The sequence below is a fragment of the Mesorhizobium sp. M0563 genome (genome assembly GCF_040321065.1).
Taxonomy (GTDB): domain Bacteria; phylum Pseudomonadota; class Alphaproteobacteria; order Rhizobiales; family Rhizobiaceae; genus Mesorhizobium.
In genome coordinates, this window is record NZ_JAMYQV010000019.1 from 1 (window position 1) to 56,309 (window position 56,309).

Below are 56,309 nucleotides of genomic sequence, written 5' to 3' on the forward strand. Positions count from 1 at the left end.
GAATTGCGAAGGGCAATTCGGATGGCAATCCGACCTCTCCCCGAGGGGAGAGGAGGTCGCCGGCGTTAACGCCAGCCTCTTCTCCCCAGCGGGGAGAAGGTGGCCGCGAAGCGGCCGGATGAGGGGGGCCCCCTATGCGATAGCCCTGCCGTTGGGGGGGAGATCGCTGCTTCGCCCATCAGCGCCCCCGCCCGCCTGCCTCCAGCTTCTGCTCGGCCGCAATCAGCATCTCGACAAACCTCGTCACCTTGGGCGGGCGGAAGCGGGCGGCGGGGTAGACTGTGTAGATGCCGCCGGAGGGCAGCCGCCACTCGGGCAGGACCTGCACCAGCCGCCCGGCGGCCAGCTCGTCCCGCACCAGAAAGTCCGGCAGCACCGACAGGCCGGCGCCGGCGCGGACGGCCGCCAGCACTGCCGGCGTCGCGTCAATGGCGATCGTTGCCTGCATGCGCACGACCTGCTGCTCGTTGTCGCCGCGCGAAAATTGCCATAGCAGCGGTTCGCGCAGCGCCATGTTGGCGATGAAGGGCAGCCCGGCAAGGTCTTGCGGTTCCCCGGCCGTGAACCGGCCTTCAAACCCGGCGCCGCACACCATGAATTGTTGGAAGGTGCCGATGCGCCGCGCCTGCAGGCTGGAATCGGCCAGCCAGCCGACGCGGATGGCCACGTCGATGTGGCCGGAAACCAGGTCGATCGTCTCGTCGCCCAGCGTCAGCTCCACCCGGCAGGCGGGATAGCGCGCGCTGAAGGCGGCGACCACCGGCACCACCGCCGACGTGCCGTAGTCGTTGGACGCCGCGATGCGCAGCGTGCCGGTCGGCTCGGCGGCGGCCTGCGCGAGCTCGTCGAAGGCATCCTCGGCCTGCTGCAGAACCTGCAGGCAGCGGGCATGGAATGTCCGGCCGGCCTCGGTCGGATGGACGCGGCGCGTCGTGCGGATCAGCAGCGTCGTTCCGACATCGAGCTCCAGCCGCGCCACCTGTTGGCTGACGACCGCCTTGGTGATGCCCAGCCGCTCGGCGGCCCGCGTGAACGAGCCGGCGTCGACCACCGCCGCGAAATAGGCCAGCCGGTTCAGGTTCATGCGTGGCTCATGGCAGATGCAGCCCCATTGTCAGGCGAAAGCATACATTACGTCTATTTTGTCGGCCTTCAATATGCATTCCGTTTTTGCCATCTTGCGGGCATCGAGGCCGCCGAATTCCGCATTCCCAGGAGACATCCATGTTCACACGGAGAAGCATCATGAAAACCACCCTCGCCGCCGGCGCTGCCGCGGTCTTTGCTCCCGCCGGGCTTGGCCATGCGGCCAGCGGGCTTTCCTGGAAGCATTTTCCCGCCGGCGAAAACGGCTTCTTCCGCGCCCCGGTGCTGGTCTCCGGCGCCACCGAAGCCGTGCTGATCGATTCCGGTTTCACCTACCCCGACGGCCGGGCCGTGGCCGAGGCGATCAAGGCGACCGGCAAGACGCTCACCACCATCTATGTCAGCCAGTCCGACCCCGACTATTATTTCGGCCTCAAGCGGATCAAGCAGACGTTCCCGCAGGCACGGGTGATCGCCGCAGCCGAGACGGTGGCCGCCATCAACGGCAATGTCGAAAAGAAGCTCGCCGTCTGGGGGCCGCAGCTGAAGGAAAATGGCCCGCAGGCGCTGGCCGACGTCGTCATCCCGGAAGCGTTCGACGGCAAGACGCTCAGCGTCGACGGCGAGAGCATCGAGATCGTCGCCGCGGAAGGCCTCGGCAACCGGCGCTATCTGTTCGTGCCGTCGCTGAACGCGGTGTTCGGCGGGGTGATGATCTTTGCCGGCGTGCATGTCTGGACCGCCGACACCCCGACCAGGGAACTGCGCGCCGCCTGGCTGGCCAACCTCGAAAAGATCGCGGCGCGCAAGCCGGCGATCGTCGTGCCTGGGCACATGACGCCTGGGGCGGCGACCGACCTTTCGGGCGTCGAGCACACAAAAACCTATCTCATCGCCTTCGAGGAAGAACTGGCCAAGGCCAAGGACGCTGCCGCGCTGAAGAGCGCCATGGAAGCCCGCTTCCCCGGCCTCGGCATGGGGGTTGCGCTCGACATCGGCTCCAAGGTCGCCACCGGCGAGATGAAGTGGGGCTGAGATTGGCGCCAATCTCGAGCTGATCCGCACCACTTACGAAGGATACGCTCATGGTCCAGCGGGCGTTGACGCCGGGCGCCTGACGGCTGTCATCCGCCGAGACGGTTGGTGCGCTTGCTGGCTTCGGCCTTGGCCCGCGCCTCGACCGCCCTTTCGATCTCGCGCTTCAGCTCGTCCTTGATCGCCACCGTCTCGGCCATCAGCGCCTCGACCTTCATGAAATCGAGCACGCGGTATTTCGACACCGCCGGCCGGATCAGGATGTCGGGCCGGCTCTGGTTCAGCTTACTGGCGATGATCGACTGCATCATCAGCTGCGTGGCGCCGAACATCAGGTCGACGGAGGTCGGGAATTTGCGCCCGGCCTCGGTCGGCGCGCCGACCACGTCGACGGCGATGACGATGTCGGCGTCGAGCTCGATCAGATCGAACGGCACGGGATTGTAGATGCCGCCGTCGATCAGCAGCCTGCCGTCGCGCATCACCGGGCGGAACACCGCCGGGATCGCCGCCGAAGCGGCCAGCGCCGAATGCAGCTCGCCTTCGTCGAGCACCGCGAGCTTGTGGCCATAAAAGTCCGTTGCCGTCACCTTCAGCGGTATTTTGAGTTCGGCGAAAGTCTCGGGGATGGCATCGGGCAGGAACGCCTTGAGGATGCGCTCGACATTGAACTGGCTGACCCGCAAGCCGCCCTGCAACGCTTCGGCAAAGGTGCCGGGCCGCGCCCGCCACATGCGCGTCGCCACTTCGGCGCGGCGGCCGAGGATCGAGCGCGTATAGTCGTGAATGTCCTTGCCGGTCATGCCAGAGGCCATGCCGGCGCCCATGATGGCGCCGATCGACGAGCCAGCGATTGCCGCCGGCCTTATGCCCAGTTCGTCCAGCACCTCGATGACGTGGATATGCGCCAGCCCACGCGCGCCGCCGCCGCCAAAGGCGATGCCGAAGCTAGGGCCGACCGCGGAGCCTTTGCTAGCCCCCATTTCTGACACTCGATGCGGCGGTGCTATCGAAATTGGGCAAATGCCCCGTCATCCGGATTGCCGGCGGTTTGTGGCCGTAGCGCGTCTTTCCTTCTCCCCTTGTGGGAGAAGGTGGATCGGCGCGTAGCGCCGAGACGGATGAGGGGTGTTGGACGGAGTGCCGCCGATGCCAAGCTGGAACACCCCTCATCCGTCGCCTTCGGCGACACCTTCTCCCACAAGGGGAGAAGGGGGAGCCGACCGGGGCGGCGCCAGCGCCTGGAAAACGCGGGCAACGGCTCATCCCTTGCTTCCCAGCTTCGGCCCGACCACCATGACGGCCGGCTCGGCGGAGAGCAGCTTTTTCGCCGCTGCCTTGACCTGGTCCAGCGTCACCGCGTTTATCAGCGCGGCGCGGCGCTGCATGTAGTCGATGCCGAGCTTGCCGAGCTGGATCTCGACCAGCGTTGCGGCGATCGCGCCGGAGGAATTCAGATTGTTGATGGCATAGGCGCCGATCATGTATTTCTTGGTCGCCGCCAGCTCGGCTTCGGTCGGCCCCTCCTCGGCCATGCGCTTGACCACGTCGCGCACCACGGCCAGCGTCTCGGCCGCCCTGTCGGCGCGGGTCGAGGTGGTGATGGAAAGCGCCTCGGAATGCTGGTGGTCGACGAGGTCGGAGCTGACGCTATAGGCCAGGCCGCGCTTCTCGCGCACCTCGTCGAACAGCCGCGAGGTGAAAGTGCCGCCACCGAGGATCTCGTTCATCAGCACCGCGGCGAAGAAATCCGGCGCGTTCCGCTTCACGCCGGGATAGGCGAGTTGCAGCGAGGCCTGCGGCTGGTCGTAAACGACCTCGAGCTGCTGGCCAAGTTTCAGGTCGATGTCGGGAACGGGCGTAAGCGCCTGCTTTTCCGGCAGGCTGCCGAATACCAGGTCGAGCTTCTGCTTCAGCGTCTCGGCGTCGATGGCGCCGACCACCGCGACATGCAGACCGTCGCGGGCGAAATTCGCCTTGTGGAAAGCGCTGAGATCGGACGGCGTGATCGTCGCGATGCTTTGCCTGGTGCCCTGGTCCGGCCGCGCATAGGGATGCCTGCCGTAGATCGCGTCCAGCCATTTGCGCTGGGCGAGCGTATCGGGATCGCGCTCGTTGGCGATGATGCCGGACAGGATTTGCGCGCGGATGCGGTCGATCGGCACCTGGTCGAAGCGCGGCTGGTTGACCGCCACGCGCAGCAGGTCGAAGGCGCCGTCGCGCTGCTCGGCCAGCATGCGCATCGAGCCGTAGATTCCGTCGCGCTGCGCATCGAAGCTCATCTCGGCGCCGACATCGTCAAGCTTGACCTGGAAGGCCTCGCTGTCGAGGTCGCCGGCGCCTTCGTCGAACAGACCGCTCATCAGGTTGGCAAGCCCTTCCTTACCGGGCGGATCCTGCGTCGCGCCGCCATCGAAGACGAAGCGGATGGCGACGATCGGCACCGAATAATCCTCCACCAGCCAGGCGGTGATGCCCTTCGACGAGGTCACCTCCTGGATGTTCATGGCAGCACGAGCCGAAAGCGCCGGCAGGATGAGGAAGACGAGGGAGAGGATGAGGGTCGCTAGAAGAGGGCCGGAGCGCGCGTGCTTCCCTTCTCCCCTTGTGGGAGAAGGTGGATCGGCGCGAAGCGCCGAGACGGTTGAGGGGTGTTGGACGGAGTGCCGTTGGTGCCAAGCTGGAACACCCCTCATCCGACCGAGCTTTGCTCGGCCACCTTCTCCCACAAGGGGAGAAGGGGAGGAGCCCGGGGGAGAAGGCAGAGCGGGACCGTGCTGGTTCATCATCAAATCAATTCCCAGCCTGGGTTTGCGGCAGAAGATAGCCGGTCGTTGCGTGGTCGAGATTGAGATAGCGGGCAGCGACCGCCTTGACCTGGTCGGCGGTGACCTTGCGGATGCGGTCGGGCCATTGCTGGACGTCCTGGACGTTGCCGCCGGTGGCGAGCGTCGAGCCGTAGATGTTGGCCATGTCCTCCTGCTTGTCGCGGGCAAAGATCATCGAGCGGACGAAACGGTCCTTGGATTTTTCCAGCTCATCGCTGGTGACGCCGTCTTTCGCGATGCGGGCGATCTCGACGTCGACCGCGGCCTCGACGTCTGCAAGCTTGGCATCGCCGCGCGGCGCGCCATAGACGGTGAAATTGCTGTCGTCGAGCATGGTGCCTTGGAAGAAGGCGCCGGCCGCGGCGGCTATCCCTTGCCTGACGACAAGCTCCTGGTAGAGCCGGCTGCGGTTGCCGCCGCCGAGGATTTCGGACAGCACGTCGAGCGCTTCGGCTTCGCCGGGCTTTGCCGTGTGATAGGACGGAACCACCCACTGCGTCGTAAAGCTCGGCACGCTGACGCGCCCGTCGGTCAGCGTCACCGTGCGCCTGGTGTTCTGCTCGGGCTCGATCGGGCGGATGCGCGGCGGCAGATCCGGGCCGCGCGCGATCTTGCCATAGGTCTTTTCGGCCAGCGTCTTGACCGTTTCCGGCTCAACATCGCCGGCCACCACCAGCACGGCGTTATTGGGCGTATAATATTTGTTGTAGAAGGCCATCGCGTCGGTGCGGTTCAGCTTCTCCATCTCCTGCATCCAGCCGATGACCGGGATGCGGTAGGGCTGGTTCTGCCACAGCGTGGCGTCGATCTCCTCGTCGAGCACCGCCTGCGGATTGGAGTCGATGCGCGAGCGGCGCTCCTCGAGGATGACGTCGCGCTCGGTCTTGATGACATCGTCGTTGAGGATGAGATTGCGCATGCGGTCGGCCTCGAAGCCCATCATCTCACCGAGCGCCTGCGGCACCACTGTCTCATGAAAAGCGGTGTAGTCGTAGGAGGTGAAGGCGTTGTCCGAGCCGCCGATGGCGGCGACGGCGCGATCGAGCTCGCCGGCCGCATGGTTGCTGGTCGCCTTGAACATCAAATGCTCGAAGAAATGGGCAATGCCGGATTTGCCCGGCGGCTCGTCGGCGCTGCCGATCTTGTACCAGACCATATGGGTGACGATCGGGGCGCGGTGGTCGGGGATGACGACGACCTCCATGCCGTTGTCGAGCAAGAAATCCGTCACTGCGCCGTCGTCGGGATTGTTGTCCGCCAGAGCCGGCTCGGCCATCACCAGGGCCAGTCCCAAGAGCGTTCCGCGCAGCCATTCAGCCTGAAATGTCATAGATGGCTCCGGTTTGGGGTGGAACGATAGGCGGGGTTGCTGGTCGAGGCAAAGCGAATTGTTCGTCATTTTGAAGGCGCGGCTTCCTCGCCAATTGCGGGGCCTCACCCAACCTCGATGAAGCGGATGACCGTCTCGCCATAGTTGCGCTCGTCGACAACCGAAAAGCCCGGCCCTGCCTCGAACGGCGCCGCCGCCGCTTCCTCGACTACGCAGAGCGCGCCGGGGGCGAGCCAGCCGCCGGCCTTGGCCGAGCGCAACGCGCGTTCGCCAAGGCTCTTGCCATAGGGCGGATCGGCAAAGACCAGGCCGAATGCAGCGATGGTGCCCGCCTCGCCCAAGGCCGTCGCGTCGCGACGGAATATCTTGGTGCGCCCAGTGAGGCCGAAAGCCTCGACATTGGTGCGGATCAGGCCGCGCCCTTCGGCGGATTCCTCGATGAAGACAGCATAGGCAGCGCCGCGCGACAGCGCTTCGAGGCCGAGCGCGCCGGTGCCGGCGAACAGGTCGAGCACGCGCGCGCCGTTCAGTTTTTCGGGAAAGCGATGCGCCAGCACGTTGAAGACCGCCTCACGCGTGCGGTCGGTCGTCGGGCGGATGGCAAAGGTGCGGGGCGTCGCCAGCGGACGCCCGCGAAGCTCACCGCCGACGATCCGCATTGCTTCCTTTCGGGCCGCCACGCGGCCGGTCGCCACCGCTATCCGAACGTTCGCCACGAGGCTTGCCGAACGGCTTTGCACCGCCGGGCTTGCCATAAGACGGCTTGAAAGCGGCCTTGCGCGCCTTGTTTTCCGCCGCCTTGGCGGCGTCTGCCTCCGCCCTGCCCTTGCCGATCGGCCGCGCCCCCGGCGCCATCCAGACATTGGCCTTGCGCTGGCCCGGCGGTTCGATCGGCCGCTGCTCGCGTTCGGATTTCTTGCCGCCGAAGCCGCCACGAGGCTTGTCGCCACGGGGTTTGTCCCCGAAGTCGCCGCGTTCAGGTTTGGCGCCACGCTCGCCAAAGCTCCTCTCCGGTTTTGTCGACAGCTTGCCGAGCGCTTCGTCGCGGCTGCCTTCGCGGCGCTTGCGGTTCTTGATCAGGCCGCCCTCGCCGATCGGACGGCGTTCGCCGTCACGGGTGAATTTCGGCCGCTCGGGCTCCTCCTCCCGCTCACGCCTGACCGGCTTGTTGGAAAACGGCTTGGCGATATCGGCGTCGAAATTGGCACCGGACTCTTCGACCAGGCGCTCGCCGAGCTGGTCGCGCAGCACGCGGCCCTTGATCTCCAACACATGGCCTTCCGGCAAATCGTCGAGCTGGAACGGCCCGTAGGAAATGCGGATAAGCCGCGTCACGTCGAGACCGAGCGAGCCCAGGATGTTCCTGACCTCACGGTTCTTGCCTTCCCGCAGGCCGAGCGTCAGCCAGGCATTCGAACCCTGCTCGCGGTCCAGCGTCGCCTCGATGGCGCCATAAAAGACACCGTCAACGGCAATGCCTTCGCGCAGGCCCGCGAGCGCGCTTTCCTCGACCTTGCCGTGGACGCGCACGCGGTAGCGCCGCAGCCAGCCGGTCGCCGGCAGTTCGAGCACGCGCGACAGGCCGCCATCATTGGTGAGCAGCAGCAGCCCTTCGGTGTTGATGTCGAGCCGGCCGATGGTCATCAGCCGCGGCAGCCCGGGGGGCAGCACGTCGAAGACGGTCTTGCGGCCTTCGGGATCGCGGTTGGTGGTGACCACGCCGGCCGGCTTGTTGAACAGGAACAGCCGCGTGCGCTCGATCGGCGGGATCTCCATGCCGTCGAGATGGATGATGTCGCCGGGCATCACGTTGAAGGCCGGCGAGGTCAGCGCCCTGCCGTTGACCTTGACGCGGCCGGCCGCGATCAGTTCCTCGGCATCGCGGCGCGAGGCCAGGCCGGCACGCGCCAGCCGCTTGGCAATGCGTTCGCCGGCTTCTTCCGTTGCCTCGACGCGACGCGGACGCGGCTTGAAGCCGCCCTCCGATGCCGCCTGTGCCCTTTGTGCCCCTTGCGGCCGATCGCCGCCAAAATCACGCTTAGGACGATCCCCGAAGTCACGCTTGGGACGGTCGAAGCGCTTTTCGCCGTGCTCGCCTTCGGCAGCGGCCGGCCGGTCGCCGCGCGGCGCGTAGGGCTTGCGCGGACCTTCGCGCTTCTCATAAGGCTTGCCCTCCGGACGCGGCCCTTTGCTGAATGGCCTCTCGCTGCCTTTGAAGTCGCGCTTCGGCCGCTCGCCTTCGGCAGCTGCTGGCCGGTCGCCGCGCGGTGCATAAGGCTTGCGTGGACCTTCGCGGTTCTCATAAGGCTTGCCTTCCGGACGCGGCCCTTTGCTGAACGGCCTGTCGCCTTCGCGCTTCGGCTTGAAGTCACGCTTCGGCCGTTCGCCTTCGGCCGCCGCCGGCCGATCGCCGCGCGGTGCATAAGGCTTGCGTGGACCTTCGCGCTTCTCATAAGGCTTGCCTTCCGGACGCAGCCCTTTGCCGAACGGCCGGTCGCCTTCGCGCTTCGGCTTGAAGTCGCGTTTCGGCCGTTCGCCTTCGGCCGCCGCCGGCCGATCGCCGCGCGGAGTGTAGGGTTTTTTGACGCCGAAGGACGGCTTGCCACCCTTGCCGGGAGCGCCATCGCGACCACGCGGCCCCGCCGGTTTCGGGCCGGCCTTGCGCGGGAATTTCTTGTTTTTGTCGTCCATGTGGCCTTTGCTCGTTTGCGCGGGTAGTAACAGGATCGCGCTCTAGTGGCGAGGAGATAATCGGAATGGAAACCGCGTGAGGCGGCAGGATTTCATGGCGCTGGCGCTGAAAGAAGCCGAAGCCGCCGCCCTGCGTGGCGAGGTGCCGGTTGGCGCGGTCGTCGTCGGCGGCGATACGGTCGTTGCGAGTGCCGGCAACCGCACCCGCGAGTTCGCCGATCCGACCGCCCATGCCGAGATGCTGGCGATCCGCGAGGCCTGCCGCAAGCTTTCCAGCGAGCGGCTCAGCGGCCACGATCTCTATGTGACGCTGGAGCCGTGCACCATGTGCGCCGGCGCCATCTCTTTCGCCAGGCTGCGCCGGCTCTATTTCGGCGTCGCCGACGAGAAGGGCGGCGCAGTCGTCAATGGCGTTCGCTTCTTCACGTCACCGACCTGCCATCATGTGCCCGACATCTATCCTGGCATGGCCGAGAACGCTGCAGCAGCATTGCTGAAGGACTTTTTTCGCGAGCGACGCGGACCCTGATTTTCCTGGTTCGGCAGACGGACCGAATCCAAGTCAGCCAATCCAGTTCAGCCAATCCAGGCCAGAACGTCTCTGGCGCCGTCAGTCTACCAGGGCAGCCAGTCGAACATGCCGCTGCTCTTGCTCTTGGCGGCCGCCTCCCTTTTGAGGCGGCGTTCCTTCTTGTACTCGTCCTCGCCGAGGTCACCCTGCGGCGCAGTGTCGGCGGCAGCGCGGTATTGCACCGGCGGCTCGCTCAGATATCTGCGGGTGGTCGGGTCGCCCTGTTTGCCTTCAGCCCGGCGGCGCATGATTTCCGCGGCGCGGTCCTTGTCCGAATCGGCCGGAGTCCAGGCTGGCGGGTGGCTCGAGCCCGACTGCTTCAGCGCGGCCTTGACCGACGCCGGATCCGTCTGCACGTCATCGATGACCTGCGCCTGGTAGGCCGGGTCGTCCTGATGCAGGGTGGCATCGGCGCGCAGGCGGGCACGGCGCTGCTCCGGCGATTCGGGCCATTCGGCACTCGCCGTCTCGATGCTTTCCTGCGGCGGCGGCAAGACTTCCTTCTGCCCCGGCCCTGGCTTCACCAGCGTGGGGCGCGGCTTGTAGTCGATACTATCCTTGCGTTTGGGTGCGAAGGAAAAAGCCCCGGTGAGGTCGCCGGCAAGCTGCGCGCCCGCGGTCTTGTCGGTCCCGTAGGTGGGCGAGCCCATGCAGCCGGACAAGGCGAGGCTCGATACGACAAGCGGCGCCAGCAGCGCGACGCGCGCGTAAGTTCTCTCGGTCATGCCAAAAAGTCCCACTGTAGACAGCCTCTCGATTGCCGCCGGCCAAAGAAAGGTCCGGCCCCCATCGCCTATGCTCTTCCGACGGAATTCCGGCGACAATTTGTCGTCCGGAGTTTCGCGTGTTTACCTCAACCACTCGTTAAGGGCAACGCACGGGGGCCGATCGGCCGCCCGCCGTGGCAATTGTGCACCGCCTTAAAGGCGGCTCAAAGCCTTCAGCTCATGCAGGACAGCTGCGTCACGGGCCGAAACATCCGGGAATTCCGGATCTGAGCCGACATCGGCGGTGTAGCGCCAGGAGCGTGCGCATTTCACCAGGCCGCGGTCCTCCGCCTTCTCAACGACCACGGCGACGCCTTTGACATCGTCGAGGGTAAAGCCGCCCGCCGGCGCCTTGCCGTGCGCGATAACCAGATCGCTGGTGATCGCCATCTCGGCCATGTCGACATCGGCGATCGCCGCTTCGAGTAGGGCATCGTCGAGAGTGACGACCGGCACCGCTTCCAGCGAAGAGCCGATGACCTTCTGCGCGCGGGCGATCTCCAGCGCGCCGGTGACGACACGGCGGACCTGCCGCACCTTGCGCCACTTCTCCGCCAGCGCCTCGTCCTTCCAGTCCGCCGGGATCTCCGGGAACTGGTCGAGATGCACCGAGACGACATCCGGATGACGGTCGAGCCAAGCCTCTTCCATGGTGAAAGGCAGCATCGGCGCCAGCCATTTCACCAGACAGTCGAAGAGATGGCGCACCACCTGCACGGAAGCCTTGCGCTTCACGCTGGAAGGCGCTTCGCAGTAGAGCGCATCCTTGCGGATATCGAAATAGAAGGCCGACAGCTCGATCACCATGAAGTCGAGCAGCGCGCGGGTGATGCGCTTGAATTCGAAGGCGTCGTAGCCCGAGCGTACGACTTCATCGAGCTCGGCGAGCCGGTGCAGCATCAGCCGCTCCAGCTCCGGCATCTTGTCCAGCGGCACCTCCTCGCCATCGTCATGGGCGAGCGTGCCCAGCATCCAGCGGATGGTGTTGCGCAGCTTGCGGTAGGCGTCGATGTTGGTCTGCAGCACGTTTTTGCCGAGCCGCTGGTCTTCCCAATAATCGGTCGTCACCACCCACAGCCGCAAGATGTCGGCGCCGGACTGTTTGATGACGTCCTGCGGCACGACGGTGTTGCCGAGCGACTTCGACATTTTCCGCCCCTCCTCATCCATGGTGAAGCCATGGGTGACGACGGTTTCGTAGGGCGCCCTGCCCCTGGTGCCGCAGCTTTCGAGCAGCGAGGAGTGGAACCAGCCGCGATGCTGATCGGAGCCTTCGAGATAGACGTCGGCCGGCCATTTCAGGTCGGGCCGGTCCTCAAGCGTGAAGGCATGCGTCGAGCCTGAATCGAACCAGACATCGAGGATGTCCATCACCTGCTGCCATTTCGAGGCATCGTGATTGCCGAGGAAACGCTCCTTGGCGCCGGCGGCGAACCAGGCGTCGGCACCTTCCTTCTCGAAGGCGTCCATGATGCGCTGGTTGACTGCCTCGTCGCGCAGGACATTGCCGTCGGCATCGGCAAAGACGGCGATCGGCACGCCCCAGGCGCGCTGGCGCGACAGCACCCAGTCAGGGCGCTCCTCGATCATGGCGCGGATGCGGTTCTGGCCGGCGGCGGGTACGAAACGGGTATCGTCGATGGCTTTCAGGGCGCGGCTGCGCAGCGTCGTGCCGTCGCCAAGCTCCTTGTCCATATAGACGAACCATTGCGGCGTGTTGCGGAAGATGATCGGCTTCTTCGAGCGCCAGGAATGCGGATAGGAGTGCTTCAGCCGGCCGCGCGCGAACAGCGCGTTTCGCTTGATCAGCTCGTCGATGACGGCCTGGTTGGCGTTGCCCTTCTTGCCATCGTCGTCGATAACGCGCGCCGCTCCACCCTCGCGGTCCGGGCCGAAGCCCGGCGCGTCCTTGGTGAAGAAGCCGGCATCGTCGACGGTGAAGGGGATCGCGGTGTCGATGCCACGCTGGCGAAGATCAGAGGCGGCATCCATCCAGGCGTCGAAGTCTTCTCGGCCGTGTCCCGGCGCGGTGTGGACGAATCCGGTGCCCGCATCGTCGGTGACATGATCGCCGGCCAGCATAGGCACAGGGAATTCGTAGCCACCACCCAGACTTTTGAGGGGATGCGAAAGCGTAAGATTTTCAAGCTCTTCGGCGCCAACGCCGCGAAGACGATTCAGGGTGACCTTGGCCTTCGCGGCAGCGTCGTCTGCAAGTTTCTCGGCAAAGATCAGCTTTTCGCCGGGCTGGGGGCCAAAGGCGTTCTCGGCCGCCGTGACCTCGTAGAGACCATAGTTGATGCGCGGCGAGTAATTGACGGCGCGGTTGCCGGGGATGGTCCACGGCGTCGTGGTCCAGATGACGACGTTGGCATCAAGCAGATCGAGCGACGTCTGCGTCAGCTTGGGATCCAGGGCTGGCTGCCCATCATCGATGTTGATGACCTGGCGAGCGAGGCTGACGACCGGAAACTTCGCCCAGATCGTGTCCGACTCATAGTCCTGGTATTCGACCTCCGCCTCGGCCAGCGCGGTGCGCTCGACCACACTCCACATCACCGGCTTGGAGCCGCGATAGAGCTGGCCGGACATGGCGAATTTCAGCAGCTCGCCGGCGATGCGCGCCTCGGCGTGGAAAGCCATCGTCGTATAGGGATTGTCGAAGTCGCCGACGACGCCGAGGCGCTGGAATTCGGAACCCTGCACCTTGATCCAGTGCGCCGCAAACTCGCGGCATTCCTGCCGGAACTCGTTGACCGGCACCTGGTCCTTGTTCTTGCCCTTGGCGCGGTACTGCTCTTCGATCTTCCATTCGATCGGCAGGCCGTGGCAATCCCAACCGGGTACATAGTTCGAGTCATAGCCGCGCATCTGGAATGAGCGGGTGATGACGTCCTTGAGGATCTTGTTCAGCGCATGGCCGATATGAATGTTGCCATTGGCATAGGGCGGGCCGTCGTGCAGCACGTATTTTTCGCGGCCGGCTGCGTCTTCGCGCAGCTTGCGGTAAAGGTCCATATCCTGCCAGCGCTTGACCAGCAGCGGTTCCTTTTCCGGCAAACCGGCGCGCATCGGAAAATCCGTCTGCGGCAGGTAGAGCGTTTTGGAATAGTCGATCGTCTCGGCGGTCTCGGTATCAGTCATTCGTCTGCCATATGCGTTGCCCGTCGGCAAAAGAGCCCGGGCGTTGAACTATCATGATCTGGAAAAAGCGCGAGAGGCCGCGCGCAAGATTCCCGGCGGCTCCGGCGGCGGTCAAGCCGCCCGGAACACCGGGCCTGTAATTCGTATCGCAGTCGCGAGAAGGCGCGAAAAGCTCGTCATGGCTGGGCTTTTAACTGAGACCGGCGATGTTGAAAAGCCCGAACTCTGATGCTTCCGCTAGGAGCGTACACCAATTGCGCCTATGTTTGTCGGTAGATGGCGTCGAGAGACCAGCATCTTCGGTTTGCATTTCACAGTTTAGCGCGCTGGAAGGACGGAATGTGACCCTGACGACTACCGAGTCCGCCTTGCGACTTGAACGCATTTCAACGATGGCGAATCGCGTTTTTGGCAACCATGAAAAGGCGCAACGCTGGCTGCGTAAGCGAAGTCGGGTTCTCAACGACGCGCCCATCGATCTCCTTCAGTCTGCAACAGGTGCCACGCTTGTGGAAGAGGAACTCAATCGGATCGGCTACGGCATAGTCGTCTGAGCCTTGCGGCTCTCCGTCGTGCACAACCCGCCCGCTCACATCGAGAAATCGAAGCGATAGGTCGTCGACACGCCGATCATGAACTGATCCCTGGAGCCCCGCTCCTTGACCAGGCTGGAATCGGCGGCCGGGCCCATCAGGCGGGAATATTCGCCGAACAGACTGGCCGTCATCGGCTCGGTCACCTTCCAGGTCACCGCGCCGCCCAGGCCCGCAGATTTCACCCCGCCGCCTGGATGATATTCGCTGAGCCCCGAGGCCAGTGACTCCTTGGCATCAACGCCATAATAGGCGTCGAAATAGTCCGATGAGGCGAATGAAATGCGCGGCCCGCCGGAAATCCTGACGTCGGGCGTCACATCGTAAAAGGCGTCGGCGGCGATGTCGGCGACAAAGCCGTTATGGGCGCGAATGCCGTGCCGCAATTCGGCGCGGGCACGCAGCCAATCCAAAGGATAGAATTCGAAGAAGCCGCCAGCCTCGCCGCCCCAGCGCACCGGGTCGAGACCCTTCAATTCGTCGGCGTCACCACCATCGCGGGAAAACAGGAACTTGCCTGTCAGGCCGGCGCGGACGCCGCCATCGTCGATCAATGCCAATGAGATATTGTCGTTGCGCGAGTTGAAGCGCGCCGCGGGACCAGCCTTGCCGAGCGAGATGATCGGCGAGGCGCTGAGCAGGTACTTCTTGCCGCCCTCGAAATTCGGCGCGACCATGCCGGTGGCGCCGACCGTCAGGTACCAGTCTCCGGACAGCCAGCCGAAGGTGCCCTCGCCGGCCTTGGCAACGCCGCAGGTGCCGAGCATGAATGCGGCCAAGACCGTCGGGATCGTCGGGACTGACCGCATCGTTACTCCATACGTCGAACGCATTGGCCGATACAACCAGCCTTCATCCAAGCCATGGCGCCATTTCGGTAAAATTTGACTTAATATCCGTAACATTGGCGGCGTTGGCCCTGTTTTCCGCATAGCAACGAATCGTATTGGCGCACCAAGATCCCAGATCAAGACGTCTGGAATGCGCCAGCAGTTGCCTCGGCAAGGGTTATAAATACTCGTGGACAAACGTGCCCGCGCTGTGAAGAGCGCGGCGACCGGCACTCAACCGCGCATTCCAAACCGGCCAAGCGTGAATCATATGCGGCCAAATTTCGAGACGTACTTTGACGTCAGTCGCGCCAGCGGCTTCCGCGAGCCGAGTTGCGTCCGACAACAGCGTCTCGGCCGAACCGACTTGTATAAGCATTGGGGGAAATCCGCTCAGATCGGCGAACAACGGCGAGATCAGGGGATCGCGCCGACCAACGCCATTGGGAACATAGGCGGTTGCCAGTTCCTCCAAATACGCCCGGTGGATGATGGGGTCGATTGCGTCCTTGGTTGATAGTGTCGCGCCGGACATCGAAAGGTCCGTCCAGGGCGAAACCAGCCAAAGACATCGCGGCAACGGCTCGCCTGCCGCGCGCAATATACTGACCAGGCACAGGGTGAGGTTGCCGCCCGCACTGTCTCCGCCAACCACGATGCGATCCGGCGCGATCCCTTGCCGCCTCAGAAAGCGCCATGCGGTGAGTGCGTCTTCATGTTGCGCAGGGAAAGGATGTTCCGGTGCGCGTCGATAGTCGATCGCGAGAGTGCGCATTCCCATTGCCCGACCTGCCTCTGTCACCATTCGACGATGACTTTTAGGAGAGCCGGAGCAGTAGCCACCACCGTGGAAAAACAGCAGAACCTTATCCCTGTCACTCGCAGGCGCCAGGGACCACTCTCCCTCGAGGCCATCGAAAACCACATCCTCGCATCGGATGTCCTCGGCAATCGGCCACACCGAACCAACCTCGTCGAGCCGTGCCCGGCGTTCGTCCCAGCGGACCGTTCGTGGCTTTGAGGTCAACAACCTGCGGACGGCGTTGATCTCCGTCAGATCGAGGTGTTCGTCCACGTCGCCCATTTTGCTTCCCTAGCCTCAGCAAGCGTAGAAAACGGCGTACAGCAGCACGTCATCGATAAAGGGCCAATGCCAGCGCTGGGGATTTTTCGTTACACTTGCGTCATGGCGAATACACGAGACGGCGGGTCGCCCCTAAACCCACTCGTCATCTTTAGCACTCCCCTCGCATATGGTCGAATATTCCATCTGATATTTGGCCTCTTCGGGACAAAGCGGAAGTGTGGCAAGCGGATCGCTCGGGGCGTGGCGCTCGCAGCCTGCTCGCTGGACGGGCAAGGCGATCGGCGCTACCTTCCGGAACAAAGAAGCTAGGCAACCTTGAGGGAGAAGGGTGATGACACTGCACGGCGACGCCTTGAAAGACGCCATTGGCCAGACGCGGGCGAAGTGGGGATGGTTCGTCGCGCTTGGGGTGCTGCTGCTTGTCTTCGGCGGCATCGCTTTCGGCAATCTGTTCATCGCAACCGTCGCCTCCGTCTTTGTCGTGGGCTGGCTGATGCTGATGGCCGGCGTTGTCGAGATCATCCATGCCTTCGGCGTGAAGACATGGGGCCGCTTCTTCTATTGGCTGCTCAGCGGCCTCCTCTACGCCGTCGCCGGCTTCTTCGCCTTCGACAATCCGGTCCTCGCCTCGACGGTGCTAACCTTCCTCCTGGCAGTCGCACTCCTTGCTTCAGGCGTGCTCAGGGCCTGGGTCGGCTACAGCCACCGGCCGCAGCCGGGCTGGGGCTGGGTGGTCGCGGCCGGCATCATCAGCGCGCTGGCGGGACTGGTCATCGCCATGGGCTGGCCGGTCAACAGCGTGTGGGTGCTCGGCCTGTTCCTGGCCGTCGACCTGATTTTCCAAGGCTGGACCTTCATTGCCGTCGGCTTGGCGCTGAAAAAGTAGATTCAGAAAGCTATGGCCGCGTCGAGCCCGGAAAGCGGCCTGACGCCGGCGAGCAGTGCCTTCGCCTCAGCCTCATCGCGCTTCATCTGTGCGACCAGCGCATCAAGCCCGTCGAACTTCACCTCCGAACGCAGGTAGCCGAAAAAGGACACGGCACAAATCTCGCCGTAGAGGTCGCCGGAAAAGTCGAACACAAAAGTCTCCAGCAATGGTGCGCCATTGTCGTCGACCGTCGGCCGGCGGCCGAAGCTGGCGACGCCATCATGAAGCGAGCCGTCGGCGCGGCGGAAGCGGACTGCATAAATTCCGTCCTTCAGGGTGGCTTCCGGCGAAAGCCTCATGTTTGCGGTCGGAAAGCCGAGTGTCCGGCCGAGCTGCTGGCCGCCGATCACCTCCGCCTCGACGGTGAAACGGTAGCCGAGCAGGCCGGCGGCCTCGGCCACATTGCCCTCGCACAGCAGCGTGCGAATGCGGCTCGACGACACCACCTCGGCGCTTTCGTCGCGGAAGGCATCGACCAGCGTGACGCCGAAGCCGTGGCGCTCGCCGGCCGCCATCAGATAGGCCGGGCCGCCTTGGCGGTCCTTGCCGAAATGGAAATCGAAGCCGGTGACGGCGTGGCTTATGCCGAGGTTGCGCTCGAGCACGCCGGTGACGAAAGCCTCCGCCGACAAGGAGGCGAACTCGCGTGTGAACGGCTGCTCGACCAGCGCCGCAAAGCCCAGATGCGACAGCAGCCGCGCCTTCATCGGCGGTGGCGTCAACACGAACAGCGGCATGTCCGGCCTGAACACTTTTCGCGGATGCGGCACGAAGGTCAGCACCAGGGCAGGTACGCCGCGACGCTCCGCTTCGGCGCGCGCGCGTTCGAGCACCGCCTGGTGGCCGCGGTGGACGCCGTCGAAATTGCCGATCGCCACCACGCCGCCACGCAGATGGGCCGGCAGCGGTGCGGTTGCGGAAATGCGTTCGAACATTGCCGTCATAGCTTGAACCTATTGCAGTCTGGGCTTGAACCTATTGCAGTCTGGGCCTGAACTTATTGCAGTCTGGGAATCACCGCGACCGGCCTGTAGCCGTATTTTTCGAGAAAGGCCGCGAGCCTGGCCGGGTCTGGCTGCAGCGCTTCACCGTAATCGCGGGCATGGATGCCGCCCGATACGTAGAGCACGTCGAAGCCATTATCGGCCGCGCCCTTGATGTCGGTCATCATGCCGTCGCCGATGGCCAGAACTTGCGAACGCTCGACCGTGCGGCCGAGAATGACGGCGATCTCTTTCATGGCGACCTCATAAACCGGCGCATAGGGTTTCCCGGCGATCAGGGTGCGCCCGCCAAGCTGCGCGTATTCGCGGGCCAAAGCCCCTGCGCACCAGATCATGCGTTCGCCGCGCTCGACGACGATGTCGGGATTGGCGCAGATGAAGGGCAGGTTCCTGGCACGCAGCCGCCGCAGAAGATCGGCATAATCTTCCGGCTTTTCCACCTCGTCATTGAACAAGCCGGTGCAGACCACGCCGGATGCTTCGAACTCCTCGACAAGCTCGACGTCGAGACCATCATAGAGCGTGAAATCTCGATCGGCGCCTATATGGAAGATCTTTCGCGGCCCGTCGGCGATCAGGTCGCGGGTCACGTCGCCGGACGTCACGACACGATCGTAGGCGGCGGAAGGAACACCGATAGCGTTCATCTGCGCCACCACGTCGGCGCTGCGGCGCGGCGAATTGGTGATCAGCACGACAGGTATTTTCGCCGCGCGAGCAGTGATCAGCGCGGCAGCAGCCGCGGGGAAATGCCATTCGCCATTGTGCACCACGCCCCAGACATCGCACAGGATGGCTGAATAGGCTCCCGACAGGTCTGCGAGCGAACCGATGATGTCGGGCGAATCCGCCATGCCGTTGTCCCTGTACCATGATGCTTGCAAGCGCCGCGACCGACGGTCCGTAGCGGCCGGCCCGGATTAACCGAAGCGCTTCGCTCTGTCACCAGCTTTCGTTGTGCCCGCAAGATTGCCGCCCGGGGCGCCGGCGGGGACGTGATGGCGAAAGCTTTTCTTTTCCAGCGCCTTATCCGCTTTTAGGGACTTTGCCGTGGAGAGCGCGGAGCGGCATTGCCGATTGCGGACGTGTGGTTAACGGGGATTGAAAAACCGTACCGACCTTGGACGTATTTTAGCAATCGGAAATTTAAAAATGCGTGGCATCGTCCGGGAAAAATAGGGCGGGGCGGGAATGCTGAAGGCAATAATCGGAAAATTCCGACACGACAGACGTGGCAACTACTCCTTAATGACTGCAATCACCATTGTGCCGCTGATGGCCGGTCTGGCGCTCAGTGTCGATTACGGGGAGTTGCTGCGCCAAAAGCACGAAACGCTGAACGCACTTGATGCGGCCGGCCTCGCCGCCGCCCAGCAGATCGTCGCCGGCGCCAGCGACGACGACGTCAAGGCCTACGCCAAGACATTTTTCGAAACCAATCTCGCACGTATCGACCCGGCGAACACAGCGCTGACCGTCACGCTGCCAACAACAATGCCGGCGGCGGCACCTTGAAGCTCTGCGCCAGCCTCACCTTCCACCCCTATTTTCTCCCGGCCGCCAGCCTGCTGGTCGGCGGCACGGCAAGCGACACGACCTTCACCGAATGTTCGGAACTCCGCCTCAAGAACACCCTCGAAGTCGCGCTTGTGCTCGACAATTCCGGCTCGATGAGCGATCTCGGCTCCGGCACCGGCGAGAAGCGAATAGACCTGCTGAAGTCGGCCGCCAAGCAGCTTGTCGATACGCTGGCGCTTCAGGCGCAGCAGATGAAGCAGATCACCAAACCGGTGCAATTTTCTCTCGTGCCGTTTGCGGCCTCGGTCAATATCGGCCCTACCCACGATCAAGACGGCTGGATGGATCAGGACGGCATCTCCCCGATCCAGCATGAAGATTTCGACTGGACGACGATGAGTGCAGCCAACAATCCGGACAAATATGCCGAGAAGCTCAATGGCATCTGGTACAAGCGCGGCACCGGCTGGGGCGAGACCAAGGACCAGCCGCTGACGCGTTTCAGCCTCTACGCCGACATGACGGTCGAATCGGGCCGCGAAGAGGTACCCAATTCGAAGCAATATGTCTGCGACACATACAAGAAGAACGGCCACCTGCCAGTACGGCCATTGGAGCGCACCGGAATATATCTATACGACGAGCCGCTATGCGAGCTGGCAAGGTTGCGTCGAGGCACGGCCATATCCCTACAATGTCGACGACATCACGCCCGACACAGCCGCGCCGGCCACGCTTTTCGTGCCGATGTTCGCCCCGGATGAGGCTGGCACTCTGTGGCTCGATTTCAACCGTGACGGCATCAACGACGTCATCAGCACGTCTTACAATTACGGCAACAACTGGTGGGCCGATTGGCCCTATGTCGCCGGTCCTACCGCTTCGCAGCGACAGTCTGACATGCGCAAATATTTCCTGATAAAACCGTACGGTTCGCAATCCGCAGCCGCGGGCGATGGGCCGAATTCCTCCTGCACCACCAACCCGATCACGCCGTTGAAGGACGTCAGCCAGGACGCCGAGAAGCAGGAGATCAAGGACGCCATCGACGCCATGGCGCCGAACGGCAATACCAACGTACCGGAGGGACTTGCCTGGGGCTGGCGAACGGTATCGAGCAACCCACCGTTCACCGATGGCCGGCCGAACAGCGAGAGGGGCAACGACAAGGTGGTCGTGGTGCTGACCGACGGAGCCAATACCTATAGCGCCGTCAGCGACGGCAGCTACGCCAACAACAGGTCGACCTACGCCGCCTACGGCTACACTGGCCTGACCTATCCGGGATCTGGAAGCGTGACCCGCCTGTTCATGAATACCAGCACCGATATCGGCAAGACGACCTATACCGGTGCCAACTACACGGCAGCACTCGACGAGCAGATGAAAACGCTCTGCGCCAATGCAAAGAATTCGAACATTCTGGTGATGACGGTGGCGCTCGACCTGTCGCCCACAGATGCCGGCGACAAGAAGGCGATCGATGCGCTGAAGGCGTGTTCCTCGGATTCGCGCTTCCGCAAGGATCCGGCCGACCCGAGCAAGCCGGCCAAGCTGTTCTGGAATGCGACGGGCGCGACGCTGTCCGACAATTTCAAGGAAATCGCCAACGAATTGTCGAACCTGCGCATCGTCGGCTGAAGGCGATGGGATTGGCGACGTAAAGGCAGAGGGGCGCAGCGCGCTGGCGCAAAGGCTCCTGCCCTCATGCCTTGCGGTGGGGGAAGCATGTGGTGAGTGTCCCCATCCGGAGATACGCTCTTGCCTGAACCCGCCAACCATCTCGCCTTCGCGCTGGTCTGCCTCGGCATGGTGCTGACGCCCGGCCCGAACATGATCTATCTGATCTCGCGCTCGCTGTCGCAAGGGCCGAAGGCCGGGCTGATTTCGCTGGGCGGCGTGGCGCTCGGTTTTTTATTCTACGTGCTGTCGGCGGCGTTCGGTATCACCGCGCTGCTGCTCGCGGTGCCCTTCGCCTATGACGTGCTGCGCCTTGCCGGCGCGCTTTATCTGCTGTGGCTTGCCTGGCAAGCGGTGAAGCCCGGCGGGCGCTCGCCCTTCCAGATCCGCGAACTGCCTAAGGACAGGCCGCGCAGGCTGTTCGCCATGGGCCTGATGACCAACCTGCTCAACCCGAAGGTGGCAGTGCTCTATCTGTCGCTGCTGCCGCAGTTCATCAGCCCCGGCAAGGGCCACGTGCTGTCGCAGCTTCTGGTGCTCGGTGCCACGCAGGTCGCCATCAGCCTGACCGTCAACGCCATCATCGCGGTGACGGCCGGCTCGATCGCCATCTTCCTCGCCGGGCGGCCGCTATGGCTGGTGATCCAGCGCTGGATGATGGGCACGGTGCTGACCGCGCTGGCCGTCAAGATGGCAACCGATGCGCAACGCTGATCGGGCCTACATCGGCCGTCTGACCTGCTGTGCCCGCTCCGGTTCGACCACCCTGCGGTAGAGATGCCAGGTCGCGTGGCCAAGGACGGGCATGACGACGGCAAGCCCGGCAAATAGCGGGATCGAGCCGATGACCAGGAGCACGGCGACCATCAGGCCCCACAGCGCCATCTGCAGCGGGTTTGTCATAACTGCGCGCGCCGACGTCTCGACTGCCGAGACCGCGCCGACATCGCGGTCGAGCAGCAGCGGAAAGGCGACGACAGTCGTCGCCAGCACGATCGCGGCGAAGGCGAACCCGGCCAGGTTGCCGAGCAGGATCAGTGTCCAGCCCTTGCTGGTCGTCAGCACCTCGCGAATAAAGCCGACGATAGAGGTCGGAGGCTGATTGCCGTACAGGCTGGTGTAGATCGATTGCGCGGTGAACAGCCAGAGCAGGAACAGTACCAGCAGCATGATGCCGATGACCGCAATCGCGGGCAGCGCCGGCGAGTGGCGCACGTCGAGCGCATGCCACCAGGATGTATCCATGCCGAACTCGCGCCGACGGCTGATTTCGTAAAGGCCGATAGCGGCGAACGGACCGACCAAAGCGAAGCCGGACATCAGCGGATAGATGAGCTGGATGGCATTCGAGCCCGACGTCCACTGCGTCAGGATCAGGCCGACCACCGGATAGATCAGGCACAGGAACACATAATGCGACGGCTTGGCCCAGAAATCCTCTACGCCGAGACGGAGCGCATCGATCAGATCCTCGGTGCTGATGCGGCGCACCCTGGGCTGTACATGCATTCCACGCGCGTCCGCCATGACATGAAAGCCAGCCATAACCTTTCTCCCGTGTGTCGGGGCGGTCACCGCCAGGATGGCCGCCCGCAGCTGCCACTTCAAGAACGGCGATATGATAGCCGATCTCGGCGCGCTTGTCGCCACCACCCGGCGCCAGGGCGCCGGGCGGCTGAACGAACAGATTAGGCCGCGAAGCGATCGATCACCTCGGCCAGCCGCACGTGACCGAGGCAAGCGCCTGACCCGGCCGGCTTTTCACCATCCTCGATGGCCTGCGCAAATCGCACGTCCGGATCGCTTTCGATCCGGCGGCGCAACGCCGCCAGCTTGGGATAAGCTGCGCCGTCGACCGCCTTGTGGAACTCCGCCCAGCGCGCCACGCCGATCAGCGTGGTATCGGCAAGCGTCAGCCGGTCGCCGACCAGGAAATCCGTGTCGAGGATCATCGCCTCGAGCTGGTCATGGCGGTTGGTAACGACCTTGCGGCCAAAGTCACGCAAGGTTGCCAGCAGCACCGGCTCGGCCGATTCCATTTCATATGCGGCCCAGAGCGGGGTGAAAGCGGCGGTGAAGCCGGTGTTCACGAAAGCCATCAGCTGGTGCATCCGGTCGGCTTCCGGCGAGCGAGGCTCAAAGCTGATACGACGTTGCGTATCGCGGGCTTCGAGCCAAGCGGCAATCGCCATGGTCTCGGTGAGCACCCTGCCTTCGTCGGTGATCAACACCGGCGTTTCCTGATGGCCGTTGATGCTGGCATAGGCGTCGTTCTTCATTTCAGTGAGCATGTCGACTCGACACAGGCGGTAGGGCTGTCCGACGCGTTCAAATGCAGCGACGAGCCCCATCGAACTTCCCAGCGGGAAGCCATAAAGGGAGGATAGGTTCCATTTCTTTGTCTCTTCCATAATTTAGGGATTACGCTGCGCAGCGAAACTTGACCCTAAACGCTGGTCGCCCCATGTAAATTACGCACTATTCTGTAACCAGGTCCCCCCATGAAAGATGTCGTCTCACGCTGCCCGATCGAAGAGACCATCCGTGTGCTCAGCGGTCGCTGGCCCACCTTGCTGCTCTACTATCTCAAGGACGGCACCAAGCGCTTCAGCGATCTGAGGCGTGACAACCCGACCGTGTCGCACCGCATTCTGGCTCTCGAACTGCGCAAGCTGGAGGACGCCGGGATTGTGCGGCGAACGGCGCATGCCGGCTATCCGCTACGCGTGGATTACGACCTCACGACGCCCGGTCTCAAGCTTGTGCCGCTCATCGAGGCCTTGGGCAGATGGTGGGAACATACCGGGGACGACCGGGTCGGCCAGGCTCCACCGATGCCGGAAACGAGGCTAGACACAGCGGCCTAGCCGATCGTGAAAATCTGACGCTTGCTATCCGAGGCTGGACAACCGCTTTGGATAGGATCCGGCCGAATATCGGAATGCACGGACAGCGCCAGAAGCTGTCATTGCCGAGCAGATACTCTAACGTCGCGTTTGGGCCGGAAGCGGAGATCCGCTTTCGGGATGATTGGGCCAAAAAGCTGACCTTCGCGTCCAGCATAGCGTGGGCTGGTTTGCGCCACTTGCGGACCTTTGCCAATGATGCCGCGAAGGTCGCGTCTCGGACCCGTTGCTGCCCTTCGGTCACAGCTTGGGGCATATCAAAGGTGTGAACACGACAGACAAGCCAGTCGCGGAAATTGGCAACCGGGATGTCTGAACCGAAGGCGCTACCCCAGCCGGCGAACCGCTCGGTATTCGCGCGAGACGCTGAAAAAAACAGCTGTGACCACGAACGCGGCCGGCTGCTGCGGCTGAAGGGACGAGGCGTCGCGATCTGCGGCCCCCTCAGCCGGTCGACTTCTTGAAGTTGGCGAGGGCCTTGTCCCAGTTCACCACGCGCCACCATTCCTTGAGGTAGTCGGCGCGGCGGTTCTGATACTTGAGATAATAGGCGTGTTCCCAGACGTCGACGCCAATCACCGGACGCGCCCCTAGCTCGAGCGGCGTGTCCTGGTTGGCTGTGCTGACGATGTCGAGCTTCTTGTCCTTGTTCACGACAAGCCATACCCAGCCGGAGCCAAAGCGGCCAAGGCCAACCGCCGTGAGCTTTTCGGTCAGGCCCGCATAGCTGCCGAAGGTGCTGCTTATGGCGGCGTTGAGGTCGCCACCGGGCTGGTTGGGGCCCCCGGGAGTCATCAGCTCCCAGAAGTGAGTGTGATTCCAATGTCCCCCAAGATTGTTGCGCACGCCTTCCGGGACCTTGCCCAGATCTGCCAGAATAGCCTCCATCGGCGTGCTGGCGAGCTCGGGCCAAAGCGGCACGAGTTGATTGCAGGCATTCACATAAGCGGCGTGATGGCGGTCGTGATGGATCATCATCGTGGTCGCGTCGATGTGCGGCTCTAATGCGTTGTTCGCGTAGCCGAGCGGTGGGAGCTTGAAGGGTTGGGTCTCCTGCGCAAAGGCCGCGGCGCCCAACAGGGTTGTGTTGGCTGCCGCGGCCGATGCTCCTGCGAGAAATAGAAGACTCTGACGCCTGTTCATGGTGTAGCTCCGGGTGAAAGTGGAACGCCAATGCTGCATGCTGTTCGTTTACGAGGTGTCGCGACTCCAAGCATCGCTTCGCGAAATTCCCTGAGGGTTAGCCATTGTTCCGATCAGTGTTGAACGAGATAGGTTTCAATCCTGCCGACACCTGCCAGTTCTACATTACAGCGCGGTTCGAGCTTCCAGGAGGTGTGCAGGGCCTGCTTGGTTGCCTCCGAAATCTGCATGCGGTCGGCCACGCCCTGGGACTCGAGCCGGCTTGCAATATTCACGGTTTCGCCCCAGACGTCGTAGACGAACCGATGCCGGCCGATCAGGCCCGCGATCACCGGTCCCGTGTGCACGCCAATGCGGATCCGAAAACCATCGTTGCCCCACGCTAAGGGCTTCAACGCGTCCAGCATGGATTTCCCCAGTGCCACGATCCTGTCGGCATGGTCAGCTGCCGGTTCCGGAACACCGCCCGCAGCCATATAGGCGTCTCCGATGGTCTTGATTTTCTCCACGGCATGCTTCTCCGCCAAGACGTCGAACGTGCTGAATAGCCCGTCGAGGCGTTTGATCAGGTCCGACGGCGGCAACCTTGCCGCTATGCTCGAGAAACCGACAATATCGGCAAAAAGAATGGTCACTTCATCGAACCGGTCGGCAATGAACTCTTCGCCCCGTTGCAGCCGTGCCACGATCTGACCGGGCAGGATCGCATGGAGAAGCGAGTCAGCCCGCCGCTTCTCCGCCTCGATCCGCTGAAGATACTGGTGCTCGCGGTCGAGCCAACGTTTCTTCTCCAAACTCGAGTTGATCCGGGCGCGCAGCAGGACCGGATTGAAAGGTTTAGGCAAGTAGTCGTCGGCCCCTGCCTCGATGCAGCGGACCACCGCGTCCACTTCGTCCAACCCCGATATCATGATGACAGGGATATGCCGCCATCGGCGCTCCGCTTTCAATCGCGAGAGCACCTCGATGCCGTTCATGTCCGGCATTAGGACGTCCAGCAGAACCAGGTCGAACTCGTGTTCCGCGAGGTGAGTCAGCGCCGACGGACCGGACTCGGCAGTGACTACCTGATGACCGTCACGTTGCAAGCGGCGCGAGAGGAGACCGCGGTTGCTGGTGATGTCGTCGACGACAAGTATGCGGCCACCGTGACCGGAGCTTGCGTCGTGCTCTGCCTTGATCAGTGCCCGTTCGAGCCCTGCCACATCGATCTCAGCCTGATCCGTGGTCCGCGGTTCCTCGCTGTCGGGTGCGCGCGAGAGGCCGGCAATCGCATCGACATGCGCCAGCAACTCAGCCGCCGCGGCGAGCATCACCCTGACATCCTCTTCCAGCGCGTATTCGTGCAATTCTTCGGCTTCTTCACGAATCATTTCGGAATAGCCGATGATGGCGTTGAGCGGCGTTCGCAAGTCGTGGCGCAGTTTCGCCTCGATCTCGACCCCTGCCCGGTTCTGATTGTCCGCTTTGCCGTGGATCAAGCTGTCGATCAGGCTACTCAATTCGCAAGCAGCGGCGCCAACCTTCTCTAGATCCGGTCTCATGTGGCCCAGACCGAGATCCTGCACCTGCTCGGTTAGCAACTCCTGAAATCCTGAGATTGCCCGCGCCGGTCCGGCGAGCTGTTGCGCCAGATGGACGGCGATCGCATGGCGTTGGAACTTGTTCTTAGCAGGCATATTTTCAAACCGTCGGTCCGCGCCTCATCGATTCGCGGCAAGCAATTGTTCAATTTTCTGGACAAGTCGCGACAGGTCCACCGGCTTGCTATCGTAGTCATCGCAGCCTGCCTCGAGTGCCATTTCGCGATCGTTGGCCATCGCGTGCGCAGAAAGCGCAATGATCGGGATCCCGGAGGTGGCCGGATCAGCCTTGATCCGCCGGGTCGCCTCCCACCCGTCCATGACCGGCAAGCTCATATCCATGAGGATGAGATCGGGCCTTTCCGAAACGGTGAGTTCCACGCCCGACTGTCCGTTTTCCGCAATGAGGACTTCGAACCCACGCCGTGACAACCGCCGCAAAAGCATGTCGCGGTTCAATTCGTTGTCTTCTACGAGAAGGATCCTCGTCATCTTTAGCTTCCTTCAGCCATGGGGGTGGTTCCGCGATCGGCAATGCTGGCACCTGTCGACCCAAGTGGGAAGATCTGGCGCTCGAGGGCCTCGACCAACTGAGACCGACTATTTGCGCCCTTGATTACAACCGCGACCGCCCTGTCGCGAAGCCACTTGAGCTCGTCCGCCGATAAATCCTTGGAAGTCACGACGACGACCGGAATGTTCTGAAGCTCGGGCACCTGCTGCATCTCGTTCAGGGTCTGGAACCCGTCCATTTCGGGCATCAGCAGATCAAGCAGGACCAGACGCGGTAACAACCGCTTCATCAGCTTGAGGCCGCGCAGGCCATCGCTTGCCTCGTGAACCCGCCAATCCTTCTTGATCAGGATACGCCGAAGGAAGTCGCGGGAGGCTTGATCGTCGTCAATAACAAGCACATCGCGGTTGCCGCCGCCGCAAGCCTCTATTGTTCGTATAAGCTTCTGGGTGTCGATCGGCTTCGTGAGGTATTCGACCGCACCGAGTGAGAGGCCGAGTTCGCGATCTGCAAGTATCGTCGCAAGGATTACCGGAATCTCGCAGAGCTCCTTATCGCCCTTCAGTGAGCGCAGCACTGACCAGCCGTCCTGATGCGGCATGATGATGTCGAGAACGATTGCGGCCGGGCGATGCGCTCGCGCCGCGGCTATGCCTTCCTCGCCGCTTGCTGCTTCGATTGATGCCAGTCCCGCCTCAGCCAAGGACCTGGCGATGAGAGTTCGGGCGGCTGGTTCGTCATCTATGATCAGAACCGCCTGCTCCGAGGGCCTCGACGACAGCGGCTCGGCGGGTTTCTGCTCGCCAGGTTCTTCGTCGCACTCGGCTGGAATCTCCATTGTGAAAGTCGAGCCTTTTCCGAACTCGCTTTTAACGGTTACAACGCCTCCGATCATGCGGCAGAAACTCCGGGTTATGCTGAGGCCCAATCCCGTCCCGCCGTAGTTGCGAGTGGTGGAGGCGTCTGCCTGCGTAAAAGCATCAAAGAGCCGTTCTTGCTGCTTTGGCGTCATCCCGATCCCGGTGTCGGACACTGTGAATATCAGCCAGTCGCCGTCCGATCTCCTCTCGCGTCGAATCGCCAGTGTTACACGGCCCCCCTCGGTGAACTTGGCTGCGTTACTGAGGAGATTGAAGAGGTTCTGACGCAACTTCGTCTGGTCCGAATGCATCTTCCCGAGGTCGCCCGCGAGGTCCATAACGAAACTGTTTCGGTTTTTCGCCATCAGTGGCGCGACTGTGGCCTGGACATCGCGCAACAAGTCGGCGACGTCGAAAGTCTCCAGGAAATTTGCCATCTTATTTGCCTCGATCTTCGACAGATCGAGGATGTCGTTAATGAGCGCGAGGAGATGGCGACCGGCCCCGGCGATCTTTTCCACATCTGGCACGAACTCATTCATTTGCTGGTCGCTCGCCTCTTCGATCAGCATCTCGCTGTAGCCAATGATCGCGTTCAGTGGAGTGCGCAGCTCGTGGCTCATGGACGCGAGGAAGCTGCTCTTGGCCTCATTTGCCGCTTCAGCATGACTCTTGGCCCGCTCGAGTTCGACCTCTCTCTGCTTCAGTTCCGTGATGTCGGTGTAAACGGCGACGGTCCCGCCGTCAGGGGTCTTTCGTTTGCTGACGCGGACCCAGCGTTCTCCAAAGCGACCCTCGTGGACGAAGCCTGCCGGATCCTTCTGGATGCGCAGCCTCTTCGCAATCCATTCCTCCGGCGACGCGCCCTCAAGGTCGACGTGCCCGCTCGCCAAGCGTCTTTTCAGAATATCCTGAAGGCTTTGCCCCGGCAGAGTAGCTCGGTCATTGTCGGGAAAGATTTCGCAGTATTTGCTGTTGGCAAGAAGGACCTTGTCCTCCGAATCGAACAGGACAAATCCGTCAGAAATCGCCTCGAGTGCCGCTCCGATCGTCCGTCTTTGCCGCTCCGCCTCATCCTCCAGTCGTTGCTTTGCAATTGCGCTCGCCCGGAAAAGCCGAAGCGTCCGCGCCATCGCGCCGAGCTCGTCCCCTCCCTCTGCCTGTATTTCGACGTCGTAGCGTCCTTCCGTCAGATTTCCGATTACCCGGTTCAGCCGCCGCAACGGTCCGACGATCGAGCGAAGAACAAGGATGGTGAGAAGCGAACCGATCATCACCACGATGGCCACCAGAACAGCAGCAGTAGTCGCCGTTTTCTGGGTTTCCGTTACGACCTCGTTGCGAGCGGCTTCTGCCTCGGCGCTCGCTCGGTCGACGAGTTTGTTAAGCGCAGCATCCACGTTTGCGCTGTGGGTACGCGCCTCGGCGAGGAGAGTGTTGCCGATGATGCGGTTGTCTTGAGTATAGCTGTCTGCCGCCTCTAGCGCTGTTTTGACATAGGCATCCATCTCAACGCGGATTTCCCTGACCGCATCCGGTGATGATTTCGAAAGGCGGTCCAGATGTGCCAGTAGTCGCTCGCGCGCCTGCTCGGCATTACGCTGGGAATTCATCAACAAGCTAACCGACAGATCAGTCAGCCAGTATCGCAATTCGCCGAATGTTGCGTGCGCCGCAGCCGCAGTGGACGCGGCGTCGAAAAATGCTTTGGTCTCCGCAGTTCGATCTGCACTGCGATAAAGTGCCTGTGTGAGAAAGATTGACGATACGATGAGGCTGATAAGGCCGGCCGCTGTCAGCGCAGCTATGCGGGCCGAAATCGGTAGATGGGCAAAGGGACGCGCAAAGGGCCTCGCCGGCGCCGATACCGTTTCCACGCGGTGCGGTGATTGTTCCAAAGCGCTCATTTGAACAAGACGATGCTTATCGCGCCTCCCAGATCGCCCGCTTTGCCGCCCTCCTTTGGGTATCCTGTCACGTCGATCTCGCCCTTCGGCTCGCCGTGGCAGGAAAGACACGAGCCAGTATAGTATTCGGGCAGCAGCATTCGAAATGCAGGGCGTCCATCCGCCTCGGTGACTTCCGTGTAGGCTTCTCCCTTTGCTCTCTGCGGATCCAGCAAGACGCTTTCGATGATCCGTGCTTCCCATGCGTCCGGAAGCGATTTGCGGTTGCGCACGAGTTGCTCTGGCGCGGTCACGCGCACCCGAGCTTCGTTGCCGGCCTTGGCAGCGAACTTGTCATTCATCAGACGCGCAAACACCGCCGGCACGAAGCCTTTGAAAGCGGTTCCCGCGCGGTTGATGTTATCTTGCTGTTCGTCCACCACCTCTCGCATCGCCTCAATCTGGGCCTCAAGCAGACGCCGGTCGCGCTCGGTCAATCCGCCCGAAAGCGGGTCGTGGCCGGTGTGTTTTGAGTATGCGGCGATGGCTTCTCTCGTAATGCGCTCACCGTCGAGGTGCTTGTCGCCAAGAGCAGGATCATTGATGAGCGTCTGATAGTTCGAGATGATGCTTCGCCCCGCACGGAGCAATTCCGCGAGTCGCGTTCCCGTCACGACATCCTCGGTAACTCCCGCTCCGATGGCAGACGACACGACGAGTGCGCAGCCGACAAGAACAGCGGCAATGAAAGTCCGGGTCAACGTTGACATGGCGGACATTTCCGTTCCCTTCAAGGACGGCCTTTAGGGTATATTAGCATAACACGATAAAAGGCGGGGACCCAGCGGCAAACTTTGCTGGTTCCGCAACGAACAGTCTGGGCGACTTGCGACCCGCGAGCTCGGCCCTTTTTGTTGCGCTGTGGGTCGGCTTGAGCGAGATTCTAATCGCCTGCCCGGCAAAAGCCATGATCACCGCTATGTCAGGCGGGCATGACCGTTGCGAGAATTGAAAATTATGAAGGCAAACCAAGCCTGAACAGGCGCATGCTGCTCAGAGCTGCCGGCCTTGGCGCCCTTGCCGGGCTCGCCGCCTGCGCAACCGCCGTGCTGCCCACCGGCGAAGGCGCCGGTGTCTCTGCTTCCGCGGCCGGCACCCTGAGCGGCATTCGGGCCTCAGCCGGTCTTGGACCGCTTGTCGCCGATCCTCGTCTCGAACAGGCGGCCTTGCAGCAGGCCGGCTACATGGCGCGCCGCGGCCGCATGAATCACACCACCGGCTGGGGCAAGGACTTTGCCTCGCGCGTCAAAGACAATGGCATTGCCGGCGCCGCCGCCGAGAACATCGCCGAAGGCCGCTTCGACCAGCAGAAGCTGTTCGATATCTGGGTGCATTCGCCAGGCCACCGCCGCAACATGCTAGACCCGCGCTTCACCCGCTTCGGCCTCGCCTATGTACGCGACGGCCGCGACAACACGCTTCGCTACTGGTGCCTTGTGCTCGGAAGATAGCACGGTTTCGCCTTTGGTCGGCGGAGTCCGTGCCGGATGATCGAGCCGTCAGTCTTTGCGGCCGCCGAGCAACTCCTCGATGTCCTGCGCACAAACCGGTCTGCTGAAATGATAGCCTTGCATTTCGTCGCAATTGTTCCTGCGCAGGAAGGCCACCTGATCATCTGTCTCAACGCCCTCGGCAATGACCCTCAGGTTGAGATTTTGCCCCAATGAAATCACCGCGCTGGCCACAGCCTGGTCGTTCTCGTCGGCGGCAAGATCCTTGATGAAGGATTTGTCGATCTTCAGCCGCGCCACGGGAAAGGTCTTGAGTGCGCTGAGGCTGGAATAGCCTGTGCCGAAATCATCGATCGAGATCTGGACACCCAGGCTTTGCAGGGCGTTCATGGTCGCGACCGCCAGGTCGATATCCTGCATGATAAGGCTCTCGGTCACCTCCAGTTCGAGGTACCTGGCCTCCAGACCGCTGTCCTTCAGCGCGCTGACAATGCGATCGATCAGGTTGCGTTCCCTGAATTGCCGCGCCGACACATTCACGCAAACGGTCAAGGACGGCAGCCCGGCGTCTTGCCAGGCTTTGTTCTGCCGACAGGCCTCATGCAGAACCCAGTCGCCGATCGGTACGATCAGACCTGTCTCCTCGGCGGTCGGGATGAACATCGTCGGCATTATCGTACCAAGCGTTGGATGGTTCCAGCGTATCAATGCCTCGACCGCAAAAACCCGACCTGACCGAAGGTCCACCTGCGGCTGGTAGAGCAGCGTGAATTCCGAACGCGCCAAGGCATTTCGCAGCTCTTCCTGAAGCACGAATTTCTCATGCGCCCGGGTATTGAACTCCGGAGCGTAAAACTGGAAATTGTCGCGGCCGAACTCCTTGGCGCGATACATGGCCGCATCGGCATTTGCCAGCAGCGTATCGGGATCAGTCCCATCCTTCGGATAGTTGGCAATGCCTATGCTGGCCGTCGCCCGCACAAGATGCGCTCCGAGCCGAACCGGTTCGGCGAGTGCCGACCTGAGCTTTTGCAAGGTCTCGGAAACGAGATCGACGTTCGCCGGCTGGTCGAAAAGCACGATGACGAATTCGTCGCCGCCAAGCCGCACGACGGTATCGGTTGCCCTCACGCAGTCGACCATGCGACTTGCGACGATCTTCAGAAGCTCGTCTCCGGCATTGTGGCCGAGCGTGTCGTTGACAAATTTGAAATTGTCCAGATCGATGAACACCACCGTCACCCAGCGATCGTATCGCTGGGCGTACAGGACCGCCTGCGAAAGCCGATCCTCGAGCAAGGCGCGATTGGGAAGCCCGGTCAGCACGTCATGATTGGCCATGAAGTGGATCCGGTCTTCAGCCTGTTTGCGTTCGATGGCGATCCCGGCGATGCGCGTGGTGAAATCGATCAGGCGGGTCTCGGCCTCGGTCGGTTCGCGCACCGTCATCGAATACATCGCAAAGACGCCAAGCACCGCGCCCTGATGCGACAGGATCGGGGTCGACCAGCACGAACGCAAACCGTGCGGCCGCGCGAGTTCGCGATAATCCTGCCAAAGCGGATCCTGCATGATGTCAGCGACAATCACCGGCTCGTGCCGATAGACCGCCGTTCCGCAAGACCCCGCCCGAGGGCCGACCGCGGCGCCGTCGACGGCGTCGGTGTAGTCTTTCGCCAGGCTCGGCGCGGCGGCGTGGCGCAAGTGGCTGCCATCCTTGTCGAGCAGCAAGACCGAACCGAATATCCCCGCCAGTTGGGACTCGACCAGACGCATGAGCCGCTCGAGCACGTCTTCGAGGGGAGCGCTCTTTGCGATCATCTCGAGGATATGCGCCTGCCCGTCGCGAAGGATTTCGGCCCGCTTGCGCGCAGTGATGTCGCGGGCAATGCCGACGAGTCCGAAAATGTTGTTTTGAACGTTGCGCAACGGCAGTTTCGTCGACAGGAACCATTTGCCGGTGCCTGACGCATCGACGACGAACTCCTCCTCGTCGATCATCGGTTGTCCGTCGCGCATCAGTTGCTGCTCGATGAGGCGAAATTTCTGCGCAAGATCCGGCGCGTGAAGGTCGAAGTCGCTCAGGCCGATCATGTCGCTCGTGCTGTCTCGACCGCTGTCGGACGCAATGGCTCGGTTGGCGACGACGAAGCGGCTTTCGGTGTCCTTCACCCACATGTAGTCAGGCACCAGGTCGATCAGCGTCTGCAAGGAGATTCGCTCGTCGACGACCAAGCGGTTGGCGCTGAGCTCGCTGATGTCCTCGTGCGTGGCCACCCAGCCGCCGTCAGGCATCGGTTGATGGCAGACCTGAATTGTCCGGCCATCGGCGAGCTCGGCTGTCCAGTTCCCCGAAGCAGTGCCCGAATTGACTGCCCGGGCCAACGCCAGATAGGCGTCCGCATTCATTGCCGAGGTCCCGACAGCGACGCGCCGCTCGACGATTTCGCGCAGCGCCGCACCCGGCTGCAATTGCTCCGGCGCAAGGCGATAGATTTCCGCATAGCGCCGGTTGCACAGGATCAGCCGTTCATCGGCGTCAAAAAAGCAGATGCCTTGCGAGATGTTCTCGATCGCGGTCTGGAACCGCAGTGCCTGGTCCTGAAGCGCTGCAATCGTGGCGCGAAGCTCGCGCTCGAGCGCCTCATATGAGGCAGTCGCCAGTTGTGCCAGCGTCGTCAAATTGGCGGATTCGGGCACTTCGGCGGTTTGCCTGGATGATTTCGTGGCCAAACACAGTTCCTCCCGCTGATGCTTGAGGCAAGCAAAGGAGGCTCGCCTTCAACCCAAAAGCGAGTGCATATTGGTCGGGATATACTAATGGCAGGTGAACCGGCTTAATGCCGACCCGACCGGCACAGGCAACGGAAGCCGTGAGCCAGTCGCGGTTGCCGGAGCCGTGAGACTTAGTCCATATGCGCGGCAGGCGCTCCACCGGCGGGCGGCGCAGCCTTTGGCTTGCGCAGCAGGAAAACAAACGGGACGGCAAGCAGTGTCATCATCATCAGCAGCTTGAAGTCATTGACGTAGGAGACCATCATCGCCTGGATATTGACCATGCCATCCATCAGCGACAGCGCCGTCGGATCGCCGCCCGCCGCTGCCGGCGACGCCGCCCAGAGGTTGGGATTGAACGGATTGATATAGGCCGAGAGCTCAGCGTGGTTGATCTGTGTGTTGCGTACCAGCAGAACCGTCACCACCGACACGCCGATCGACGAGCCAAGATTGCGCACCAGGCTGAACAACGCCGTGGCATCGGTGCGGAAGCGTGCGTCGAGCGTGGCGAAGGCCACGGTGGACAGCGGCACGAACACCATTCCCATTCCAAGGCCCTGGATGACGCCGGAGCTGAGGATGAGCCAGTTGTCCATCTGCGGCGAAAAGCTCGACATCGTGTAGAGCGATTGCGCGGTCAGCAGGAAGCCGATCACGACGAGGATCCTGGCATCGATCCTGTGCATGATCCGCCCGACGAACAGCATCGCGATCATCGTGCCGACACCGCGCGGCCCCAGGACGATGCCGATAGTGAGGGTCGGATAGCCGAAGATGGTCGACAGCATTGGCGGCAGCAGCGACATGCTCGCCAAAATGAGCACGCCCATGACAAAAATGAACGCCAGCCCGGTGACGAAATTGCGATCGAGGAAGATCTTCGGGTCGATAAAGGGGTGCTCCGCCGTCAACGTGTGAATGGTGAATACCCAGAAGCCGGTGATGGAAAGACCAAGCTCGATCCATATCTCGATCGAGGAAAACCAGTCGACCTCACCGCCACGATCGAGCATCAGTTGCAGCGCGCCGACACCGAGCGAGAGCATGGCGAAGCCGAAGAAATCGAAGCTGCGCACCCGCCGGGCAACGCTGGGGAGATATGCGGCCATGCCGAGGAAGGCGATGATGCCGACCGGCAGGTTGATGAAGAACACCCAGCGCCAGTTGAAATTCTCGGTCAGCCAGCCACCCAGCGTCGGGCCAAGGATCGGTCCCAGCATGATGCCGGCGCCCCAGATGGCCATGGCCTGGCCGTGGCGTTCCCTAGGGTTGATGTCGAGCAGGAAGGTCTGCGACAGCGGCACGATGGCCGCACCGAAGACGCCTTGCATCAGCCGGAAGAGAACGATGGTCTCCAGGCTCCAGGCGATGCCGCACAGCATGGAGAAGACGGTAAAGCCGACCACCGCCGTCAGGAACAGCTCCTTGCGACCGAAGCGGTCGGCAAGCCAGCCGGTCACCGGCGTCATGATCGCGGCGGCAACGATGTAGGAGGTCAGCACCCAGTTGATGTTGTCGGGGGAGGCGCCGAGATCGCCGGTCATGGTCGGCAGCGCAACGTTGGCGATCGTCGTGTCGAGCGCCTGCATGATCGTCGCCAGCATGAGCGCAACTGTGATCAGGCCGCGGTGCGGCACTTCGCGAAAGGGTTCTGGGCTGCTCATGACGTAAAACTTCCAGCAGGTAACAAAAACGTGTACATTAGGTTTCCGGACGGCGAGGCCCCGCTGTAGAGAGACCCTCATCGCGGTGGGACGCGAGCATCGATGTGGGGGTTACATCGACTGAGCGTCTCGACAAAGCGGGCGCCTGCCGCCCGGAAACCTGAGGACCGAAGATCCTGCGCGCGTTGTCTGCTCAGGCAGGCTACAGCGCAGCGCGTCTACGCATTCAACTTTTCCTGCGTCTCCCTCGGACCAATCCTGCATCCATCTCGCTGTTTGCTATGCGGCCGCTGTTCGGCCTCTTTACTTGGCCTCGCCTGCCGTCGCGCTGTGGAAAATGCTCGGCAGCCCGCGGGAAACGCCGGTGTCCACCGTGACCGTCGCGCTCATGCCGGTGCGCAGCGCCGTCTTGGCGTCGGCATCGGTCAATTCCAGGCGGACCGGAATGCGCTGCGTGACCTTGACCCAGTTGCCGGTCGCGTTCTGCGCGGGCAGCAGCGAGAACTCGGCCCCGGTGCCGGCGCCGATCGCCTTGACGGTGGCTTCGAACGTCTTGCCCGGATAGGTATCGACCATGATTTCGGCCTTCTGGCCTGGCTTCATGTTGGTGAGCTGGGTTTCCTTGAAATTGGCGTCGACCCAGGTATCGCCGGTCTCGACCAGCGAAAACAGCGGCGTGCCCGAGCCGACATACTGGCCGACCTTGAACGAAGCGGCCTGGCTGATGATGCCGTCGGCAGGCGCTTTGACTGTTGTCTGGACCAGATCGTAGGCCGCCTTGTTGCGTGCGGCGAGCGCCGCCATCACTGTCGGATGCTTGTCGGTCTCGATGTCGGGATTGCCGCCAAGTGCCGCCTTGGCGCTGACGATCCCTTGCTGGGCCACGGCCAGCTGCTGCTTGGCCTTGTCGAGGTCGTTCTTGGCCTCGTCCAGCGACGACTTGGCGTTGATGCCCTTGCGGGCAAGGTCGGCGGCGCGGTCATACTGCGACTGCGCGTACTGGACCTGGCTTTCGTCGGACTTCTCTTGCGCCAGCGCCTGGCTGTAGGCCGCACGCAGCTGCTCGACATTGAGCCGCGCGCCGGCCACCGCCGCATCGGCCTGGGCCAATGCGATCCGGTAGGGCTCGGGATCGATGGCGAACAACACGTCGCCCTGCTTGACAGACTGGTTGTCGAAAATATCGACCTGAACGATGCGGCCCGCCGTATCGGCGGCTATCGACACCTTGGCCTGCTGCAGATTGGCGTTCTCGGTCTCCTGATAGCGGCCGCCGGTCACCCAGACATAGCTGCCGCCGGCGATCAACGCAGCGGGCAGCACAAACATCAAAAGGAAGCGGCCGGCACGACGCTTCTTCTTCGGCGCCACTGGCGCCGGAGCTACCTGCGGAGCGACCGTTACCGGAGCTGCCGCCGGCTTCGCGGGAGCTTCCATCTCCAGCTTGGCCGCATTCTTATCTACTTTGGCTAGCGCGTTCATGCTGCTGCGCCTTCCGTATTCTTCACTTTTTCCGAGGGCGGCGTCTCACCATCCGCAAGATTCTGCACCATTGTCTCCAGCGCCTTGACCAGGACGCGGCGATCTTCCGGCGAAACGCCAACGAGCGATTCCTCATACACCTCGCCGGCAAGGCTCTTGACGTGGGCGTAGGCTGCGTTCGCCTTGGCGGTCGGGAAAATCATGCGCACTCGTCTGTCGGTTGCGTCGGGACGGCGCTCGATCCAGCCGCCCTCCTCCATGCGATCGACAAGGCGCGAGACGCTGATCGGCTCGATTTCGAGAAGCTCGGCAAGCCGCGCCTGCGCGACACCCGCCTCCTTGGCGACACGGACCAGAAGCCGCCATTGCGCCGAAGAAAGGCCGAAACCACTAGCGCGCGCCTCGAAGCGCTTGCGCATCAGGCGCTGCACGTCGTGGATCAAAAAGCCCAATCTGTCGATGCCGTCGGAAACCATGAGCGACATATATAATAAGCGTGCTCATAATTCAAGGAGCCGGATTGTGCCAGAAGCCGGTAAGTGTGCATGGCAGTCACATCATGAGCGATTGCGAATGAGCATCGTGACCACGAAGAAAGCGCCGACCGAACTGGTGATGATGCCGATCGGCAGTTCCTGCGGCGGCAGCAGCGTGCGCGCGAGAAGCTCGCTTGCCAGCAACAGCACCGCTCCGAAGAGGGCGCAGCTTGCAATCAGGCGCAGATGAAGCGGGCCGGCCAGGGTCCTGGACAGATGTGGGATCATCAAGCCAACGAAACCTATGACGCCTGCGACCGAGACAAGGATCGCCGTCGAGAAAGCGGCGACGAGAAATGTCATCCTGCGCATCCGCGCAACCGGGACGCCGAGGCTTTCAGCGGCATTCTCGCCGGCCAGGAAAGCGTCGAGCCGGCGGTGGTTCCAAAGTCCATAAACAAGGATGGTGCCTGCGCCCAGAGCAGCCAGCTCGATATTGTCCCAACGGGCCAGCCCGAGCCCGCCCATCGTCCAGAACAACACCGAGTGAGCGGCGCGCTGGTCTCCGGCAAAGACGAGATAGTTAGTCAAGGCGGTGAACATGAACGAGACGGCAAGCCCGGCGAGGATCAGCCGTTCGGGGCCTTGCCCCCTCACCCGCGAAACCAGCAAAAGCACGATGCCGGCGGCCAATACGCCGCCCGTGAAGGCCGCGACCGGCAACGTCCAGATACCGAAATGGTCGCCAAAAATGGTGATGACGGAAACCGCGCCGGCCGCGGCTCCGGACGACAGGCCGAACAAGAACGGATCTGCGAGGTCGTTGCGCGTTACCGTCTGCAGCAGCGCGCCGATGACGCCCAGCCCGGCGCCGACACAGATGGCCATAATCGTGCGCGGTAGCCTAAGATCGAGGACGATCTTGGCAATCGGGATCTTGCCGGCCGGACCGGACACAATGTCTCCGTCCAGCCCGGCGGCATGTCCGAGCGCAACAATCACGTCGCTCAACGCGATGACCGTCGATCCATAGGCAATCGACAGCAGAGCAAGAGCGGCAATCGCTGCTGCTCCTGCTGTCATCGCCAATTCGAACGCTCTCTGGCGCAAGCTCAGAAAGCTTCCGGGTGCATCGCCCTGGCGATCTTGCCGATCGCCTCGATGTTGGCAGGCCCAGGCGTCAGTTCGGCATAGCGCAGCGCAATGAAGTGCTCATTTTTGACCGCCTCAGTCTCCTTCATCGCCGGATGAGCTTTCAGGAAATCGAGCAGTTTTCTGTAGCCGCCGTCCTGGTAGTCGAGCAGGATAAGAAATTGCGGATTGCGGGCCGCCACCGTCTCCCAATCCGTATTGCCCCAGCTCGTCGGCATGTCGGCCATGATGTTGTCGCCGCCGGCTGCGGCGATCATGGCGCTGGGGATCGCGAACTTGCCTGATGTGAAGGGTTTGTCTTCGCCGGAGTCGTAAAGAAACACACGCGTTCCCGTGCGGTCGCCGATCTTTGCCGTGATATCGGCGAGCTGCGCCTTCCAGTTCGAAACAAGCTTTCCCGCCTCCGCCTCCTTGCCAAAAATCTTGCCCAGCTTTTCGACATCACCATAGAGCAGGTCCATCGAGGCTGCGGGGCGGTTCTGGTCGAGATGGACGCAACTTTCCGTCAGCACCAGCGTCTTGATACCGTGCGGGGCCAGCGTATCGGGCGTCACCTCGCCGCCAGGCTTCATGCCGTAATACCAGCCGGCGAAGAAGAAATCGGGCTCGACGGCGACGAGGTTTTCGAGGGTCGGGTATTTCGGCGCGAGTTCCGGGATCGCGCCCTGCTCGGCCTTGAATTCCGGACCGACCTTATACCATCCGGTGATGCCGGTCAGGCCGACGATCGATGGTTGCAGCCCCAGCGCGAAGGCCATCTCCGCCATGTTCAGATCTTGGATGACGGCGCGCTTCGGCGCGGCGTCGAACGTCAGCGGCGTGCCGCAGCTATCAACGGTTACCGGGAAAGCGAAGGCGGTCTGGGCAAGTAGGAGGGAGGCAAAAGACAGTACGAGGCGTTTCACGGATGTTGCTCCTTGGTCAAATCGGGATGTGAAGAGGCGCGGTTCGGAACGTCGAAGACCGTGAGTTCGCGGTCTTCGGTGGGATGGCGCAGCCAAAGCACGTCAACGCCGAAAATCTCGCGGATCAACTTCTTGGTCAGCGCCTCGCGCGGACTGGCAAGCGCCTGCAGGCGGGCCTCGTTCATCACCGCGACCCTGGTGGCAAATGGCGTGACAAGCGACAGATCATGAAGCACCGCCACGACGGTCATGCCAAACTGCGATACGAGTTCGAGAAGGTCGCTGCGGGCGCGCGGATCGAGATGATTGGTCGGTTCATCGAGGAACAGGATTTTGGGCTCCTGGGCGATGGCGCGCGCCAACTGGGCGCGTTGCCGCTCGCCACCGGATAGCGAGCCGATCGTGCGGCCGAGCAGCGGCAGCAGGCCGGTTCTGCGAAGTGCTTCAATGACGATGTCGCGTTGCTCGCTCCTCCGTCGCAAGCCGGCATGCGGGACGCGCCCAAGCTCGACGTAGTCGATCACGGCAAGCCGCGGATCAGGCTGGTCGGTCTGGCCAACGACCGCCATGTGCAGTGCCCGCTCGGCGGCCGAAAACCTCTCCAGCCGGCGTCCGGAAAATCTCACATCTCCCGCGCTTGGCCGCAGCGTACCGCATAGCATGCGCAGCAGCGTCGTCTTGCCGGCGCCGTTGGGGCCGATGATGGCGAGGCGGTCGCCCGGCGCTATCGAAAGGCTCACCGCGCTGACCAGGCACCGGCCATTCGTCGTCGCGCTCAGTTCACACGCTTCAAGAAGAGGCTGGGAGGCGTCCAACTTACCGTCACTTTCTCAATGGCGACGGAAGGAAGCTGGACGGACCGGCCGACAAGACCGATGTCCACGTCTCCTCCCGGCACACCCCGTCCGGTCAACTCATGCTGATGGCAGGTCTCCTGGCTCGCGGGTCTTTGCGCCATCCTGCCTTCCCAGCCTTGCCGGCCAGTGGCACTTCGGATTTTGCTAACCGCTTACAGTTGCGGGGGCAGCCACGGCCTCGATCCGAAGATCTCACCGTGTTCCCTTTTCACCCCTTGCCTTTCGACTCGGGGACCATCAGTCAGCCACCCTAGTTTTCCGCCAATCACAGCGCAATAAGTCTTGTCAGAAGGAGCCATATAGACCTCGTGATGTAATAACGTTACATTTAAAAGGACGTTTGCCCGCTTCCTGTCAAGCCTTTTCGCGCGACGCCTGCGACTTGCCGACGACCGTCGCTCTCGATTTGCGCAGTGCGCAATTTCGATCAGACTGCCTCCGCCAGGAAGCGGCACCATAATCTTGCCAATATAAGACATGGCCAATGTAAAGACTGGGCCATGTAAAGACTGGGCCAATGCGGAGACTGAGCCAATGCGAGGTGCCAAATGAATCCGACCGAGAAGGCGCTGTGGTTCGTCGAAAGCCATCTGCCCGAAGCAGTCTCGCTGGACGATGTCGCCAAGAGCAGCGGGGTGTCGCGCTTTCATGTGACGCGGGCTTTCGGCGCGGCTACCGGCCGTTCGGTGATGAGCTACGTCCGTTCTCGCCGACTGACCGAAGCGGCGCGCAAGCTTGGCGCCGGCGCACCCGACATCCTCTCGGTCGCGCTCGACGCCGGCTATGCCTCGCATGAGGCCTTCACCCGCGCCTTCCGCGACCAGTTCGGCACCACGCCGGAACTGGTACGCGCACAAGGCTCGCTCGACAACCTCGATCTTGTGGAGCCGATCCTGATGGACCAGTCCTTTCTCGCCACTCTCGAACCACCGCGTTTTGAGACCAGCCGGCCGTTTCTCATCGCCGGTCTCGGCGAGCGCTACAGCTGCGAAACCAGCGCCGGCATCCCGATGCAGTGGCAGCGGTTCGGCCCCTATATTGGCAACATTCCTGGCGAGATCGGCGACGTCGCCTATGGCGTCTGCGTCAACGGCGACGACGCCGGCAATTTCGACTACATCGCTGGCGTCGAAGTGTCCGATTTTTCGGACCTGCCGAGGGAGTTTTGGCGTGTGCGCGTGCCGGCGCAGAAATACGGCGTGTTCGCCCATCGTGACCATATCTCGACCATCCGCCGCACGGTCAACACGATCTGGAACAAATGGCTGCCAGCCTCTGGGCACGAGATCGCCGATGCGCCGGAATTCGAGCGTTACGGCCCCGAATTTGATCCGCGCAGCGGCAATGGCGGGCTGGAAATCTGGATACCGATCAAAGGGTGAGGCACGGCAGGCCGACGCCGAAGCGCCGGAAGCGCTGCTACAGTTCCAGGTTCCAGTTCTGGCCGACCAGATCCCTGCCGAAGGAATGGTGGCACTCCTCGTTGGTCAATTTAAAGCCCACAGACTCATAGATGTGGCGGGCGGCGGCGAGCACGTCGTTGGTCCACAGCGTCAGTGTCCTGTAACCCGTGGCGCGGCAAAAGCCGATACATTCCTCGACCAGCCGCTTGCCGATGCCGAGACCTCGCGCCGAGGGCTCGACGTAGAGCAGGCGCAATTTCGCCACCGCGTCCGACTGGCGCACGACGAAGACGGAGCCGACGACCTCGCCTTCCCGCTCGGCGATCCAGCTGCGTTCCCATTTCGGATCGAAGGATTTGACGAAGGCACCGAGGATTTCGGCGACCAGCGCTTCATAGGTTTCGTCCCAGCCATATTCCTGCGCGTAGAGCAGGCCCTGGCGATGAATAATCCAGCCGATGTCGCCGACTTGCAGAGGCCGCAGCATATAGGGAATTTTGGGCTCGGCGCTTCCGCCCAGCAAACGCTGCACCGTCTGCATGGCTTTGACCAGCCTGTCCTGTTCGGCATCCGAAAGCCGGTCGAGCAAAGCCGCGACCTGGTCGTGCGAGCCCTGGTTCAGCGGTGCGAAGGCCTGCCGCCCGGCCTTGGTCAGCGCGATCGACGAGCGCCGCGCATCCGCCTCGATCGTGGCACGCTCGACCAGATCACGCTCCTCGAACTTCTTCAGCAGCCGGCTGAGATAACCGGCATCGAGGCCGAGATCGCGCCCAAGATCCGTGGCGGTCAGGCCATCGCGATGCGCCAGCTCATAGAGCACCCGCGCCTCGGTCAGCGAGAAGGTGCTTTTCAGCAGCCCTTCGTCGAGCAGCCCGATCTGGCGGGTATAAAAGCGGTTGAAGGCCCGCACCGCGTCGATCCGCTCCTTGCCTGGGTGATGATGAATGGTCATGGCATCCTCCTCCGGGCAAGATCAGCGATTTAGTTGACTTGGTCAAGTATCTGTTTGAAGCATCCGTTTGAAGCAATTGTCCTGATGATGCTCACCGGGCGCCTTGACTCGCGCGAGTTGCCAGACTATTTCAGCGCCACGTTAGCACTCCCCCAAGATGAGTGCTAACCATGTCCGGCGCCGCCGGACGGAGGAACTGTTATCACCATTCTCATCGAGGAATAAAAAATGGCAAAGTCGAAGTTCCGCCCGCTTCATGACCGCGTGGTCGTTCGTCGGGTCGAATCCGAATCCAAGACCGCGGGCGGGATCATCATTCCCGACACGGCGAAGGAAAAGCCGCAGGAAGGCGAGATCATCGCCGTCGGTTCCGGCGCCCGTGACGAAGCCGGCAAGCTCGTCCCGCTGGACGTCAAGGCCGGCGACCGTATCCTGTTCGGCAAGTGGTCGGGCACCGAAGTCAAGCTCAATGGCGAAGACCTTCTGATCATGAAGGAAGCCGACATTATGGGCATCATCGGCTGAATATCGGCCTCACCCTCATTTAAATCTTCGGGCTCAATCCAAGCCCCTGCCAGGAGCTAAAAATGGCTGCCAAAGACGTAAAATTCTCCCGCGACGCTCGCGAGCGCATGCTGCGCGGCGTCAACATCCTCGCCGACGCGGTGAAGGTCACGCTCGGCCCCAAGGGCCGCAACGTCGTCATCGACAAGTCGTTCGGCGCACCGCGCATTACCAAGGACGGCGTCACCGTCGCCAAGGAAATCGAGCTTGAAGACAAGTTCGAGAACATGGGCGCGCAGATGGTCCGCGAAGTTGCTTCGAAGACCAACGACATCGCCGGCGACGGCACCACGACCGCGACCGTTCTGGCACAGTCGATCGTCCAGGAAGGCCACAAGGCGGTTGCCGCCGGCATGAACCCGATGGACCTCAAGCGCGGCATCGACCTCGCCGTCGCCGACGTCGTCGCGACGCTGATCAAGAACGCCAAGAAGATCAAGACCTCGGAAGAGGTTGCCCAGGTCGGCACCATCGCCGGCAATGGCGACGTTTCGGTCGGCTCGATGATCGCGGAAGCGATGCAGAAGGTCGGCAATGAGGGCGTCATCACCGTCGAGGAAGCCAAGACCGCCGAGACCGAGCTCGAAGTCGTCGAAGGCATGCAGTTCGACCGCGGTTATCTCTCGCCCTACTTCGTCACCAACGCCGAGAAGATGGTTGCGGATCTGGAAGACGCCTACATTCTTCTCCACGAGAAGAAGCTCTCCAACCTGCAGGCCATGCTGCCGATCCTCGAGGCTGTCGTGCAGACCTCGAAGCCGCTGGTCATCATTTCGGAAGACGTCGAGGGCGAGGCCCTGGCCACGCTCGTCGTCAACAAGCTGCGTGGCGGCCTGAAGATCGCCGCCGTCAAGGCGCCTGGCTTCGGTGATCGCCGCAAGGCCATGCTGGAAGACATCGCTATCCTCACCGGTGGCCAGGTCATCTCCGAAGACCTCGGCATCAAGCTCGAGAATGTCGGCCTGAACATGCTCGGCCGCGCCAAGAAGGTGTCGATCTCCAAGGAGAACACCACCATCGTCGACGGCGCCGGCAAGAAGGCCGAGATCCAGGGCCGCGTCGCCCAGATCAAGCAGCAGATCGAGGAGACCACCTCGGACTACGACAAGGAGAAGCTGCAGGAACGTCTCGCCAAGCTGGCGGGCGGCGTTGCGGTCATCCGCGTCGGCGGTGCGACCGAAGTGGAAGTCAAGGAAAAGAAGGACCGCGTCGATGACGCCCTCAACGCGACCCGTGCGGCCGTCGAAGAAGGCATCGTTCCCGGCGGCGGCGTCGCACTGCTGCGCGCTTCGCTGAGCATCAAGGCAACCGGCGCCAACTCCGACCAGACCGCCGGCATCAGCATCGTGCGTCGCGCGCTGCAGGCTCCGGCCCGTCAGATCGCGGCCAACGCCGGTGCGGAAGCATCGATCGTTGCCGGCAAGATCCTTGAGAACAAGGGCGCGACCTTCGGCTACAACGCCCAGACCGGCGAATATGGCGACATGATCGCCATGGGTATCGTCGATCCGGTCAAGGTTGTGCGCACGGCTCTGCAGGACGCGGCCTCGGTCGCCGGCCTGCTGGTCACCACCGAAGCCATGATTGCGGAGGCTCCGAAGAAGGAGTCGGCTGGCGGCGGCATGCCTGGCGGCATGGGCGGCGGCGGCATGGGCGGCATGGGCGGTATGGATTTCTAATCCAACCCATCAGCCTTCATGTACGGAAAGGGCGGCCGAGAGGTCGCCCTTTTTCGTTGATGGGACGGAGGATGAGAGGCGGTCCGATTCCAAAGCAAGCGGAAGCATACCCCTGACCGTTTCTTCGGCGTCGGCGCAGAACGTGAATTGCAGAGCTGGAGCGTCGGCCCTTCGGCAGGGCTCCGCGCTGGCCTCGATGTCGTGGAAGCGCGAAACGTCAATGCGCCGTGACTGCGATCTCTTTCGCCGGCAATGCCCCCTCAATCAGCGCCGCGACCTCATCGGCTACCGCCAGCACCGGGGCGCGGTCGCGGGTGGCGCGTGCGATCACCATCAGCCCTTCCAGCGATGATTCGACCAGCAGCGCCAGCGCGTGCGCGCGGCGCTCGGGCACCCCTGCCCTGACGAAGGCCGCCCTGAGCAGGCCTATCCATTGCTCGAAGGCCGACCCGCACAACTCAGCCAACTCCGGCATGTCGGTCGGCGAATCCAACACCACGGGCGCGATCGGGCAACCGAGCGTGAACTGGTTGTCTTCCAGCATGCGCGCGACCGATTGGTAGATGTGGTGGACCGCCACCGCCGGATCTTTTTCGGCAGCGAGCGCGGCGTCCAGCCTCTGCGTCACATCGGCGACGCTATCGCGCGTAACCTCGACGACCAGCTGATCCTTGCCGCCCGGAAAGTGGAAGTAGAGCGAGCCCCTTGGTGCACCTGAGGCACTCAATATGTCGTTGAGCGACGTGCCGTGGTAGCCGCGCTGCCTCAGCAGCAGCGCCGTTGTCTCGAGTATGCGGATGCGGGTGTCGTTCGCCATGTCAACCTCTGTCAGGAATGAGCATTATAGGCCTTGCCTCGAATATGACAACCGGTCTATATAATATGTAGATCAGTCTATATATCAGCGAGGGGCGAATGCGTAGTTATCGTCTTGAAGGAACCGGCGTGACCAAGTGCCTGGTGATGCGCGACGGGACGCAGCCGACGCCGAAGCCGCACGAGATCGTCGTGCGTGTCCGCGCCACATCGCTCAACCGCCGCGATACGATGATCCTCAACGGCACCTATCCGCTGACGCCGCGCCAAGGCGTTATCCCGCTGAGCGACGGTGCCGGGGAAGTCGTTGCCGTCGGAGATGCCGTCACCCGCTTTGCCGCCGGCGACCGCATCACCGGCAGCTATTTTGCACGCTGGATTGATGGCCGCATCAATGCCGGGCTGATCGACCAGCTTGGCTGCACGCTGGACGGGATGCTGACTGAATACGCGGTGCTCGACGAGCAATGGGCGGTGTGGCTTCCCGATCATCTCGACTGGCATCAAGCGGCGACACTGACCTGTGCCGGCCTGACCGCTTGGAATGCCGTGACGGCGGCCGAGATGCCGAAGCCCGGGCAGTGGGTTCTGGTCATCGGTTCAGGTGGCGTCGCGCTGTTTGCGCTGCAATTCGCCAAGCTGCTCGGCTGCCGGGTCGTGGCCGTCAGCTCGCGCGGCGAGAAGCTGGACCGGCTGCGGGCGCTGGGCGCCGACCTCGTCGTCTCGACGGCCGACATGCCGGAATGGGGTGCAGCTGTGCGCGAGCAAACCGGTGGCATCGACCTCGTCGTCGAGACCGGCGGCCCGCCGACCTTCGCGCAATCGATGATCGCCTGCGCGCTTTACGGGCGCATCGTGCTTCTCACCATACAGGATGCGAAAGGCGGGACGGTGCAGATCCCCGGCCCGGTCTACCAGCGCAGCCTCGCCACCATCAGCCGCCTCTTCGTCGGCAATCGCACCAACCTCGAAGCCATGCTGCGCGCCATCTCGGTGCATCGGCTTAAGCCTGTCATCGACAAGGTGTTCGCCTTCGACGAGGCCCAAGACGCCTACCGTTATTTCCAGCAAGGCGACGTCTTCGGGAAAGTGGTCGTCGACGGCGCCTGACTGGTTCGCCCCCAAAATCTGATCGACCCCCTCAAATCAAAGGAGAGACACAATGACCATTCGTGAAGCAGAGGCCCAATGGCAGGGATCGTTGAAAGAAGGTTCGGGCCGGCTGAGGCTAGGCAGCGGCGTATTCGAAGGCGCCTACTCCTTCCCGTCGCGTTTCGAGAACGGTCCCGGCACCAACCCGGAGGAATTGATCGCGGCGGCGCATGCCGGCTGCTTCTCGATGGCGCTGAGCGCCATCCTGGGCCGCGAAGGTTATACTCCCGCACGCATTCACACGATCGCGAAAGCGCATCTCGGCGCCACCGCGGCCGGACCGACGATCACCCGTATCGAGTTGGAGACGGAGGCAAGCGTGGCCGGGCTGGCTGCCGGGGATTTCGAGCGGCTGGCGCAGACGGCCAAGGAGAGCTGCCTCGTGTCGCGGGCGCTGGCCGGCGTCGCGGCGATCACGCTCAAGGCCCGCCTCGTCGAAACCGTTGCTGATCACTGAAGGGAAGGAATATCCAATGACACAGGAACTCATCATCGACATCGCCGCGGCCAAACGCTCCGCCGAGACGGCCGAGATCATGCGGCGCTACAACGACGTCTTCCAGCGCCACGACCCGTCGGCGCTCGACGATCTGGTGGCGGAAGATTGCGTGATCGAGAACACCACGCCGGCCCCGGACGGCGCCCGCCGCATCGGCAAGGGCGCCTGCGTCGAACTGTGGTCGGCGATCGCGACCGGACGCGGCACGCGCTTCGACATCGAAGAAACCTTCGTCGCCGGCGACCGGGCGACGATCCGCTGGCGCTACTGGATGGCCGACGGCAATTCGCTGCGCGGCGTCAACCTGATGCGCGTGGCGGACGGGCAGATTGTCGAGGCCAGGGGCTACGTGAAGGGATAGCGCTTGGCGCGACAAGCTGCCGTCAGCCAAGCTGCACCGCGCGCGCATCCTTGCGATATAGATCCTTGATCGGCTCCTGCGCGGCGCGCAATGTCGTGATGTCCATGCATATTCTCCAGTCGTGAGATGTCGCTGTTCGAAATCGTGTGTCATTGCCGGGTTACTCCGGCACGCTCACACCCGAGCCCCCGAGTTCGGCGGGGAAGTCTTTCAGCTTCGGCAATCCGTCCTTCATCGGCAGGACCGTCTCGGCGTAGTTGACATGAACCCCCGGCGTGAACTTCACCGTCGGTATCGTGGCCGCATAGACGTCTACCAGTCCGAGCGGCGGATGATCGGTCATCAGATGGCCGCCGCACTTCGTGCAGAACTGACGGTCGCTCATGTTGGACTTCTCGAAGCCGGACAGGAACTCCTCGCCCTTGGTGACCTTGACGTTTTCCGGCTTCCACAGCGTGAACGCGTTCACGGGAGACGCCGACCACGAACGACAGGAACTGCAATGGCAGTAGCCCATCGCCTCGGCCGCTCCGTGCACTTCGATTTCCACGGCGCCGCAAAAACATCCGCCCTTATGTACCGTCATGACTTAGATCCTCATTTTTCTTGAGTTCGACTGCGCTCAGCAGCTGATTTGAGACAGAGCTCAGCGCCGACGGGGTTTAAAGCTTCCGGCAATGAACGGAATGACGGGGCGTCCGCCTCACTTGACAGCGCGTCCGGAACTCGAAAGGGATGTCGCGCCGGGTTGCCGCGCAACTTACGGGACATGGATGGAATGGCCGGGGACGCTCTGTCTGACCTCTTGAAAAAGGTGCGTCTCACCGGCGCGACGTTTTTCGACATCAAGGCTCAGGATCCATGGGCCGTCTGCTCGCCTGCCCCGTCATCGATACTGCCGAAGATCCTGCCCGGCGCGGACCACCTGATTTCCTATCACGTGGTGACGGCCGGCCGTTGCTTTGCTCGCATCGTGGGCAAGGAGGCGATCGCGGTGGAGGCCGGCGAAGTCGTGGTCTTCACCCACAGCGACCCGCACATCATGTCGAGCAATCCCGAGCTCGCGGCCGATCCTCCGACCGCCGATGTCCTGGAGATCGCGTCCGCCAGCCAAATGCCGTTCCACATCAACCATGGCAGCGACGGGTCGATCTCGGCTAGGCTCGTTTGCGGTTATCTTGCCTGCGACGCACAGCCATTCAATCCGCTGCTCGATGCATTGCCCCCGGTGATCAAGGCCGGGGACGTGAAAGGCGATGCCGGCTGGCTTGGCCAATTCATCAGATTGGCAGTCTCGGAAGTGGCGGAAAAGCGGGCTGGCAGCGAGACCGTGCTCACCAAGCTCAGCGAGCTCATGTTCGTCGACGTCCTGCGCCGCTATGTGGAGTCGCTTCCACCGCAACACACCGGCTGGCTGGCGGGCCTGCGCGACCCGCACCTGGGCAAGGCGCTGGCGCTGATCCACGATCGGCCCGAGCACAATTGGACCGTGGAGGCGCTGGCGAAGGAGGCCGCGCTGTCGCGCACCGTGCTCGCCGAGCGTTTCACCAGGCTCGTCGGGATGCCGCCGGTGCACTATCTCGCCAAATGGCGGATGCAGATTGCCTCGGAACTGCTCAGCACCGGCAACAGCAACGTCGCAAACATAGCGGCGGAAATCGGCTACGAGTCCGAGGCGGCGTTCAGCCGTGCCTTCAAGAAGATGATCGGCGTCCCCCCATCGGCCTGGCGGCTGGGTGTTCGCGCTGCGCCCGGTTTCGGCGGCGGCGAGGCTCCCGAAACCGAAGGCGGACCCGCCGATCCGCAGCGGTAAGAGCAATTCCAGGAAAGGTGCGAAACGGTTTCCGTCCGGAATTGCGTCAAAACAAAGAGATCTACCGGTCCGCCAGCGCCAGTTTGGCGCCGAGCATGACAAAGGCACCGGCGAAGGTGCGGCGCATCCAGGTCAGCACCTTTGGCCGCGACACGACATGGCTGCGGATCGACGCCGCGAAGATGCCGTAGCCGACAAAGACCACGAAGGTGAGCAGCATGAAGACGCTGCTGAGCTCCAGCATCTTCGACAGCGCATGCGATTCGGTGGTGCTGACGAATTGCGGCAGGAAGGCAAAGAAGAAGATCGACAGCTTCGGATTGAGGATGTTGATGAGGATGCCCGAAGTGATCACTTTGCCGGCCGAGCGCGGCGCGACATTTTCGTCGACGCTCAGGCCGCCCTTCTCCTTCAGCGTGTTCCAGGCCATGTAGAGCAGGTAGGCGACGCCGAGATATTTCAGCGTCTCGAAGGCGACGGCGCTGGTGTGCAGCAGAGCCGCGAGGCCGGTGATGGCGGCCGCCATGTGCGGAATGATGCCGAGCGTGCAGCCGAAAGCAGCAATGACGCTGGCGCGCGCACCACGCGAAAGCCCGGCGCTCAGCGTATAGAGAACGCCAGTGCCGGGCGAAGCCACGACAATCAGCGACGTCAACAGGAATTCGATGCTCACAGATGGTCTCCCGGTGCTGGCCCTGCCGCTGGCAGCGTAATCAGCGAAACGTGCGGGCACAAGCCAGCCTGAGAGCCTGTCCGCATTCAGATCATACTATTGGCGTGCAGCTTGCTATCCGCGATGGGCTGCCGAACTTCCCAGTGTTCGACGAGCTTACTTTCGTTCAGCCTGAAAATGTCGACGATGGCCAAGCCCTCCTCTTCGGGTTCGCGTTTTGCGTGCATGTGCACGATGACGAAATCCCCTTCGGCAAAAATCCGCTTCACCTCTCCCCTCACGAGGGGAAATGACTGTTTGAGCTGCTGCAGATAGGCTTTGAAGCCGTCCGCACCATCCGCAATGTTCGGATTGTGTTGGATGTAGCGTTCGCCAAAATGCATCGAAGCAGCTTCGATGTTGCCCTGGTTTACCGCTTTGTCGATGAAGTCCAGGACGATCGTCTTGTTGGTCTCGAGCGAATTATGGACCTTGGCTGTAACTGGATTTGATGGTTCGTCACGCATGTTTTTGCTCCGTGAGGTGGCTGCTTCCGCCTGTTGTGGACAGGAGCGTCCACAGGCCAACATTGCCAACATAATCAGCCACGCTTGTGAGATGGTCGATACGCTATTCGCCTAGATTCTTATCCAATCGTCTAATATCGTCGTCCGATTCATCATCGGAGGATGGTTTTCATGGACGCCTTGTCCGAAGTTCTTGCTTCGCTGAGATTTGGCAGCGCCATGATCGGCAGCGCGACCCTGCATCGGCCATGGGGTATTTCGGTCGATCCGACAAGGAATGCCGCCATCCACGTCATACAGAACGGCGAATGCTGGTTGCGGCTGGCTGATCAAAAGGAGCCGATCAGCTTAGGCGAGGGAGACGTCATCCTTGTCGCGGGCGGAGTGGGACATGCCCTTTGCAATCCGCCGGATGCACCGACGGCATCTATATCCGCGGTCCTTTCCGCAAATCGGAGCGGACCAGAACCGAAAAGCGAGAGCGGCGCGACAACCCTTCTTTGTGCGAGGTATTCACTCGACAGCGTCGGACCATATCCGATGGTTTCGCTGCTTCCACCGCTGATCCATTTGACCCGAAATCAGATCGACACCAGCGAGCCGCTGCGGCTCGCCCTGGAACTTCTGCAGGTCGAAGCAAAAAGCAATCTCGGCGGTCACGACATTGTCGCCCCACGTCTTCTCGACAGCACGTTGATCTTCTTATTGCGTGCCTGGATAGAACATCAGCCTCTCGGAACAGGCGGATGGTTTGGCGCCTTACGCGATAAAGGCATTGCGCAGGCTTTGCGCCTGATCCACGAGCGGCCGGATGGTCCCTGGACTATCGCTTCCCTTGCCAGCGGCGCGGCACAGTCCCGGGCCACCTTCGCGCGTCGCTTCGCTCAACTCGTGGGACAGCCGCCGCTGTCCTATGTGACTCGCTGGCGGATGAACCTTGCCGCCAAGGCTCTGCGGGAAACGAACCAGAACATTGGCGAGATCGGGCGCGCCGTCGGATATGAGTCGGTGCCGTCGTTCTCGCAGGCATTCAAACGGTTGACCGGACGATCGCCCGGCCTCTACCGCAGCGACTTTCGCTCATCTGACTGACGAATTTCAAAAGTGAGACGCCAGCCCGAGGGCCGTCATTACAGCGTCGGCAGTCCGTGAGCCAGGCGCGCCATCAGGCAGTCGTCATCGCCCGGCATGCAGGCGCGGCAGACGTCGGGACGGATCTCGTAGATGCCGCAGGCGGTCGACTTGCCGACCTCGCCGCACAGTGCCGAACAGCGCGCGCCGTCGCAGCGCATGCCGGCTTCATCGGCAGCCACGTATTTTTGCGGGATAAGGTCGAGTTGCGCGTCATCCTCGGTTGAAAAGCGCGGCCATCTTGACGAGTAGGCGCAGCAGGCGCCACAGGTCTGGCAATCGAAGGCAACCGGATCGGCGCCCTCTTGTGGCGACAAAAAATCCTCTGCGACCGCCAGGGCAAGCAGCCTTGGCGCAGATTTCCGGCCGGCATTTTGCTGCAAGGGTGCTATTTCTTCTTCGGCTTGCGCGGCGGTGCTTCGGCCGGCGACCTGAACAGATCGGTACCCGCTTCGGCGGCTTCACCGGTTTTTGGTGCGGCGGCCGGCTTGGCCGGCTTCACGGCGGCAGCAGGCGCGGCTGGCTGGCCCTTGGCGGAAAACTTGATTGCCATATCAATCCTCGTCAGAGAAACGCGATGATGGCGCATTCGGATTGCGAAGGCGGCCGATGAGCGCCGAAACGGCCGTGATGTTCATTTCTTCGGGCGACCAGTTCCTGGCTTCCTCGATGTGCCGGGGCGCCAGCTCGCGATGCGTGCTGCCACTGTAGGCGGCGTCCTGATAGGTCACGCGCTCGTGCGTCTTGGCGTTTTCCCGGACGTATTCGATCAGATAATTGGGGCATTCGGCACGGCCGCGCACGCCGAGCCGCACCTGGGCATCGCCGTGGACACGCCGGCAGCGCTCGAGCTTTTCGAGCACGCGCCGGACATATTCGACCGGCTTGTCGAGTTCACCCACGACATCGGCGATGGTCGAATCGGCGGCGATCGCCTTTTGAGGCATGCGTTTGGTGGCCATCAGCGTTTGCCCGCGCGTTTCGGCGAGGCCGCGAGCGCTGCCGCCATGTCGTCGGCTTCCTTTTCCAGGCGCAGTTCGCGCAGCCGCGCGGTCTTGGCTTCGCGCGCCTGGCTGACGGCATCCCGTTCGGAATTGATGCGGTCGAGCGACATCGACTGGGTCCGCGTCTTGCTAAAAATGGATTCGGCCTGGTCGCGGGGTCTTTTTGAAGTTGCGGTCAAGGTCTTTCTCCCGGTTCGGAGCGCGCCGCCGAAAAGTGGCGAGACTGGTCTTTCGGCCAGGATCCCGCACAAAGCAATACGGCAGCCGGTTTCAAATTGCTGGAACGTCCTCAGAGACCGTTTGGAAATTCTACTCTGACGGCCGTCTGATGGCCGTCAGAGCGAATTTCGAAACAGCCTCTTAGCACGTCCGGGCCGTCGAGCAGCGCTCTTTCGGCGGTCGAAGCGCAAAAATGAAAAAGGCCAGGCACCGCCTGACCTTCCATGAGAGCGCATGCGCATCCCGAGAGACGCGCAAAGAAACGTTCTTCTCATGCGCATGAACGGGGACTTAACCTCCCGCGATCATGTGCTGGAATTTGCCATTCACCGGTGCCAGTACATCCGTGGTCACCGGTGAGGCTGAATTCCGTTTTAGGCCGCCTTCAACTGGTCGGCGGACATCTTGCCCGACTTGTTGTCGCGGACCATCTCGTAGCCAAGCTTCTGGCCCTCGACGATGTCGCGCATTCCGGCGCGCTCGACGGCTGAGATGTGGACAAAAACGTCGGCAGAACCGTCGTCAGGCTGAATAAAACCAAAACCCTTGGTGGCGTTGAACCATTTAACTGTGCCTGTGCTCATAACGAACCCTTTCCATGGCAAATATTCGTTCGCCGTCATGCGGATGCACAACAACGTTTGTCTCGATTTTGATGGGGAAGTTCGTCAAAGGCGCGCCTCGGCACGCGGATAACAAAAGTCGGTCAAACAAACATCGACAAAATTCTTGTAGACTTCTTTGCGCGCTGTGTCAATTTTTTGATTTGCAACACTCGTGGAGATGCGCGGCGGCGGCAAATACGACAGCGAAAACCGGGCTATTGCCCGCCGAAAAAACCACTTAGCCGGGAACCATTTTGGCGCCGGAGCATTTTTTCGGTGTCGAACGCCGTTCTCGAAAGAGCGATCTTGAGAAAAGGCGGACGATCACCAGGACGCCCCCCGCGCAGATAAAAGGCACGAGGGGCGTTCCTGTGTGATGCGACCATTCGCGCCGCCGCCCCCTGCTCCTCACACCATGCCGCGACTGAGCCCGCCATCCACCGGCAAAGCCACGCCGGTAATATAGGCGGCGGCGTCGCTGGCCAGGAATGCTGCAACCGCACCGAATTCGGCGGGAGTGCCGTAGCGCTTTGCCGGGATATCGGCCTGACTCTCGGCGGCGATCACGGCAGCGTCGACACCCCTGTCGGCGGCGTCCATGGCGTCGAACTGTTTGGTCCGGTCCGTCGCAAAACGGCCAGGCAGCAACAGGTTGACGGTAACGCCGTCCGCCGCCACTTCGCCGGCCAGCGTCTTGGCCCACCCGGCGAGCGACGCACGCAGCGCATTCGAGGCGGTAAGGCCGGGGATCGGCTCGCGGACGGAAGTCGAGGAAACGGCGATGATGCGTCCCCAGCGCCGCGCCCGCATGCCTGGCAGGAAAGAAATGGCAACGCGCATCTGGCTCAGCACCATGCTGGTGAACTGCTTCTCCCAGACGCTCGCATCGAAGACGCTGGCCGCGAAGGGCGGCGGGCCGCCGCCATTGAGCAGGACGATGTCGATCCGCTGATGCTCGTCCTCGACGGCATGGATCAGCCGGGAGACGCTGTCGTGGTCGGAGAGGTCGGCGCTGAAGGTCGAGCAGATGTGGCCGGCGGCCTCGATCGCGCGCCGCGCCACATCCAGGGTCGCCTCCCCTCGTCCGACCAGGATGATCTCGGCGCCTTTCGCCGCGAGCGCTTCGGCAACGCCGAAACCGAGGCCCTTGCCTCCGCCGAGAACAAGCGCCCTCCGCCCCTCAAGATTTGCATCCATCAAGCCAAGCCTCCTGCTGGTTTCACTGGCTATTTCGAGCGACTTCCCTAGCGGACATGCACGATAGCGTCGGCTTCGACCGGAACATTGGCCGGCAAGCCGGCCATGCCGAGCGAGCAGCGGGCGTGCTCGCCACGCTCGCCGAAAACATGGAGCAGAAATTCGGATGCTCCGTTGCCGACCTCCGAATAGGCCGAAAAGCCGGCCGTCGCATTCACATAGACGGTCAGCTTGGCGAATTTCACGACACGGTCAAGATTGCCGTCCAGTTCCTTGTCCAGCCAATAGACGATGTTGGCCGCGCAGAGCCGGGCGGCGTTCTGCGCAGCAGCCAGATCGATCTCTCTGCCGACCTGGCCGATCGCGGCGATCTCCTGCGCGATCTCGGGAATCTGACCGGAGACATAGACGATGTCGGCGACCCGAACCGTCGGCGAGAACGGCAAAGCAGGCCGCTCGAGCGACGGCCAGGCGACACCGAACTCCTCAAATCTTCTTCTGTAGGACAAGGTGGCTGCTCCTGTTTTCGTTCGTGCGAGCGGACCTTGAATTCAGATCGGGCTTTCGGATAGCCTGATAGTGCTGACACAGCTATCAGGAATTCTTATGACTGGAGATATCGACGTCAGGCTGCTGCGTGCCTTCGTCACCGTGGCCGATACGGGAACGGTGAGCCGGGCGGCCGATCGACTTGCCCGCACCCAGGCGGCGGTGAGCATGCAGCTTCAGCGCCTCGAGGGTGAAGTCGGCGCCGAGCTGCTGCGCCGTTCGCCGCGCGGCGTGACGCTGACCGAGGCCGGCGAGATCCTGCTCGCCTTCGCCCGCAAGGCCATCGCGATCGGCGACGATGCCAGGCGCGAGATAGAAGGCCGCAGGCTGGTCGGCCGTGTCCGGCTGGGCATCATCGAGGATTTGGCGGTGACACG

The 56,309-nt window shown here is 62.5% G+C and carries 55 protein-coding genes, 1 pseudogene and 1 riboswitch (1 of these 57 running past the window's edge); of the genes and pseudogenes, 18 read left to right on the forward strand and 38 right to left on the reverse strand.

What is annotated here, in order from left to right; genetic code table 11:
* Nucleotides 1-178: 178 nt before the first annotated feature.
* Nucleotides 179-1,084 (reverse strand): LysR family transcriptional regulator, encoded by a 906-nt coding sequence (locus tag NKI50_RS22265; protein WP_023717138.1) that lies wholly within the window; start codon nt 1,082-1,084, stop codon nt 179-181.
* A 140-nt stretch (nt 1,085-1,224) separates the two neighbouring features.
* Between NKI50_RS22265 and NKI50_RS22270 the strand changes: the two genes are divergently transcribed.
* A complete protein-coding gene (locus NKI50_RS22270) occupies nt 1,225-2,121 on the forward strand; it encodes an MBL fold metallo-hydrolase (protein ID WP_031193462.1) in 897 nt (298 codons plus the stop codon).
* An 89-nt stretch (nt 2,122-2,210) separates the two neighbouring features.
* On the opposite strand, the gene NKI50_RS22275 is transcribed toward NKI50_RS22270, so the two are convergent.
* The 5 genes from NKI50_RS22275 to NKI50_RS22295 all read right to left on the reverse strand — a co-directional run bounded on the left by NKI50_RS22275 (nt 2,211) and on the right by NKI50_RS22295 (nt 8,970).
* Nucleotides 2,211-3,104: a patatin-like phospholipase family protein gene (locus NKI50_RS22275; protein ID WP_023717135.1), complete on the reverse strand. Its 894-nt coding sequence runs from the start codon at nt 3,102-3,104 to the stop codon at nt 2,211-2,213.
* A gap of 279 nt (nt 3,105-3,383) precedes the next feature.
* Entirely contained in the window at nt 3,384-4,628 is a 1,245-nt protein-coding gene (locus tag NKI50_RS22280; RefSeq protein WP_036244232.1) for a M16 family metallopeptidase, read from the reverse strand.
* A gap of 286 nt (nt 4,629-4,914) precedes the next feature.
* Complete coding sequence (locus NKI50_RS22285; protein ID WP_023717133.1) at nt 4,915-6,279, reverse strand: M16 family metallopeptidase; 1,365 nt, start codon at nt 6,277-6,279, stop codon at nt 4,915-4,917.
* Between the two features lie 104 nt (nt 6,280-6,383).
* A complete protein-coding gene (gene rsmD, locus NKI50_RS22290) occupies nt 6,384-6,938 on the reverse strand; it encodes a 16S rRNA (guanine(966)-N(2))-methyltransferase RsmD (protein ID WP_023717132.1) in 555 nt (184 codons plus the stop codon).
* Nucleotides 6,919-8,970 (reverse strand): pseudouridine synthase, encoded by a 2,052-nt coding sequence (locus tag NKI50_RS22295; RefSeq protein WP_023717131.1) that lies wholly within the window; start codon nt 8,968-8,970, stop codon nt 6,919-6,921. Before NKI50_RS22295 ends, rsmD begins: the two co-directional genes overlap by 20 nt.
* Before the next feature lie 76 nt (nt 8,971-9,046).
* On the opposite strand from NKI50_RS22295, the gene NKI50_RS22300 reads away from it, so the two are divergent.
* On the forward strand, nt 9,047-9,499 hold the full coding sequence (locus NKI50_RS22300) for a nucleoside deaminase (protein WP_023717130.1): 453 nt from the start codon (nt 9,047-9,049) through the stop codon (nt 9,497-9,499).
* Between the two features lie 86 nt (nt 9,500-9,585).
* Here the strand turns inward: NKI50_RS22300 and NKI50_RS22305 are convergent, their stop codons facing one another.
* Together NKI50_RS22305 and ileS are read right to left on the reverse strand one after the other, a co-directional pair.
* Nucleotides 9,586-10,266 (reverse strand): hypothetical protein, encoded by a 681-nt coding sequence (locus NKI50_RS22305; protein WP_023717129.1) that lies wholly within the window; start codon nt 10,264-10,266, stop codon nt 9,586-9,588.
* Between the two features lie 195 nt (nt 10,267-10,461).
* Nucleotides 10,462-13,452, reverse strand: coding sequence for an isoleucine--tRNA ligase (gene ileS, locus NKI50_RS22310; protein ID WP_023717128.1), 2,991 nt, complete (start codon nt 13,450-13,452; stop codon nt 10,462-10,464).
* Between the two features lie 43 nt (nt 13,453-13,495).
* Here ileS and NKI50_RS22315 point away from each other — a divergent pair, with 43 nt between their 5' ends.
* Together NKI50_RS22315 and NKI50_RS22320 are read left to right on the forward strand one after the other, a co-directional pair.
* Nucleotides 13,496-13,681 (forward strand): hypothetical protein, encoded by a 186-nt coding sequence (locus NKI50_RS22315; protein ID WP_023717127.1) that lies wholly within the window; start codon nt 13,496-13,498, stop codon nt 13,679-13,681.
* A 112-nt stretch (nt 13,682-13,793) separates the two neighbouring features.
* Nucleotides 13,794-14,006: an MbcA/ParS/Xre antitoxin family protein gene (locus NKI50_RS22320; protein ID WP_023717126.1), complete on the forward strand. Its 213-nt coding sequence runs from the start codon at nt 13,794-13,796 to the stop codon at nt 14,004-14,006.
* A gap of 35 nt (nt 14,007-14,041) precedes the next feature.
* Here NKI50_RS22320 and NKI50_RS22325 read toward each other — a convergent pair whose 3' ends face one another.
* Nucleotides 14,042-14,854, reverse strand: a complete 813-nt coding sequence (locus NKI50_RS22325) for a MipA/OmpV family protein (RefSeq protein WP_352717583.1) — start codon at nt 14,852-14,854, stop codon at nt 14,042-14,044.
* 199 nt (nt 14,855-15,053) lie between these two features.
* Nucleotides 15,054-15,959, reverse strand: coding sequence for an alpha/beta hydrolase (locus tag NKI50_RS22330; RefSeq protein WP_031193457.1), 906 nt, complete (start codon nt 15,957-15,959; stop codon nt 15,054-15,056).
* Between the two features lie 334 nt (nt 15,960-16,293).
* Between NKI50_RS22330 and NKI50_RS22335 the strand changes: the two genes are divergently transcribed.
* Complete coding sequence (locus tag NKI50_RS22335; protein ID WP_023717123.1) at nt 16,294-16,848, forward strand: HdeD family acid-resistance protein; 555 nt, start codon at nt 16,294-16,296, stop codon at nt 16,846-16,848.
* Nucleotides 16,849-16,850: 2 nt separating this feature from the next.
* Here NKI50_RS22335 and NKI50_RS22340 read toward each other — a convergent pair whose 3' ends face one another.
* Together NKI50_RS22340 and NKI50_RS22345 are read right to left on the reverse strand one after the other, a co-directional pair.
* Nucleotides 16,851-17,834, reverse strand: a complete 984-nt coding sequence (locus NKI50_RS22340) for a bifunctional riboflavin kinase/FAD synthetase (RefSeq protein ID WP_023717122.1) — start codon at nt 17,832-17,834, stop codon at nt 16,851-16,853.
* Between the two features lie 53 nt (nt 17,835-17,887).
* Nucleotides 17,888-18,748, reverse strand: a complete 861-nt coding sequence (locus NKI50_RS22345) for a TIGR01459 family HAD-type hydrolase (protein WP_023717121.1) — start codon at nt 18,746-18,748, stop codon at nt 17,888-17,890.
* Between the two features lie 337 nt (nt 18,749-19,085).
* Between NKI50_RS22345 and NKI50_RS22350 the strand changes: the two are divergent.
* Nucleotides 19,086-21,053, forward strand: a pseudogene (locus tag NKI50_RS22350) (TadE/TadG family type IV pilus assembly protein).
* Nucleotides 21,054-21,173: 120 nt separating this feature from the next.
* On the forward strand, nt 21,174-21,806 hold the full coding sequence (locus tag NKI50_RS22355; protein ID WP_023717119.1) for a LysE family translocator: 633 nt from the start codon (nt 21,174-21,176) through the stop codon (nt 21,804-21,806).
* 6 nt (nt 21,807-21,812) lie between these two features.
* Here NKI50_RS22355 and NKI50_RS22360 read toward each other — a convergent pair whose 3' ends face one another.
* The gene (locus NKI50_RS22360; protein ID WP_023717118.1) at nt 21,813-22,637 is read right to left on the reverse strand and encodes a DUF2189 domain-containing protein; all 825 of its coding nucleotides are present in this window, start codon (nt 22,635-22,637) and stop codon (nt 21,813-21,815) included.
* A gap of 143 nt (nt 22,638-22,780) precedes the next feature.
* Entirely contained in the window at nt 22,781-23,503 is a 723-nt protein-coding gene (locus NKI50_RS22365; RefSeq protein WP_352717586.1) for a glutathione S-transferase family protein, read from the reverse strand.
* Between the two features lie 90 nt (nt 23,504-23,593).
* Here NKI50_RS22365 and NKI50_RS22370 point away from each other — a divergent pair, with 90 nt between their 5' ends.
* Nucleotides 23,594-23,959: a winged helix-turn-helix transcriptional regulator gene (locus tag NKI50_RS22370; RefSeq protein WP_023717117.1), complete on the forward strand. Its 366-nt coding sequence runs from the start codon at nt 23,594-23,596 to the stop codon at nt 23,957-23,959.
* Nucleotides 23,960-24,442: 483 nt separating this feature from the next.
* Here the strand turns inward: NKI50_RS22370 and NKI50_RS22375 are convergent, their stop codons facing one another.
* The 5 genes from NKI50_RS22375 to NKI50_RS22395 form a co-directional block, all read right to left on the reverse strand.
* Complete coding sequence (locus NKI50_RS22375) at nt 24,443-25,141, reverse strand: superoxide dismutase (RefSeq protein WP_084642425.1); 699 nt, start codon at nt 25,139-25,141, stop codon at nt 24,443-24,445.
* A 113-nt stretch (nt 25,142-25,254) separates the two neighbouring features.
* Nucleotides 25,255-26,820: an adenylate/guanylate cyclase domain-containing protein gene (locus NKI50_RS22380; protein WP_023717115.1), complete on the reverse strand. Its 1,566-nt coding sequence runs from the start codon at nt 26,818-26,820 to the stop codon at nt 25,255-25,257.
* A gap of 24 nt (nt 26,821-26,844) precedes the next feature.
* Complete coding sequence (locus NKI50_RS22385) at nt 26,845-27,216, reverse strand: response regulator (protein WP_023717114.1); 372 nt, start codon at nt 27,214-27,216, stop codon at nt 26,845-26,847.
* Between the two features lie 2 nt (nt 27,217-27,218).
* Nucleotides 27,219-30,005, reverse strand: a complete 2,787-nt coding sequence (locus NKI50_RS22390) for an ATP-binding response regulator (RefSeq protein ID WP_023717113.1) — start codon at nt 30,003-30,005, stop codon at nt 27,219-27,221.
* Nucleotides 30,002-30,763, reverse strand: coding sequence for a Tll0287-like domain-containing protein (locus NKI50_RS22395; RefSeq protein ID WP_023717112.1), 762 nt, complete (start codon nt 30,761-30,763; stop codon nt 30,002-30,004). Before NKI50_RS22395 ends, NKI50_RS22390 begins: the two co-directional genes overlap by 4 nt.
* Nucleotides 30,764-30,976: 213 nt before the next feature.
* Here NKI50_RS22395 and NKI50_RS22400 point away from each other — a divergent pair, with 213 nt between their 5' ends.
* Nucleotides 30,977-31,495: a CAP domain-containing protein gene (locus NKI50_RS22400; protein WP_023717111.1), complete on the forward strand. Its 519-nt coding sequence runs from the start codon at nt 30,977-30,979 to the stop codon at nt 31,493-31,495.
* 48 nt (nt 31,496-31,543) lie between these two features.
* Here NKI50_RS22400 and NKI50_RS22405 read toward each other — a convergent pair whose 3' ends face one another.
* From NKI50_RS22405 to NKI50_RS22435, 7 genes are all read right to left on the reverse strand, one after another.
* Complete coding sequence (locus NKI50_RS22405) at nt 31,544-34,228, reverse strand: EAL domain-containing protein (RefSeq protein ID WP_352481733.1); 2,685 nt, start codon at nt 34,226-34,228, stop codon at nt 31,544-31,546.
* A gap of 173 nt (nt 34,229-34,401) precedes the next feature.
* Nucleotides 34,402-35,937: a DHA2 family efflux MFS transporter permease subunit gene (locus NKI50_RS22410; protein WP_352642906.1), complete on the reverse strand. Its 1,536-nt coding sequence runs from the start codon at nt 35,935-35,937 to the stop codon at nt 34,402-34,404.
* Nucleotides 35,938-36,240: 303 nt separating this feature from the next.
* Entirely contained in the window at nt 36,241-37,419 is a 1,179-nt protein-coding gene (locus NKI50_RS22415) for an HlyD family secretion protein (RefSeq protein WP_352642908.1), read from the reverse strand.
* Entirely contained in the window at nt 37,416-37,895 is a 480-nt protein-coding gene (locus NKI50_RS22420; RefSeq protein WP_023717107.1) for a MarR family winged helix-turn-helix transcriptional regulator, read from the reverse strand. Before NKI50_RS22420 ends, NKI50_RS22415 begins: the two co-directional genes overlap by 4 nt.
* An 81-nt stretch (nt 37,896-37,976) precedes the next feature.
* Entirely contained in the window at nt 37,977-38,978 is a 1,002-nt protein-coding gene (locus tag NKI50_RS22425) for a FecCD family ABC transporter permease (RefSeq protein ID WP_352642910.1), read from the reverse strand.
* A 29-nt stretch (nt 38,979-39,007) separates the two neighbouring features.
* Nucleotides 39,008-39,952, reverse strand: a complete 945-nt coding sequence (locus NKI50_RS22430; protein WP_352588545.1) for an ABC transporter substrate-binding protein — start codon at nt 39,950-39,952, stop codon at nt 39,008-39,010.
* A complete protein-coding gene (locus tag NKI50_RS22435; RefSeq protein WP_036244226.1) occupies nt 39,949-40,767 on the reverse strand; it encodes an ABC transporter ATP-binding protein in 819 nt (272 codons plus the stop codon). Before NKI50_RS22435 ends, NKI50_RS22430 begins: the two co-directional genes overlap by 4 nt.
* Before the next feature lie 92 nt (nt 40,768-40,859).
* Nucleotides 40,860-41,063: riboswitch (cobalamin riboswitch) on the reverse strand.
* Between the two features lie 294 nt (nt 41,064-41,357).
* Between NKI50_RS22435 and NKI50_RS22440 the strand changes: the two genes are divergently transcribed.
* The gene (locus NKI50_RS22440) at nt 41,358-42,191 is read left to right on the forward strand and encodes a GyrI-like domain-containing protein (RefSeq protein ID WP_352642913.1); all 834 of its coding nucleotides are present in this window, start codon (nt 41,358-41,360) and stop codon (nt 42,189-42,191) included.
* A gap of 37 nt (nt 42,192-42,228) precedes the next feature.
* Here the strand turns inward: NKI50_RS22440 and NKI50_RS22445 are convergent, their stop codons facing one another.
* Entirely contained in the window at nt 42,229-43,164 is a 936-nt protein-coding gene (locus NKI50_RS22445; RefSeq protein ID WP_352642915.1) for a bifunctional helix-turn-helix transcriptional regulator/GNAT family N-acetyltransferase, read from the reverse strand.
* 228 nt (nt 43,165-43,392) lie between these two features.
* Between NKI50_RS22445 and groES the strand changes: the two genes are divergently transcribed.
* Together groES and groL are read left to right on the forward strand one after the other, a co-directional pair.
* The gene (gene groES, locus NKI50_RS22450; protein WP_006333965.1) at nt 43,393-43,689 is read left to right on the forward strand and encodes a co-chaperone GroES; all 297 of its coding nucleotides are present in this window, start codon (nt 43,393-43,395) and stop codon (nt 43,687-43,689) included.
* A 62-nt stretch (nt 43,690-43,751) separates the two neighbouring features.
* Entirely contained in the window at nt 43,752-45,407 is a 1,656-nt protein-coding gene (gene groL, locus NKI50_RS22455) for a chaperonin GroEL (RefSeq protein ID WP_352481739.1), read from the forward strand.
* 217 nt (nt 45,408-45,624) lie between these two features.
* Here groL and NKI50_RS22460 read toward each other — a convergent pair whose 3' ends face one another.
* On the reverse strand, nt 45,625-46,224 hold the full coding sequence (locus NKI50_RS22460) for a TetR/AcrR family transcriptional regulator (protein WP_352643227.1): 600 nt from the start codon (nt 46,222-46,224) through the stop codon (nt 45,625-45,627).
* A 98-nt stretch (nt 46,225-46,322) separates the two neighbouring features.
* On the opposite strand from NKI50_RS22460, the gene NKI50_RS22465 reads away from it, so the two are divergent.
* Genes NKI50_RS22465 through NKI50_RS22475 form a run of 3 tightly spaced genes read left to right on the forward strand, consistent with a single transcriptional unit; the run spans nt 46,323 to nt 48,235 of the window.
* Nucleotides 46,323-47,333: a zinc-dependent alcohol dehydrogenase family protein gene (locus NKI50_RS22465; RefSeq protein ID WP_023722761.1), complete on the forward strand. Its 1,011-nt coding sequence runs from the start codon at nt 46,323-46,325 to the stop codon at nt 47,331-47,333.
* Nucleotides 47,334-47,385: 52 nt separating this feature from the next.
* On the forward strand, nt 47,386-47,832 hold the full coding sequence (locus NKI50_RS22470) for an OsmC family protein (RefSeq protein ID WP_023722760.1): 447 nt from the start codon (nt 47,386-47,388) through the stop codon (nt 47,830-47,832).
* A gap of 16 nt (nt 47,833-47,848) precedes the next feature.
* Nucleotides 47,849-48,235, forward strand: a complete 387-nt coding sequence (locus NKI50_RS22475; protein ID WP_023722759.1) for a nuclear transport factor 2 family protein — start codon at nt 47,849-47,851, stop codon at nt 48,233-48,235.
* Between the two features lie 160 nt (nt 48,236-48,395).
* Here the strand turns inward: NKI50_RS22475 and NKI50_RS22480 are convergent, their stop codons facing one another.
* Nucleotides 48,396-48,821 (reverse strand): GFA family protein, encoded by a 426-nt coding sequence (locus NKI50_RS22480; protein WP_031195266.1) that lies wholly within the window; start codon nt 48,819-48,821, stop codon nt 48,396-48,398.
* A 192-nt stretch (nt 48,822-49,013) separates the two neighbouring features.
* Between NKI50_RS22480 and NKI50_RS22485 the strand changes: the two genes are divergently transcribed.
* Nucleotides 49,014-50,048, forward strand: a complete 1,035-nt coding sequence (locus NKI50_RS22485; RefSeq protein ID WP_023722757.1) for an AraC family transcriptional regulator — start codon at nt 49,014-49,016, stop codon at nt 50,046-50,048.
* A gap of 61 nt (nt 50,049-50,109) precedes the next feature.
* Here the strand turns inward: NKI50_RS22485 and NKI50_RS22490 are convergent, their stop codons facing one another.
* Together NKI50_RS22490 and NKI50_RS22495 are read right to left on the reverse strand one after the other, a co-directional pair.
* Complete coding sequence (locus tag NKI50_RS22490; protein WP_352495557.1) at nt 50,110-50,721, reverse strand: LysE family translocator; 612 nt, start codon at nt 50,719-50,721, stop codon at nt 50,110-50,112.
* Between the two features lie 86 nt (nt 50,722-50,807).
* Nucleotides 50,808-51,227 carry a nuclear transport factor 2 family protein gene (locus tag NKI50_RS22495; RefSeq protein ID WP_352495558.1) on the reverse strand — a complete coding sequence of 140 codons (420 nt, stop codon included), beginning with the start codon at nt 51,225-51,227 and terminating at the stop codon, nt 50,808-50,810.
* 171 nt (nt 51,228-51,398) lie between these two features.
* Between NKI50_RS22495 and NKI50_RS22500 the strand changes: the two genes are divergently transcribed.
* On the forward strand, nt 51,399-52,319 hold the full coding sequence (locus tag NKI50_RS22500; protein WP_352643230.1) for an AraC family transcriptional regulator: 921 nt from the start codon (nt 51,399-51,401) through the stop codon (nt 52,317-52,319).
* Nucleotides 52,320-52,357: 38 nt separating this feature from the next.
* Here NKI50_RS22500 and NKI50_RS22505 read toward each other — a convergent pair whose 3' ends face one another.
* The 7 genes from NKI50_RS22505 to NKI50_RS22535 form a co-directional block, all read right to left on the reverse strand.
* A complete protein-coding gene (locus NKI50_RS22505) occupies nt 52,358-52,675 on the reverse strand; it encodes a YkgJ family cysteine cluster protein (protein WP_036245865.1) in 318 nt (105 codons plus the stop codon).
* Between the two features lie 71 nt (nt 52,676-52,746).
* Entirely contained in the window at nt 52,747-52,911 is a 165-nt protein-coding gene (locus NKI50_RS22510) for a hypothetical protein (RefSeq protein ID WP_023722752.1), read from the reverse strand.
* Between the two features lies 1 nt (nt 52,912).
* Nucleotides 52,913-53,320, reverse strand: a complete 408-nt coding sequence (locus tag NKI50_RS22515) for a hypothetical protein (protein ID WP_352717593.1) — start codon at nt 53,318-53,320, stop codon at nt 52,913-52,915.
* Entirely contained in the window at nt 53,320-53,541 is a 222-nt protein-coding gene (locus NKI50_RS22520) for a hypothetical protein (protein ID WP_031195260.1), read from the reverse strand. Before NKI50_RS22520 ends, NKI50_RS22515 begins: the two co-directional genes overlap by 1 nt.
* A 414-nt stretch (nt 53,542-53,955) precedes the next feature.
* Nucleotides 53,956-54,165 carry a cold-shock protein gene (locus NKI50_RS22525; RefSeq protein WP_010915421.1) on the reverse strand — a complete coding sequence of 70 codons (210 nt, stop codon included), beginning with the start codon at nt 54,163-54,165 and terminating at the stop codon, nt 53,956-53,958.
* A 429-nt stretch (nt 54,166-54,594) separates the two neighbouring features.
* Complete coding sequence (locus tag NKI50_RS22530; RefSeq protein WP_023722748.1) at nt 54,595-55,383, reverse strand: SDR family oxidoreductase; 789 nt, start codon at nt 55,381-55,383, stop codon at nt 54,595-54,597.
* 47 nt (nt 55,384-55,430) lie between these two features.
* Complete coding sequence (locus NKI50_RS22535) at nt 55,431-55,892, reverse strand: RidA family protein (protein WP_031195259.1); 462 nt, start codon at nt 55,890-55,892, stop codon at nt 55,431-55,433.
* Nucleotides 55,893-55,989: 97 nt separating this feature from the next.
* On the opposite strand from NKI50_RS22535, the gene NKI50_RS22540 reads away from it, so the two are divergent.
* Nucleotides 55,990-56,309 carry the start of a LysR family transcriptional regulator gene (locus tag NKI50_RS22540; RefSeq protein WP_352481751.1) on the forward strand. 532 nt of this gene lie beyond the right edge of the window, so 320 of the gene's 852 nt are visible here — the first part of the coding sequence; it begins with the start codon at nt 55,990-55,992; its stop codon lies off the right edge, out of view.

Coding starts and splice junctions, on each gene's coding strand:
- NKI50_RS22265 (WP_023717138.1), bottom strand. CDS start 1,084: ATGAACCTGAACCGGCTGGCCTATTTCGCGGCGGTGGTCGACGCCGGC.
- NKI50_RS22270 (WP_031193462.1), top strand. CDS start 1,225: ATGTTCACACGGAGAAGCATCATGAAAACCACCCTCGCCGCCGGCGCT.
- NKI50_RS22275 (WP_023717135.1), bottom strand. CDS start 3,104: ATGGGGGCTAGCAAAGGCTCCGCGGTCGGCCCTAGCTTCGGCATCGCC.
- NKI50_RS22280 (WP_036244232.1), bottom strand. CDS start 4,628: ATGAACATCCAGGAGGTGACCTCGTCGAAGGGCATCACCGCCTGGCTG.
- NKI50_RS22285 (WP_023717133.1), bottom strand. CDS start 6,279: ATGACATTTCAGGCTGAATGGCTGCGCGGAACGCTCTTGGGACTGGCC.
- rsmD (WP_023717132.1), bottom strand. CDS start 6,938: ATGCGGATCGTCGGCGGTGAGCTTCGCGGGCGTCCGCTGGCGACGCCC.
- NKI50_RS22295 (WP_023717131.1), bottom strand. CDS start 8,970: ATGGACGACAAAAACAAGAAATTCCCGCGCAAGGCCGGCCCGAAACCG.
- NKI50_RS22305 (WP_023717129.1), bottom strand. CDS start 10,266: ATGACCGAGAGAACTTACGCGCGCGTCGCGCTGCTGGCGCCGCTTGTC.
- ileS (WP_023717128.1), bottom strand. CDS start 13,452: ATGACTGATACCGAGACCGCCGAGACGATCGACTATTCCAAAACGCTC.
- NKI50_RS22325 (WP_352717583.1), bottom strand. CDS start 14,854: ATGCGGTCAGTCCCGACGATCCCGACGGTCTTGGCCGCATTCATGCTC.
- NKI50_RS22330 (WP_031193457.1), bottom strand. CDS start 15,959: ATGGGCGACGTGGACGAACACCTCGATCTGACGGAGATCAACGCCGTC.
- NKI50_RS22335 (WP_023717123.1), top strand. CDS start 16,294: ATGACACTGCACGGCGACGCCTTGAAAGACGCCATTGGCCAGACGCGG.
- NKI50_RS22340 (WP_023717122.1), bottom strand. CDS start 17,834: ATGACGGCAATGTTCGAACGCATTTCCGCAACCGCACCGCTGCCGGCC.
- NKI50_RS22345 (WP_023717121.1), bottom strand. CDS start 18,748: ATGGCGGATTCGCCCGACATCATCGGTTCGCTCGCAGACCTGTCGGGA.
- NKI50_RS22360 (WP_023717118.1), bottom strand. CDS start 22,637: ATGGCTGGCTTTCATGTCATGGCGGACGCGCGTGGAATGCATGTACAG.
- NKI50_RS22365 (WP_352717586.1), bottom strand. CDS start 23,503: ATGGAAGAGACAAAGAAATGGAACCTATCCTCCCTTTATGGCTTCCCG.
- NKI50_RS22370 (WP_023717117.1), top strand. CDS start 23,594: ATGAAAGATGTCGTCTCACGCTGCCCGATCGAAGAGACCATCCGTGTG.
- NKI50_RS22375 (WP_084642425.1), bottom strand. CDS start 25,141: ATGAACAGGCGTCAGAGTCTTCTATTTCTCGCAGGAGCATCGGCCGCG.
- NKI50_RS22380 (WP_023717115.1), bottom strand. CDS start 26,820: ATGCCTGCTAAGAACAAGTTCCAACGCCATGCGATCGCCGTCCATCTG.
- NKI50_RS22385 (WP_023717114.1), bottom strand. CDS start 27,216: ATGACGAGGATCCTTCTCGTAGAAGACAACGAATTGAACCGCGACATG.
- NKI50_RS22390 (WP_023717113.1), bottom strand. CDS start 30,005: ATGAGCGCTTTGGAACAATCACCGCACCGCGTGGAAACGGTATCGGCG.
- NKI50_RS22395 (WP_023717112.1), bottom strand. CDS start 30,763: ATGTCCGCCATGTCAACGTTGACCCGGACTTTCATTGCCGCTGTTCTT.
- NKI50_RS22400 (WP_023717111.1), top strand. CDS start 30,977: ATGACCGTTGCGAGAATTGAAAATTATGAAGGCAAACCAAGCCTGAAC.
- NKI50_RS22410 (WP_352642906.1), bottom strand. CDS start 35,937: ATGAGCAGCCCAGAACCCTTTCGCGAAGTGCCGCACCGCGGCCTGATC.
- NKI50_RS22415 (WP_352642908.1), bottom strand. CDS start 37,419: ATGAACGCGCTAGCCAAAGTAGATAAGAATGCGGCCAAGCTGGAGATG.
- NKI50_RS22420 (WP_023717107.1), bottom strand. CDS start 37,895: ATGGTTTCCGACGGCATCGACAGATTGGGCTTTTTGATCCACGACGTG.
- NKI50_RS22425 (WP_352642910.1), bottom strand. CDS start 38,978: ATGACAGCAGGAGCAGCAGCGATTGCCGCTCTTGCTCTGCTGTCGATT.
- NKI50_RS22440 (WP_352642913.1), top strand. CDS start 41,358: ATGAATCCGACCGAGAAGGCGCTGTGGTTCGTCGAAAGCCATCTGCCC.
- NKI50_RS22445 (WP_352642915.1), bottom strand. CDS start 43,164: ATGACCATTCATCATCACCCAGGCAAGGAGCGGATCGACGCGGTGCGG.
- groES (WP_006333965.1), top strand. CDS start 43,393: ATGGCAAAGTCGAAGTTCCGCCCGCTTCATGACCGCGTGGTCGTTCGT.
- groL (WP_352481739.1), top strand. CDS start 43,752: ATGGCTGCCAAAGACGTAAAATTCTCCCGCGACGCTCGCGAGCGCATG.
- NKI50_RS22460 (WP_352643227.1), bottom strand. CDS start 46,224: ATGGCGAACGACACCCGCATCCGCATACTCGAGACAACGGCGCTGCTG.
- NKI50_RS22465 (WP_023722761.1), top strand. CDS start 46,323: ATGCGTAGTTATCGTCTTGAAGGAACCGGCGTGACCAAGTGCCTGGTG.
- NKI50_RS22470 (WP_023722760.1), top strand. CDS start 47,386: ATGACCATTCGTGAAGCAGAGGCCCAATGGCAGGGATCGTTGAAAGAA.
- NKI50_RS22475 (WP_023722759.1), top strand. CDS start 47,849: ATGACACAGGAACTCATCATCGACATCGCCGCGGCCAAACGCTCCGCC.
- NKI50_RS22480 (WP_031195266.1), bottom strand. CDS start 48,821: ATGACGGTACATAAGGGCGGATGTTTTTGCGGCGCCGTGGAAATCGAA.
- NKI50_RS22485 (WP_023722757.1), top strand. CDS start 49,014: ATGGCCGGGGACGCTCTGTCTGACCTCTTGAAAAAGGTGCGTCTCACC.
- NKI50_RS22495 (WP_352495558.1), bottom strand. CDS start 51,227: ATGCGTGACGAACCATCAAATCCAGTTACAGCCAAGGTCCATAATTCG.
- NKI50_RS22500 (WP_352643230.1), top strand. CDS start 51,399: ATGGACGCCTTGTCCGAAGTTCTTGCTTCGCTGAGATTTGGCAGCGCC.
- NKI50_RS22510 (WP_023722752.1), bottom strand. CDS start 52,911: ATGGCAATCAAGTTTTCCGCCAAGGGCCAGCCAGCCGCGCCTGCTGCC.
- NKI50_RS22515 (WP_352717593.1), bottom strand. CDS start 53,320: ATGGCCACCAAACGCATGCCTCAAAAGGCGATCGCCGCCGATTCGACC.
- NKI50_RS22525 (WP_010915421.1), bottom strand. CDS start 54,165: ATGAGCACAGGCACAGTTAAATGGTTCAACGCCACCAAGGGTTTTGGT.
- NKI50_RS22530 (WP_023722748.1), bottom strand. CDS start 55,383: ATGGATGCAAATCTTGAGGGGCGGAGGGCGCTTGTTCTCGGCGGAGGC.